The 54,582-nt window shown below is 69.0% G+C and carries 54 protein-coding genes; 32 read left to right on the forward strand and 22 right to left on the reverse strand.

Annotated elements, in window-relative coordinates; genetic code table 11:
- Positions 1 to 110 precede the first annotated feature (110 nt).
- The gene (locus tag ACFFII_RS14105) at positions 111 to 1,601 is read left to right on the forward strand and encodes a BON domain-containing protein (RefSeq protein WP_377699507.1); all 1,491 of its coding nucleotides are present in this window, start codon (positions 111 to 113) and stop codon (positions 1,599 to 1,601) included.
- Positions 1,602 to 1,655: 54 nt separating this feature from the next.
- On the opposite strand, the gene ACFFII_RS14110 is transcribed toward ACFFII_RS14105, so the two are convergent.
- The 5 genes from ACFFII_RS14110 to ACFFII_RS14130 form a co-directional block, all read right to left on the reverse strand.
- A complete protein-coding gene (locus ACFFII_RS14110; RefSeq protein ID WP_377699508.1) occupies positions 1,656 to 2,453 on the reverse strand; it encodes a hormone-sensitive lipase in 798 nt (265 codons plus the stop codon).
- Entirely contained in the window at positions 2,450 to 3,247 is a 798-nt protein-coding gene (locus ACFFII_RS14115) for a crotonase/enoyl-CoA hydratase family protein (RefSeq protein ID WP_377699509.1), read from the reverse strand. The genes ACFFII_RS14110 and ACFFII_RS14115 overlap by 4 nt, the downstream gene beginning before the upstream one ends.
- Before the next feature lie 6 nt (positions 3,248 to 3,253).
- A complete protein-coding gene (locus tag ACFFII_RS14120) occupies positions 3,254 to 4,180 on the reverse strand; it encodes an AEC family transporter (protein WP_377699510.1) in 927 nt (308 codons plus the stop codon).
- A 64-nt stretch (positions 4,181 to 4,244) separates the two neighbouring features.
- Positions 4,245 to 4,472 carry a sulfurtransferase TusA family protein gene (locus ACFFII_RS14125; RefSeq protein ID WP_377699511.1) on the reverse strand — a complete coding sequence of 76 codons (228 nt, stop codon included), beginning with the start codon at positions 4,470 to 4,472 and terminating at the stop codon, positions 4,245 to 4,247.
- The gene (locus ACFFII_RS14130; RefSeq protein ID WP_377699512.1) at positions 4,469 to 4,969 is read right to left on the reverse strand and encodes a DUF2478 domain-containing protein; all 501 of its coding nucleotides are present in this window, start codon (positions 4,967 to 4,969) and stop codon (positions 4,469 to 4,471) included. The genes ACFFII_RS14125 and ACFFII_RS14130 overlap by 4 nt, the downstream gene beginning before the upstream one ends.
- Before the next feature lie 98 nt (positions 4,970 to 5,067).
- On the opposite strand from ACFFII_RS14130, the gene mobA reads away from it, so the two are divergent.
- From mobA to pdeM, 6 genes are all read left to right on the forward strand, one after another.
- A complete protein-coding gene (gene mobA, locus ACFFII_RS14135) occupies positions 5,068 to 5,655 on the forward strand; it encodes a molybdenum cofactor guanylyltransferase MobA (protein ID WP_377699513.1) in 588 nt (195 codons plus the stop codon).
- Positions 5,646 to 6,557, forward strand: coding sequence for a DMT family transporter (locus ACFFII_RS14140; protein ID WP_377699514.1), 912 nt, complete (start codon positions 5,646 to 5,648; stop codon positions 6,555 to 6,557). Before mobA ends, ACFFII_RS14140 begins: the two co-directional genes overlap by 10 nt.
- A gap of 23 nt (positions 6,558 to 6,580) precedes the next feature.
- Positions 6,581 to 7,576, forward strand: a complete 996-nt coding sequence (locus tag ACFFII_RS14145; RefSeq protein ID WP_377699515.1) for a ligase-associated DNA damage response exonuclease — start codon at positions 6,581 to 6,583, stop codon at positions 7,574 to 7,576.
- A 70-nt stretch (positions 7,577 to 7,646) separates the two neighbouring features.
- Complete coding sequence (locus ACFFII_RS14150) at positions 7,647 to 9,266, forward strand: cisplatin damage response ATP-dependent DNA ligase (protein ID WP_377699516.1); 1,620 nt, start codon at positions 7,647 to 7,649, stop codon at positions 9,264 to 9,266.
- A gap of 39 nt (positions 9,267 to 9,305) precedes the next feature.
- Positions 9,306 to 11,795 carry a ligase-associated DNA damage response DEXH box helicase gene (locus tag ACFFII_RS14155; protein WP_377699517.1) on the forward strand — a complete coding sequence of 830 codons (2,490 nt, stop codon included), beginning with the start codon at positions 9,306 to 9,308 and terminating at the stop codon, positions 11,793 to 11,795.
- Positions 11,792 to 12,424: a ligase-associated DNA damage response endonuclease PdeM gene (gene pdeM / locus ACFFII_RS14160; RefSeq protein ID WP_377699518.1), complete on the forward strand. Its 633-nt coding sequence runs from the start codon at positions 11,792 to 11,794 to the stop codon at positions 12,422 to 12,424. Before ACFFII_RS14155 ends, pdeM begins: the two co-directional genes overlap by 4 nt.
- Before the next feature lie 54 nt (positions 12,425 to 12,478).
- Here the strand turns inward: pdeM and ACFFII_RS14165 are convergent, their stop codons facing one another.
- The 7 genes from ACFFII_RS14165 to ACFFII_RS14195 all read right to left on the reverse strand — a co-directional run bounded on the left by ACFFII_RS14165 (position 12,479) and on the right by ACFFII_RS14195 (position 21,150).
- On the reverse strand, positions 12,479 to 13,159 hold the full coding sequence (locus ACFFII_RS14165) for an outer membrane protein (protein WP_377699519.1): 681 nt from the start codon (positions 13,157 to 13,159) through the stop codon (positions 12,479 to 12,481).
- 300 nt (positions 13,160 to 13,459) lie between these two features.
- On the reverse strand, positions 13,460 to 15,898 hold the full coding sequence (gene gyrB, locus ACFFII_RS14170; RefSeq protein WP_377699520.1) for a DNA topoisomerase (ATP-hydrolyzing) subunit B: 2,439 nt from the start codon (positions 15,896 to 15,898) through the stop codon (positions 13,460 to 13,462).
- A gap of 120 nt (positions 15,899 to 16,018) precedes the next feature.
- The gene (locus ACFFII_RS14175; protein WP_377699521.1) at positions 16,019 to 16,984 is read right to left on the reverse strand and encodes an ABC transporter permease; all 966 of its coding nucleotides are present in this window, start codon (positions 16,982 to 16,984) and stop codon (positions 16,019 to 16,021) included.
- A 1-nt stretch (position 16,985) separates the two neighbouring features.
- The gene (locus ACFFII_RS14180) at positions 16,986 to 17,468 is read right to left on the reverse strand and encodes a YbjQ family protein (RefSeq protein WP_377699522.1); all 483 of its coding nucleotides are present in this window, start codon (positions 17,466 to 17,468) and stop codon (positions 16,986 to 16,988) included.
- On the reverse strand, positions 17,468 to 18,547 hold the full coding sequence (locus ACFFII_RS14185; RefSeq protein ID WP_377699523.1) for an ABC transporter permease: 1,080 nt from the start codon (positions 18,545 to 18,547) through the stop codon (positions 17,468 to 17,470). The genes ACFFII_RS14180 and ACFFII_RS14185 overlap by 1 nt, the downstream gene beginning before the upstream one ends.
- Positions 18,547 to 20,154, reverse strand: a complete 1,608-nt coding sequence (locus ACFFII_RS14190) for an ABC transporter ATP-binding protein (protein ID WP_377699524.1) — start codon at positions 20,152 to 20,154, stop codon at positions 18,547 to 18,549. Before ACFFII_RS14190 ends, ACFFII_RS14185 begins: the two co-directional genes overlap by 1 nt.
- 6 nt (positions 20,155 to 20,160) lie before the next feature.
- The gene (locus ACFFII_RS14195) at positions 20,161 to 21,150 is read right to left on the reverse strand and encodes a BMP family lipoprotein (protein ID WP_377699525.1); all 990 of its coding nucleotides are present in this window, start codon (positions 21,148 to 21,150) and stop codon (positions 20,161 to 20,163) included.
- Between the two features lie 370 nt (positions 21,151 to 21,520).
- Here ACFFII_RS14195 and ACFFII_RS14200 point away from each other — a divergent pair, with 370 nt between their 5' ends.
- The 7 genes from ACFFII_RS14200 (at position 21,521) to ACFFII_RS14230 (ending at position 26,141) form a co-directional block, all read left to right on the forward strand.
- Positions 21,521 to 21,859, forward strand: coding sequence for a hypothetical protein (locus tag ACFFII_RS14200; protein WP_245688689.1), 339 nt, complete (start codon positions 21,521 to 21,523; stop codon positions 21,857 to 21,859).
- 17 nt (positions 21,860 to 21,876) lie between these two features.
- Entirely contained in the window at positions 21,877 to 22,149 is a 273-nt protein-coding gene (locus ACFFII_RS14205) for an I78 family peptidase inhibitor (RefSeq protein WP_090753761.1), read from the forward strand.
- A 158-nt stretch (positions 22,150 to 22,307) separates the two neighbouring features.
- On the forward strand, positions 22,308 to 23,252 hold the full coding sequence (locus ACFFII_RS14210; RefSeq protein ID WP_377699526.1) for a Bug family tripartite tricarboxylate transporter substrate binding protein: 945 nt from the start codon (positions 22,308 to 22,310) through the stop codon (positions 23,250 to 23,252).
- Between the two features lies 1 nt (position 23,253).
- Positions 23,254 to 23,790 (forward strand): tripartite tricarboxylate transporter TctB family protein, encoded by a 537-nt coding sequence (locus tag ACFFII_RS14215; RefSeq protein WP_377699527.1) that lies wholly within the window; start codon positions 23,254 to 23,256, stop codon positions 23,788 to 23,790.
- Positions 23,787 to 25,304, forward strand: coding sequence for a tripartite tricarboxylate transporter permease (locus tag ACFFII_RS14220; protein ID WP_377699528.1), 1,518 nt, complete (start codon positions 23,787 to 23,789; stop codon positions 25,302 to 25,304). Before ACFFII_RS14215 ends, ACFFII_RS14220 begins: the two co-directional genes overlap by 4 nt.
- A gap of 70 nt (positions 25,305 to 25,374) precedes the next feature.
- A complete protein-coding gene (locus ACFFII_RS14225; protein WP_377699529.1) occupies positions 25,375 to 25,710 on the forward strand; it encodes a DUF2794 domain-containing protein in 336 nt (111 codons plus the stop codon).
- Positions 25,711 to 25,790: 80 nt separating this feature from the next.
- Positions 25,791 to 26,141 (forward strand): hypothetical protein, encoded by a 351-nt coding sequence (locus ACFFII_RS14230; RefSeq protein ID WP_377699530.1) that lies wholly within the window; start codon positions 25,791 to 25,793, stop codon positions 26,139 to 26,141.
- Here ACFFII_RS14230 and ACFFII_RS14235 read toward each other — a convergent pair.
- A complete protein-coding gene (locus ACFFII_RS14235; protein WP_377699531.1) occupies positions 26,108 to 28,012 on the reverse strand; it encodes an extracellular solute-binding protein in 1,905 nt (634 codons plus the stop codon). The genes ACFFII_RS14230 and ACFFII_RS14235 overlap by 34 nt on opposite strands.
- 293 nt (positions 28,013 to 28,305) lie before the next feature.
- Between ACFFII_RS14235 and ACFFII_RS14240 the strand changes: the two genes are divergently transcribed.
- Entirely contained in the window at positions 28,306 to 29,088 is a 783-nt protein-coding gene (locus ACFFII_RS14240) for a 3-hydroxybutyrate dehydrogenase (RefSeq protein ID WP_377699532.1), read from the forward strand.
- Here the strand turns inward: ACFFII_RS14240 and ACFFII_RS14245 are convergent.
- Positions 29,085 to 29,981 carry a LysR substrate-binding domain-containing protein gene (locus tag ACFFII_RS14245; protein WP_377699533.1) on the reverse strand — a complete coding sequence of 299 codons (897 nt, stop codon included), beginning with the start codon at positions 29,979 to 29,981 and terminating at the stop codon, positions 29,085 to 29,087. The two genes, ACFFII_RS14240 and ACFFII_RS14245, sit on opposite strands and share 4 nt — an antisense overlap.
- Before the next feature lie 102 nt (positions 29,982 to 30,083).
- On the opposite strand from ACFFII_RS14245, the gene ACFFII_RS14250 reads away from it, so the two are divergent.
- On the forward strand, positions 30,084 to 30,395 hold the full coding sequence (locus tag ACFFII_RS14250) for a hypothetical protein (protein WP_377699534.1): 312 nt from the start codon (positions 30,084 to 30,086) through the stop codon (positions 30,393 to 30,395).
- A gap of 5 nt (positions 30,396 to 30,400) precedes the next feature.
- On the opposite strand, the gene ACFFII_RS14255 is transcribed toward ACFFII_RS14250, so the two are convergent.
- From ACFFII_RS14255 to ACFFII_RS14265, 3 genes are read right to left on the reverse strand one after another with little or no spacing between them, the layout of a single operon-like run.
- Complete coding sequence (locus ACFFII_RS14255) at positions 30,401 to 30,985, reverse strand: ABC transporter ATP-binding protein (RefSeq protein WP_377699535.1); 585 nt, start codon at positions 30,983 to 30,985, stop codon at positions 30,401 to 30,403.
- On the reverse strand, positions 30,975 to 31,766 hold the full coding sequence (locus ACFFII_RS14260) for an ABC transporter permease (RefSeq protein ID WP_377699536.1): 792 nt from the start codon (positions 31,764 to 31,766) through the stop codon (positions 30,975 to 30,977). The genes ACFFII_RS14255 and ACFFII_RS14260 overlap by 11 nt, the downstream gene beginning before the upstream one ends.
- Positions 31,759 to 32,733: an ABC transporter substrate-binding protein gene (locus tag ACFFII_RS14265; RefSeq protein WP_377699537.1), complete on the reverse strand. Its 975-nt coding sequence runs from the start codon at positions 32,731 to 32,733 to the stop codon at positions 31,759 to 31,761. The genes ACFFII_RS14260 and ACFFII_RS14265 overlap by 8 nt, the downstream gene beginning before the upstream one ends.
- Positions 32,734 to 32,892: 159 nt before the next feature.
- Here ACFFII_RS14265 and ACFFII_RS14270 point away from each other — a divergent pair, with 159 nt between their 5' ends.
- The 6 genes from ACFFII_RS14270 to ACFFII_RS14295 all read left to right on the forward strand — a co-directional run bounded on the left by ACFFII_RS14270 (position 32,893) and on the right by ACFFII_RS14295 (position 38,021).
- The gene (locus ACFFII_RS14270; RefSeq protein ID WP_377699538.1) at positions 32,893 to 33,627 is read left to right on the forward strand and encodes a response regulator transcription factor; all 735 of its coding nucleotides are present in this window, start codon (positions 32,893 to 32,895) and stop codon (positions 33,625 to 33,627) included.
- A gap of 3 nt (positions 33,628 to 33,630) precedes the next feature.
- Entirely contained in the window at positions 33,631 to 34,758 is a 1,128-nt protein-coding gene (locus ACFFII_RS14275) for an FIST N-terminal domain-containing protein (RefSeq protein ID WP_377699539.1), read from the forward strand.
- Entirely contained in the window at positions 34,758 to 36,083 is a 1,326-nt protein-coding gene (locus tag ACFFII_RS14280; protein WP_377699540.1) for an ATP-binding response regulator, read from the forward strand. The genes ACFFII_RS14275 and ACFFII_RS14280 overlap by 1 nt, the downstream gene beginning before the upstream one ends.
- Positions 36,084 to 36,158: 75 nt before the next feature.
- A complete protein-coding gene (locus tag ACFFII_RS14285; RefSeq protein WP_377699541.1) occupies positions 36,159 to 36,842 on the forward strand; it encodes a hypothetical protein in 684 nt (227 codons plus the stop codon).
- Positions 36,839 to 37,171, forward strand: a complete 333-nt coding sequence (locus ACFFII_RS14290) for a hypothetical protein (RefSeq protein ID WP_377699542.1) — start codon at positions 36,839 to 36,841, stop codon at positions 37,169 to 37,171. Before ACFFII_RS14285 ends, ACFFII_RS14290 begins: the two co-directional genes overlap by 4 nt.
- A 67-nt stretch (positions 37,172 to 37,238) precedes the next feature.
- Positions 37,239 to 38,021: an SDR family oxidoreductase gene (locus ACFFII_RS14295; protein WP_377699543.1), complete on the forward strand. Its 783-nt coding sequence runs from the start codon at positions 37,239 to 37,241 to the stop codon at positions 38,019 to 38,021.
- 110 nt (positions 38,022 to 38,131) lie between these two features.
- Here the strand turns inward: ACFFII_RS14295 and dalA are convergent, their stop codons facing one another.
- Positions 38,132 to 38,644 (reverse strand): divisome-associated lipoprotein DalA, encoded by a 513-nt coding sequence (gene dalA / locus ACFFII_RS14300; protein WP_377699544.1) that lies wholly within the window; start codon positions 38,642 to 38,644, stop codon positions 38,132 to 38,134.
- Positions 38,645 to 38,757: 113 nt separating this feature from the next.
- Complete coding sequence (gene iscR / locus ACFFII_RS14305) at positions 38,758 to 39,234, reverse strand: Fe-S cluster assembly transcriptional regulator IscR (protein WP_377699545.1); 477 nt, start codon at positions 39,232 to 39,234, stop codon at positions 38,758 to 38,760.
- Positions 39,235 to 39,440: 206 nt separating this feature from the next.
- On the opposite strand from iscR, the gene ACFFII_RS14310 reads away from it, so the two are divergent.
- Complete coding sequence (locus ACFFII_RS14310) at positions 39,441 to 40,100, forward strand: alpha/beta hydrolase (protein ID WP_377699546.1); 660 nt, start codon at positions 39,441 to 39,443, stop codon at positions 40,098 to 40,100.
- A 45-nt stretch (positions 40,101 to 40,145) separates the two neighbouring features.
- Here the strand turns inward: ACFFII_RS14310 and ACFFII_RS14315 are convergent, their stop codons facing one another.
- Positions 40,146 to 41,282, reverse strand: a complete 1,137-nt coding sequence (locus tag ACFFII_RS14315) for a Hint domain-containing protein (protein ID WP_377699547.1) — start codon at positions 41,280 to 41,282, stop codon at positions 40,146 to 40,148.
- Between the two features lie 252 nt (positions 41,283 to 41,534).
- On the opposite strand from ACFFII_RS14315, the gene ACFFII_RS14320 reads away from it, so the two are divergent.
- Positions 41,535 to 42,749, forward strand: coding sequence for an NADP-dependent isocitrate dehydrogenase (locus ACFFII_RS14320; protein WP_377699548.1), 1,215 nt, complete (start codon positions 41,535 to 41,537; stop codon positions 42,747 to 42,749).
- A 127-nt stretch (positions 42,750 to 42,876) separates the two neighbouring features.
- On the opposite strand, the gene ACFFII_RS14325 is transcribed toward ACFFII_RS14320, so the two are convergent.
- Positions 42,877 to 43,665 carry an MBL fold metallo-hydrolase gene (locus ACFFII_RS14325; protein WP_377699549.1) on the reverse strand — a complete coding sequence of 263 codons (789 nt, stop codon included), beginning with the start codon at positions 43,663 to 43,665 and terminating at the stop codon, positions 42,877 to 42,879.
- A gap of 131 nt (positions 43,666 to 43,796) precedes the next feature.
- Here ACFFII_RS14325 and purQ point away from each other — a divergent pair, with 131 nt between their 5' ends.
- The 5 genes from purQ to ACFFII_RS14350 all read left to right on the forward strand — a co-directional run bounded on the left by purQ (position 43,797) and on the right by ACFFII_RS14350 (position 51,880).
- The gene (purQ, locus tag ACFFII_RS14330; protein ID WP_377699550.1) at positions 43,797 to 44,465 is read left to right on the forward strand and encodes a phosphoribosylformylglycinamidine synthase subunit PurQ; all 669 of its coding nucleotides are present in this window, start codon (positions 43,797 to 43,799) and stop codon (positions 44,463 to 44,465) included.
- 58 nt (positions 44,466 to 44,523) lie between these two features.
- Positions 44,524 to 46,329, forward strand: a complete 1,806-nt coding sequence (locus tag ACFFII_RS14335; protein ID WP_377699551.1) for a sensor histidine kinase — start codon at positions 44,524 to 44,526, stop codon at positions 46,327 to 46,329.
- A gap of 16 nt (positions 46,330 to 46,345) precedes the next feature.
- Complete coding sequence (locus tag ACFFII_RS14340) at positions 46,346 to 47,674, forward strand: sigma-54-dependent transcriptional regulator (RefSeq protein WP_090753726.1); 1,329 nt, start codon at positions 46,346 to 46,348, stop codon at positions 47,672 to 47,674.
- Positions 47,675 to 48,176: 502 nt separating this feature from the next.
- Complete coding sequence (locus tag ACFFII_RS14345; protein WP_377699552.1) at positions 48,177 to 51,068, forward strand: Rne/Rng family ribonuclease; 2,892 nt, start codon at positions 48,177 to 48,179, stop codon at positions 51,066 to 51,068.
- A 74-nt stretch (positions 51,069 to 51,142) separates the two neighbouring features.
- Entirely contained in the window at positions 51,143 to 51,880 is a 738-nt protein-coding gene (locus ACFFII_RS14350) for a cytochrome c biogenesis CcdA family protein (RefSeq protein WP_377699553.1), read from the forward strand.
- Here ACFFII_RS14350 and ACFFII_RS14355 read toward each other — a convergent pair.
- A complete protein-coding gene (locus ACFFII_RS14355) occupies positions 51,835 to 52,674 on the reverse strand; it encodes an enoyl-CoA hydratase (RefSeq protein WP_377699554.1) in 840 nt (279 codons plus the stop codon). The genes ACFFII_RS14350 and ACFFII_RS14355 overlap by 46 nt on opposite strands.
- A 60-nt stretch (positions 52,675 to 52,734) precedes the next feature.
- On the opposite strand from ACFFII_RS14355, the gene ACFFII_RS14360 reads away from it, so the two are divergent.
- The 3 genes from ACFFII_RS14360 to rpsI all read left to right on the forward strand — a co-directional run bounded on the left by ACFFII_RS14360 (position 52,735) and on the right by rpsI (position 54,282).
- On the forward strand, positions 52,735 to 53,151 hold the full coding sequence (locus ACFFII_RS14360) for a PaaI family thioesterase (RefSeq protein ID WP_377699560.1): 417 nt from the start codon (positions 52,735 to 52,737) through the stop codon (positions 53,149 to 53,151).
- A gap of 142 nt (positions 53,152 to 53,293) precedes the next feature.
- Positions 53,294 to 53,758, forward strand: a complete 465-nt coding sequence (rplM, locus tag ACFFII_RS14365) for a 50S ribosomal protein L13 (protein WP_377699555.1) — start codon at positions 53,294 to 53,296, stop codon at positions 53,756 to 53,758.
- Positions 53,759 to 53,760: 2 nt separating this feature from the next.
- Entirely contained in the window at positions 53,761 to 54,282 is a 522-nt protein-coding gene (rpsI, locus tag ACFFII_RS14370; protein WP_090753718.1) for a 30S ribosomal protein S9, read from the forward strand.
- Positions 54,283 to 54,582 lie beyond the last annotated feature (300 nt).

Raw genomic sequence — 54,582 nt, forward strand, 5'->3', positions numbered from 1 at the left:
CGGGCCGTCCGCCGCTTTTTTCGGTCCTGCCCGTAAACCAAGCAGCCTGCAAAAACATTGTCCCCGTGTCGGCGCTGCCACAGCGGCGCTGCATAAGGAGGATGTTCCCAATGCAAGACGACAATCGCTACGACCAGGGCTATCGGCGCCGCGAGCCGGGCCGCAACGACCGCGACGACGAATTGCGGGCCAGCCGCCGTTATGGCGATCCCGACCATCCGGGCATGATCAGCGACCGCGACTGGGCCGGTCCTTCCGAATACAGCCGTTATGACCAGGGCCGCGGCGGACGCGGCGGCGACTATGGCAGCGGCGGATATCGTGGCGGCGAGGGCAGCGGCGGCGGGTTCCGCGGCGGCGACCGCGACGATTATGGCAGCCGCGGCTTCTCGGGCCGCGACTTCGGTGGCGACCAGGGCCGCGGCGCCTATGGCGGCGGCGGTGGTGGCTACGGCAGCGGCGGCGGGGGCTACGGCAGCGGTGGCGGCTATGGCGGAGGCAGCAGCGGTGGCGGCTATGGCGGCGGCAACTACGGCCAGTCGGGCCGGGGCATGTCCACCAGCTATGATTATGCCGGGCGCAACCTGAGCGGCGGCTCGTCGGGCGGGTCCGGCGCTGGCTATGGCGGCGGCTACGGCGGCGGCGACCAGGGCCGCGGCAGTGGTGGCGAGGACTGGAACCGCGGTGTCCAGCGCGGCGGCGACCAGTGGCGCGGCTCGGACTTCGGCTCGTCCGGTTATTCGGGCGGCTCGGGCGGTTACGGTTCGGCCTATTCGGGTGACTACGGGTCGGGCTACTCGGGCGAGCACGGCTCGGGTTACGGCGGCGGCATGGGCGCACGGCGCGGCGGTGGCATGAGCGGCGGCATGGGGGGCGGAATGGGCTCCGGCATGGGCGCTGGCATGGGTGCGGCGGGCGCGGGCTATGGCCGCGGCGTGGACACCTGGGGCGAGGACGGATCGTTCCGCGGCGGCTACGGCGGCAGCCAGGGCGGCGGCCAGGGGCAGGGGATGTCCCATCGCGGGCGCGGCCCCAAGGGCTACTCCCGTTCTGACGACCGCATCCGCGAGGATGTCTCGGATCGCCTTTCCGATGACCACATGATCGACGCCTCGGACATCGAGGTCGAGGTCAAGGGCGGCGAGGTCACGCTGACCGGCCATGTGGACAGCCGCGAGGACAAGCGCCGCGCCGAGGACGTCGCCGAGCGCGTGATGGGCGTGAGCCATGTCCAGAACAACCTGCGCATCAAGGGCCGCGGCGGTTCGTCCAGCGGCTATGGCGGCAGCATGTCGAGCGGATCGTCGGACCCGTCCTCGGGCAGCGGAGGTTCCGGCGGCGGTCGCTCGGGTTCCGGCAGCAGCGGGTCCGGTTCGGGCTCCGGTAGCTCCGGTTCAGGTGGGTCGGGCTCCGGCAGCTCGGGCTCCGGCGGATCGGGCGGATCGGGGACGGGCACCAGCAGCGGTTCGGCCAGCTCGTCCTCGGGCAGCATGAGCGGGGGCTCGTCCACGACCGGCGCCAGCGGTGCGGGCTCGGCGGGCCCGACCTCCGGCTCGTCCGGCGGCACCTCGGGCGGCTCGGGTTCCTCCGGCCGCAGCTGATCCGGCAGCAAGAATGATACGGGCGGGCGGCCGATGGCCGCCCGTTCTCGCGTCCTAAAGCCCGCCCAGAAGCGCCTCGGTCAGCGGGTGGGCGGGATCGGCCAGCCCCTCGATCACGTCGAGATGGTGGCGCCGCGGTTCGACCGTCAGGTCGGTGCGGTTCGGCCAGCCGGCCCAAGCGTCATGGATCAGGCGCGACTGCTGGACAAAGACCGGCCGCTCGTCGGCCCCGACCCAGATGTGCAGGTCGAGATCGCGGGCGGGCAGGTGGAACAGCGGGCTTTCCCGCCGCACGACCTCGTCCGTCAGCCCGAGGTCCCCGCGCATGGCCGTCTGCTGCAGCGGCCGCAGGTCAAAGAGGCCCGAGATGGGCAGGCAGCGCCGGACCCGCGCCAGCACCGCCGCGGGCAGGGGGCTGTCGTCGCAGATCAGCCGCGCCGCGAGGTGACCCCCGGCGGAATGGCCGGAGAGGGCGATCGGCCCCACGACCCGCTCGGCCGCCGCCGCGACCTGGGCGGCCACGGCATCCCGCATCCCGGACAGCGTGTCCGTGGGCGCCAGCGGATAGTCCGGCAGCAGCACCGCCCATCCCCGCGCCAGCGCGCCACTAGCGAAATGGGAAAACCACGACGGCCCGAACTTCATCCAGTAGCCGCCGTGGATGAAGACCATCAGCCCCTTCGGCGTGCCCTCGGGCATGTGGAACTCGCCGCTCCCCGGTCCCTCGGGGGTCCGCGCCGCGCGGAAGGCGGCAGCGTCGCGCGTCCAGCGGTCGGGGAAGTCCGCCCCGCCGGGGATGTGGACGATGTTGGCGTAAGCGTCGTCCCAGTCGGTGATGCCCTGCACCATCATTGCGGTTTCACCTTCGCGGCCGTGCCCTTGGCGAAGGCTTCCAGCCGCGCCTTGGCGGCCTCCTGCGTGTTCACGACGCCGGCCACGACCGACTCGGCATAGGCCGCGTCCAGCGCGCTCATGTTCTGCATGTGGCTGATGGCCGAGCAGATGGCGAAGTTCGACAAGGGCGGGTTCTGGGCTGCGGCGCGGGCGATCTCGTAGGCCTTGGCCTCGGAATCATCGACCAGGTATTGGGCGAGGCCCACGTCCACCGCCTCCTGCCCGCGATACAGGCGGCCCGACAGCATCATGTCGATCATCCGCGCCTTGCCGATCAGGTCCGCGACCCGGATCGTCGCGCCGCCACCGGTGAACAAGCCGCGCTGCCCTTCGGGCAGGCCGAAATAGGTGGAATGGTCCGCCACCCGGATATGGGCGGCCGAGGCGAGTTCCAGACCCCCGCCCACGACCGCGCCCTTCAGGGCGGCGATGACCGGGACGCCGCCGTATTCCATCTTGTTGAAGGCCTCGTGCCAGCGCAGGCAGACATGCATGAAGTCCGAGGCGCTGCGGTTCGCATGGTAATGTTCCACGAGGTCGAGGCCCGCGCTGAAATGCGTGCCCTCGCCGCGCAGCACGCAGGCACGCACACCCGCGCGGGGCAGGGTGGCGAAGACCTCGATCAGTTCGTCGATGGTGGCCGCGTCCAGCGCATTGCGCTTGGCCGGGCGGTTCAGGGTCACGGTGGCGATGCCGTCCTCGTCCACATCCAGCCGCAGGTTTTCCAAGGACAGGTCCGAGATCGTCCGCATGAAGGTTCAGCCTTTCGTGATGAGGTGGATGACATAGGGCAGCGTCAGGATGCTGACCGCCGTGGACAGCAGGATCGCCGCCGAAACCTGTTCCTCGGCCAGCCGGAAATGGTGGGCGAGGATATACACGTTGCCGGCCACGGGCAGGGCCGCGGCGGCGACCATGATCCCGGCGGCGGTCGGTTCCACCGCCAGCAACCATGCGGCCAGGGCCACCGCTGCCGGGTGCAGGGCCAGCTTGGCGAAGCTGACGGTCGCGGCGGTGCCGGGCAGCCGCGCGGGCTGCAGGGCCAGGGACGCGCCGATCGCGAAAAGCGCACCCGGGGTCGCGGCGCCACCCAGCAGCGTCAGGAACTCGGTTGCGGGAGGGGGCAGGGGCAGGCGCAGGGCGGACCAGCCCAGGCCCGCCACCATCGCGACGATCATGGGGTTGCCGATCAGCCCGCGCAGGACCGGCAGCAGCGTGCCAAGGCCGACGCGGCCATGCCGCCCGGCCGCGACGATCAGGGTGATGAGGGTGGAGAACACCACCAGGTCGATGGTCAGGACCATCAGCACCGGCCCGACCGCCGCCGGGCCCAGCAGCACGACCAGCATCGGCACGCCGAGAAAGCCGGTGTTCCCGATGACGGAGGCATGGGCCAGCATCGCGGCACCGCCGGGGGGGACGCCGCGGCTGCGCGCCAAGGCCGCCGCCAGCAGCCACAGGGCAGAGGTTCCACCCACATAGGCCAGTGCGAAGCGCGGATCGAAAAGCTGGCGGATGTCCAGCGCGGCGGCAAAGCCGAACAGCATCGCGGACAGCGCGAAGTAGAAGACGAACTTCGTCAGCGCCGCCGTCGCCTCGGCAGAAAAAAGCCGTAGCCGCCCGGCCAGCCAGCCGGTCCCGATCAGTGCAAAGAACGGCAGCGTCTTGAGAAAGATCGCCAGCACGGGCGTTCCTCCCTCGACCGCCTTCCGGGCGCGACAGAAGCATCCCCGCGCGCGGGACGCAAGGTCAGCCGCGCCGGACCAGGTAGCGGCGCGCGCCGTCGGGCAGGGGGTCCGAGGACAGCAACTCGTGCCCGCCCTCGGCGCAGAAATGCGGCACGTCGAGGACGGCGGCGGGGTCCGTCGCCACCAGGGCCACGGTCGTGCCGGGGGGCAGCACCGCGAGCGTCTTCCGCAGCTTCAGAACCGGCAGAGGGCAGAGAAGATGCCGCGCGTCGATCTCGGAGTCGGTCATGCGTCAGCGGGCTGGCGGGCGCGGCACCAGGCCTCGGCCTCGGGCCAGATCAGGGGCGTGGCGTAATCGCCCGCGAATTCGATGAAGGCGGGAACCAGCTCGGGCGCGACGGCGATCAGAAGGGGGATCTCCTCGGCCAGGGCCGCGGCGATGAGGTCGCGAAAGCCCCGGCCCGCGGCCTCCTGCTTGCCGAACTTGTTGACCAAGGCGAGGTCGGCGCCCTCCAGCCCCTGAGCTGCCAGCGCCGCCGCCCGTTCCAGTGCGTCCGTATCCAGGCGGCAGCCCTGCGAGCCCGCGCCCAGCGATTGCGAGATGCGGATGGGGGCGGCGTCGGCGCCCAGCACCGTCAGCTCCATGTCGCAGGCGCAGTCCGCGCCGCGGTTCAGGTTCGTCTGCACGGCGCCCGCCAGCCGCAGCCCCCGGGCTGCCAGTCTGCGGGCCAGCCCAGCCATCCGGGTGTTGCCGTCGTCCTCGTCGTGGATCACGTAAGCCAGCATGGGCGCGATTCTAGGGATGCGCCGCCCGCCCCGCAAGCGACAGGGCGTCGCGGCTGACGGCTTGCGGCCCCCGGTGCGGCGGCGCAGAGTGCCGCCCTATGGGTGGAGAGATCGCGGGAATCGTGCTGGCCGGGGGGCAGTCGCGTCGCATGGGCGGCGGCGACAAGGGGCTGCTCGACCTCGGCGGCCGGCCGCTCATCGCGCATGTGATCGAGCGCCTGGGCTGCGTCTGCGCCATCAGCGCGAATGGCGATCCCGCGCGCTTTGCAGGCTTCGGCCTGCCCGTGCTGCCCGACAGCCTGCCCGACTGGCCGGGGCCACTGGCGGGGGTTCTCGCAGGCATGGACTGGGCGGCCGGGCAGGGCATCCCGCGCATCGTGACCGCTGCCGCCGACACGCCTTTCTTCCCGCGCGACCTTGCGGCGCGGCTTGGGGCGGCCGAGGCGCCTGTCGTCATGGCCATCAGCGGCGGCGACCATCCGGCCTTTGCCATGTGGGAGGTCTCGCTGCGCGACGACCTTCGGGCGGCGCTGGTCTCGGGCACGCGGCGGATGCGCGACTGGATGGACGCTCAAGGCGCCGTCCGGGTCGAGATTCCGGGCGACGACCCCTTCTTCAACATCAACACGCCGGCTGACCTGGATGCAGCCCGGCGCAGGCTTGCCGAAGGACCGCAATGGATCTGAAATCCGTCCTCATGGGCCTGAGCTTCGCGGCGATCTGGGCCTCGGCCTTCACCTCGACGCGGATCGCCGTGGTCGAGATGCCGCCACTGCTGGCGCTGGTGATCCGCTTCGGGATCTCGGCCGCCATCGCCATCGGGCTGGCATGGGCGATGGGCCAGTCGATGCGGCTGACGCGGGCCGAATGGCGGACGGTGGTCGTCTTCGGCCTGTGCCAGAACGCGCTCTACCTCGGGCTCAACTGGATCGGGATGCAGTGGGTCGAGGCCTCCGCCGCGTCGATCATCGCCTCGATGATGCCGCTGCTAGTCGCCTTCGCGGGCTGGGCCTTCCTGCGCCAGCCGCTGCGCCCGCAGGCGGTCGCGGGGCTGGTCGTCGGAATTGTCGGCGTCGTCATCATCATGAGCGTGCGGCTGTCGCAGGGCATGAACCTGCTGGGTCTCGCGTTGTGCCTCGCCGCCGTGGTGGCGCTGACCGTCGCCACCCTGGCGGTGCGCGGCGCGGGCGGAGGGCCGAATGTCATGATGATCGTCGGCCTGCAGATGGCCGTGGGCGCCGCGGCCTTGGCGCTGCCCTCGGCGGTGCTGGAATGGGGCCGGCCCTTCGAATGGAGCGGGCGGCTGGTCGGTGCGCTTGCCTATTCGATTCTCGTCCCTGGCATCCTCGCGACCTTTATCTGGTTCCGGCTGGTGACCCGCATCGGCGCGGTCCGGGCGGCGGCCTTCCACTTCCTGTCCCCGCCTCTGGGTGTCGCCATCGCGGCGCTGTGGCTGGGCGAAAGCTTCGGCTGGTCGGACGTGATTGGCTCGGTCGTCGTGGCCATCGGCATCCTGATGGTGCAAATGGCCCGCGTGGCGCCTGCGCCTGCGGCCCGCCCCCTCGCGATCGAGCCGGGGAACGCTTGACGCCCGTCCGAGGTTGAGCGGCGATGCGCGCCGACGACTTCCTTCATCCGACCGACGCCGGGCTTTACTGCCCCCCGGGCGATTTCTTCATCGACCCGGTTCGTCCCGTGCCCCGCGCGCTGATCACCCACGGCCACGGCGACCACGCGCGGTCCGGCCACGGCGCGGTCATGGCCACGCGCGAGACGCTGGAGATCATGGCGATCCGCTATGGCGAGGACTTCACCGCCGCGCGCCAGCCGGCCGACGGGCCGGTTCGCGTGGGGGATGTCGAAGTCAGCTTCCACCCGGCAGGCCATATCCTCGGCTCGGCCCAGATCCGGCTGGCCTGCGCGGGCGGCCCGGTGATCACCGTCTCGGGCGACTACTGCCGCACCCCCAACCCCGTCTGCGCTCCGTGGGAACCCGTGCCCTGCGACATCTTCGTGACCGAGGCGACCTTCGGCCTGCCTGTCTTCAAGCACCCCAACCCGGCGGCAGAGACGCAGAAGCTGCTCGCCAGCATGGCCGAGTTCCCCGGCCGCCCGCATCTCGTCGGCGCCTATGCGCTGGGCAAGGCGCAGAGGGTGATCGCGCTGCTGCGGCAGGCAGGCTACGACGCACCGATCCACCTGCACGGCAGCGCCCAGCGGCTCAGCGAATATCATGTGGCCGAGGGCATCCCGCTGGGCGACCTGCGCCCCGCCACCACGCCGAAACAGATCGAGGGGCAGGTAGTCATCGCGCCTCCTTCGGCTTTTGCAAGCCCTTGGGTCCAGCGCTTCCGCGACCCGGTGATCTGCTTTGCTTCGGGTTGGATGGCCGTCCGCGCCCGTGCCCGCCAGCGCGGGGTGGAACTGCCGCTGGTCATCAGCGACCACGTGGACTGGCCGCAACTGACGCAGACCCTGTCCGAACTGCGCCCTCAGGAAGTCTGGGTCACCCACGGCGCCGAGGAGGCGCTGGTCCGCTGGTGCGAGTTGAACCAGCTTCGCGCCCGTCCCCTGCGGCTGGTCGGCTACGAGGACGAGGAAGAATGAGAGGTTCTTCTTCGTTCAAGTATCCCCCGGGGGCTCGGGGGGCGGGCAGCCCCCCGTCTGGCGGTGCCCCATGAAAGCCTTCGCTGCCCTGCTGGAACGGCTGGCCTTCACGCCTGCCCGCAACGCCAAGCTGCAGATCCTGCAGCACTATCTGGAACGCACGCCCGACCCCGACCGCGGCTATGCCTTTGCCGCGCTGACGGGCGATCTCAAGCTGCGCACGGTCACGCCGGGCCTGCTGCGCGGCTTGGCCGTCGAGCGCTTCGACGAGGTGCTGTTCGCGCTTTCCTACGACTTCGTCGGCGACCTTGCCGAGACCATCGCGCTGATCTGGGACGGCGAGCCGCAGGGCGATCTCTCCATCACCGAGGCAGTGCGCCTGCTGGAAACCACCGGCAAGGCCGGCCTGCCCGCCGCCATTGCGGGCGTGCTGGACCGGCTGGGCCCGTCCGAACGGCTGGCCTTTCTCAAGCTCGCCACCGGCAACCTGCGGATCGGCCTGTCGGCGCGGCTGGCCCGCACGGCGCTGGCGCAGATGGGGGCGCCCACGCTCGACGAGATCGAGGAGGTCTGGCACGGCCTCAAGCCCCCGTACCCCGAGGTCTTCGCCTGGGTCGAGGGCGGCCCGCGCCCCGACCGGGCGGCGCTGGCCCCGTTCCGTCCGGTGATGCTGTCCACCCCCATCGACCTTGACGAACTGCGCGCGCTCGACCCTGCCGACCATGTTGCGGAATGGAAATGGGACGGCATCCGCGTGCAGGCCGTCAGCGACGGGGGCATGCGCCGCCTGTATTCCCGGACCGGAGAGGATATTTCCGGCGCCTTTCCCGACCTCATTGCCGAGATGACATGGGAGGGCACGGTCGATGGCGAGCTTCTGGTCCGCAGCGAAGGGGGCGTCGCCAGTTTCAACGACCTGCAGCAGCGGCTGAACCGCAAGACCGTCAGCCGCGCCATGCTGCAAAGCCATCCTGCGGGCCTGCGCGTCTATGACCTGCTGATCTGGAACGGCGAGGATCTGCGCCCCCGCCCGCTGATGGACCGCCGCACCGTGCTGGAGGCGGCGGATTTCCGGTCCGACCGCATCGACATCTCGCCGCTCCTGTCCTTCGATACATGGGACGACCTCGCCGCCCTGCGGGCTGAGCCGCCCGACCCGGTGATCGAGGGCGTGATGATCAAGCGCCGCGACGCCCCATATGTCGGCGGCCGCCCGCGCGGCCCCTGGTTCAAGTGGAAGCGCGATCCCCGCGTCGTGGACGCGGTGCTGATGTATGCCCAGCGCGGGCATGGCAAACGCTCGGGCTATTACTCGGACTTCACCTTCGGCCTGTGGGCGGGCGACACGCTGGTGCCGGTCGGCAAGGCCTATTTCGGCTTCACCGACGAGGAGCTGCGCGAACTCGACCGCTTCGTGCGCAACAACACGACCGAGCGCTTCGGTCCTGTGCGCGCCGTTGCGCCCAAGCTGGTGGTCGAGGTCGCCTTCGAGGGCGTCAACCGATCCGCCCGCCACCGCTCGGGCGTGGCGCTGCGCTTCCCCCGCATCAGCCGCATCCGCTGGGACAAGCCGGCGGTCGAGGCCGACCGGCTGGACACGCTGGAGGCGATGATCGACGCGCCCAACGTCTTCGACGCCGAAGCCGCGCGGGCGGGCGTGCGGCACGGGCGGACCAAGCGGCGGGAGTGAGGGGTGGTGCGTGGGAACCACGCACCTTACGTGCAGACCATGAACGAAGGTTCCCCCCCGGCCGCCGCCACCCTGCCGCCCGCCTTTGCCGACTGGTTCGCGCAGCAAGGCTGGGTGCCGCATCCGCACCAGCTTGCGCTGCTTGAGGCGCAGGGCGACAGCCTGCTGATCGCGCCCACGGGGGGCGGCAAGACCCTGGCCGGGTTCCTGCCCTCGCTGGTGGAACTGTCCGAGGGGTGGAAGGGCCTGCACACGCTGTATGTCTCTCCGCTGAAGGCGCTGACGGCGGACATCGGCCGCAACCTCGCCCGCCCCGTGGGGGACCTGAACCTGCCGATCCGGGTCGAGGACCGCACCGGCGACACCAAGACCGGCGCCCGCCAGCGCCAACGGACCGACCCGCCGCAGATCCTGCTGACGACGCCCGAAAGCCTCGCCCTGATGCTGTCCTACCCCGAGGCGCCCAAGATCTTCGGCAGCCTGCGCCGCGTGGTGCTGGACGAGTTGCACGCGCTGGCGGAATCCAAGCGCGGCGACCAGCTGATGCTGGGGCTCGCGCGGCTGCGCAGCCTTGCGCCCGGCCTGATCGCCACCGGGTTGTCCGCGACGGTGGAAGACCCCCAGGCGCTGGCGGATTTCATGGGCGGCGCGCGGGTCGTCCATGCCGATCCCGGCCCTGACCCCGACATCGCCATGCTGCCGACCAGCCGGCCCCCGCCTTGGGCGGGGGCTGGCGGGCGCTATGCCGTCCGCGACGTGCTGAAGGCCGTGGCCGAGGCGCGCACCACCATCATCTTCATCAACACCCGCGCCCAGGCCGAGCTGTTCTTCCAGGCGCTCTGGGCCGAGAACGACCAGAACCTGCCCATTGGCCTGCACCACGGCAGCCTTGCGCGCGAGGCCCGCGCGCGGGTCGAGGCCGCGATGGCGGCGGGCGAGCTGCGGGCGGTGGTGGCGACGGGCTCGCTCGACCTCGGGATCGACTGGGGCGACGTGGACCTGGTGATCCAGGTGGGCGCGCCCAAGAACGTCAAGCGGCTGGTCCAGCGGATCGGGCGGGCGAACCACCGCTACAACGCGCCCTCGCGCGCGCGCATGGTCCCGGCCAACCGCTTCGAGGTGATCGAATGCATCGCGGCCCTTGAGGCCGTGCGCGAGCGCGACCTGGACGGCGACGCGCGGGGGCCGGGGCCTTTGGACGTCCTGTGCCAGCACATCCTGCTGACCGCCTGCGCAAGCCCCTTCGACGCCGATGCGCTGTATGCCGAGGTCCGCAGTGCCGGTCCCTACCGCGACCTCTCCCGCGCCGAGTTCGACGACTGCCTGAACTTTGCCGCCACGGGCGGCTATGCCCTGCGCGCCTATGACCGCTGGCAGCGGCTGATGAGCCGGGGGGCCTTGTGGGGCCTGCGCGACCCCCGCGCCGCCCGTGACCTGCGGATGAACGTCGGCACCATCGTCGAGGCCGAGATGACCAAGGTCCGCTGGAAGCGCGGCGGCGGGCTGCTGGGCGAGGTCGAGGAATCCTTCGCCGCGAGCCTCGTCCCCGGCGACACCTTCCTGACCGGCGGCCAGATCGTCCGCTACGAAGCCCTGCGCGAACTGGTGGTCGAGGTCAGCCCCAGCCCGCGCAAGGAACCGAAGATCGCCGTCTTCACCGGCGTGCGGATGCCCATGTCGGCGGAACTGAGCCACCGCGTCCTGTCCCTGATCGGCGATCCGGCGCGGTGGGAGGTGCTGCCCCAGCCCACCCGCGACTGGCTGTCGCTGCAGGCCGAGGTCTCGGCCGTGCCCCGGCCCGGCACGCTGCTGGCGGAAACCTTTCCGCACATGGGCCGCTGGCATCTCGCCGTCTATGGCTTTGCCGGGCACAACGCGATGCAGACGCTGGGCCTGCTGCTGACCCGCGCGATGGAAGAGGCGGGGCTGGGCCCGCTCGGGTTTTCCTCGACCGATTACGCGCTGCTCATCTGGTCGCTGGACCCGGTGACGGACCTTGCGCCCCTGCTGGATCGCGAGAGCCTTCGGGCAGGCTTGGGAGACTGGCTTGCGGGCAACGCGGTGATGAAGCGAACCTTCAAGAACGTGGCCATCATCTCGGGCCTGATCCACCGCAACATGCCGGGCGGGCGGCGGTCGGGCAAGCAGGCGACCTTTTCCACCGACATCCTGTATGACACGCTGCGCCGCCACGATCCCGACCACCTGCTGATGCGGATCACGGCGGCCGAGGCGGGCCGGGGCCTTGTCGATTTCGGCCGGATCGAGGAGATGCTGGACCGCTCGCCCGTCCTTGACCACCGGCAACTCGGCCGCGTATCCCCCCTCGCCGCGCCCTTGATGCTGGAAATGGGCCGCGTCCGGATCGAAGGGCAGGGCCGGATGCGGCTGGCCGAGCAGGAGGCAGAGGCGATGATGGAGGCGGCAGGGTTGCAGCTGACCGACGATCCCTCGGGCTTCGACGCGCCTGCGCCTGTTGCCGCCCGGCCCGAGCCGTCCCCCCGGCGCAAGGCGCGCCCGGCCCGATGACCGGCTTTGCCTTCACATGGCACGGCCTGAGGCTCGAGGCGCGCTGTTCCGGCGCCCTGTGGTGGCCCGAGGAACGTTGGCTGGTCGTGGCCGACCTGCACCTGGGCAAGTCCGAGCGCATGGCCCGGCGCGGCGGTGCCCTGCTGCCGCCTTACGAGGGGCTGGAAACCCTGCGCCGTCTCGAGGCCGAGGCCGAGGCGCTGGACCCGGCGGTGATCGTCAGCCTGGGCGACGGTTTCGACGACGACGCGGCGGCCGAGGCGCTTGAGCCCCAGGTGGCCGAACGTCTGGCATGTCTGGGGGCAGCGCAGGAGATCCGCTGGATTGCAGGCAACCACGACCCGCGCGCGGGCGGAGAAGAGACGCTGCGCATGGGACCTGTCACGCTGCGCCACCAGCCGGAAGGCGAGGGGCCGGACATCAGCGGGCATTTCCATCCGGTCGTGCGGCTGGCGGGCGCGCGCAGGCGGGCGCTGCTGATCGGGCCCTCGCACATGATCCTGCCCGCCTTCGGGGCCTATACCGGCGGACTGGACGCGGGGTCCGAGGCGATCACCCGCTGGGTGCCCCATGGCATCGCCGTGGCCTGCCTGCACAAGGCGCTGCCGGTGCCGCTACGGGCGGCCTGAACGGAAAAGTCCGCCGGATGAACCGGCGGCCCCTGATGTTTCTCGACCTGCCGCTCAGAAGCGGAAGTTCAGGCCCAGCTTGACGTTCGAGAACGAGGGCGTGGCGACCGAGGTCGCGCCGGGCACGATGTCCACGTCCGTCGAACCGAAGTCCGAGTATTCGTATTCACCGGTCAGCGACATCCGCTCGGTCAACTGGCGCTCGACGCCCAGACCGACCACGTAGCCGTCCGCGTCGTAGTCCTCGCTGGTGCCGTTGACGTTGTAGGTGAAGTCACCCTTCTGCCAGCCGGCGATCCCGTAGACCAGCGTGTCGGGACGGACCAGGTAGCCGGTCTTCAGGCGCAGGCCCAGCAGGTTGTTGACTTCCGACTCGAACTCGCCAGCCACGCCGAAATCGAAGTCGTCGCTGATGTCGCCCGCGACATAGGCGACTTCCGGGCCGACCACCCAGCGGTCGCGCTGCCAGCGATAGCCCAGGCGCAGCCCGGCGTTGGCACCCGACAGCTCGGCGCTGCCGATGTCACCGCCCGGGGGGCGAACGCCGATGTCGTCGTCGCCGCCGAAGGCATAGCCCAGCGTGATGCCGGCATAGCCGCCCTGCCAGTCGGAGGGGGCCGGCGCGACGACCGGAGCGGGCTCGGCGTCCAGGACCGGCGCGACGAAGCCGCCGGCATGGGCGGCAGGAACCGAAAGCAGGGCTGCGACCGATGCCGCGATCAGGTTGTTACGCACCTTGAACCTCAAGCAGTAAACGTGACTGCCGCGACAGGAACGCGGCTGTTTCTGGAATGATAACTGGCATGAAGACCGGCCGTTCCCAAGAGGCAGCCTGTCGAATTTCGGATTTCCCGAGGGATTGATGCAGTCCTGCCACCCTTTCAACCAGCAGTAGCAAATGCGTGAAGCAAGTCGCCTGTGCTGAGCTTTGCGCCAAAGGAACAAAAACTTGGCCTCTGTTCCTCAGGCAAAAATCGGGTGTCTTACCCTTCCCGGACGACGCGCAGGCATTTCATCCTGCGCGTTGCAGTTTTATCACGCGTCAAGATTTTCCACGCTCAGCGCATTGGTCTGGATGAAGTCCCGGCGGGGTTCGACCACGTCGCCCATCAGCTTGGTGAAGATGTCATCGGCCTCGGCCACGTCCTCGACCCGGACCTGCAGCATGGTGCGGGCAGTGGGGTCCAGGGTGGTTTCCCAAAGCTGTTCCGGGTTCATCTCACCCAAGCCCTTGTAGCGCTGCAGGCTCAGGCCCTTCTCGCCTTCCGCGAAGATCGCGTCCAGCAGTGACAGGGGCCCGTGGATCGGCTGCAGGCGGTCCCTGCGCACCAGCGTGACGCCGCCGGCATAAACCTCGCGCAGCGCGTCCGTCATGGCGCCCAGCCGCCGGCTTTCGCCCGAGCGCAGCATCGGCCCGTCCAGCAGGCGCGATTCCTCGACCCCCCGCAGCAGGCGCGTCAGGCGGATGCCGCCGTCCTGCGTGGGGCGGGCGGTCCAGCCGCGTTCATATTCCTCGGCGATCCTGTCCAATCGCGCGGCCACTGCCGCCCCGACCGCCGCCGCGTCGGCGTCGATGGCCCCGGGCGCCATTGCCCCGGCGATCGCCGCCTGCTCGGTGATGTGGGGCGGGTAATGCGTCGGATAGCTGCGGATGACGCGTCGTGCGGTCCGGGCCTCGTCCACGACGCGGGCGAGGTCTGCGCCCGTGATCTCCTCGCCGGAACCCAGCCGCAGCGCGGTGCCCTCGATCCCCTGCTGGATCAGATAATCCTCCAGCGCAGCCTGGTCCTTCAGGTAGACCTCGGACCGGCCCCGCGCGACTTTGTAAAGCGGCGGCTGCGCGATGTAGAGGTGCCCGGCCTCGATCAGCTCGGGCATCTGCCGGAAGAAGAAGGTCAGCAGCAGCGTGCGGATATGCGCGCCGTCCACGTCGGCGTCGGTCATGATGACAATCTTGTGGTAGCGCAGCTTGGACAGGTTGAACTCGTCCCGCCCGATGCCGGTGCCCAGCGCCGTGATCAGCGTGCCGATCATGTCGGAACTCAGCATCCGGTCGAAGCGGGCGCGTTCCACGTTCAGGATCTTGCCGCGCAGGGGCAGTACCGCCTGGTTCTGGCGCGAGCGGCCCTGCTTGGCGGACCCGCCGGCCGAGTCACCCTCGACGATGAACAGTTCCGCCAGCGACGGGTCCTTCTCCTGGCAGTCAGCCAGCTTGCCGGGCAGCGAGGCCACGTCCATCGCGGTCTTGCGGCGAGTCAGTTCGCGGGCCTTCCGCGCGGCCTCACGCGCCAAGGCCGCCTCGACGATCTTGCCGACGATCTGCCGGGCCTCGCCCGGATGCTCCTCGAACCATTCGGCGAGCTTCTCGTTCACCATGTTCTCGACCGCGGGCCGGACTTCCGACGAGACCAGCTTGTCCTTGGTCTGGCTGGAGAACTTGGGATCCGGCACCTTGACCGACAGCACGCAGGTCAGCCCCTCGCGCGCGTCGTCGCCGGTGAAATCTACCTTTTCCTTCTTCGCGATGCCGCTGTCTTGCGCGTATTTGCCGATGACCCGCGTCAGCGCGCCCCGGAAGCCCGCCAGGTGCGTGCCGCCGTCCCGTTGGGGGATGTTGTTGGTAAAGGGCAGCACGGTTTCATGGTAGCTGTCGTTCCACCACATCGCGATCTCGACGCCGATGCCGCCGCGCTCGCCGGTGATGAAGATCGGCTCGGGCATGACCGGGGTCTTGGAGCGGTCGAGATATTTCACGAACTCGCGGACGCCGCCCTCGTAGAACAGCTCGGTCCGCAGGGGCTCGGCCGGGCGCTCATCCTCCAGCAGGATGCGGACGCCCGAGTTCAGGAAGGCCAGTTCCCGCAGCCGGTTTTCCAGCGTCTTGAACTGGTAGTCGAGGTTCGAGAAGGTCCCGCCATGGGCGTTTTCCTTGGACGAGGCAAGGAAGCGGACCTCGGTCCCCTTCTCGCCCGGCGCGGCATCGCCCACGACGCGCAGGTGCTCGACCGTGTCGCCGTTCTCGAAGCGGGCGTAATGTTCCTTGCCATTGCGCCAGATGCGCAGTTCCAGCCAGTCCGACAGGGCGTTGACGACCGAAACGCCGACGCCGTGCAGACCGCCCGAGACCTTGTAGCTGTTGCTGTCGAACTTCCCGCCCGCGTGAAGCTGGGTCATGATGACCTCGGCCGCGCTGACGCCCTCGGTCGGGTGCATGTCCACGGGGATGCCGCGCCCGTTGTCGCGGACCGACACGCTGCTGTCGGCGTGGATCTTCACGCGGACATAGTCGGCATGACCGGCAAGCGCCTCGTCGATGCCGTTGTCCACGACTTCATAAACCATGTGATGGAGGCCCGAGCCGTCATCGGTGTCGCCGATATACATGCCCGGCCGCTTGCGGACGGCTTCCAGACCCTTCAGAACCTTGATGGAATCGGCGCCGTATTCGACCGGCTGCGCGGTGGCTGCGCTCATTGCTGACATTATCCTGCGATTGTTGCCCATGATATAGGGCTCGCGCGCGCGAATGTCACGGGAAACACACAAGATTTTGCGGGTTTTCCGGGTCCTTGGCAGGGTCTTGCCAGTGCGTCGTCAGCGTTCCTTGACGTAGGGCTCACCCCCCGCGCGGGGCGGTGTGGCACGCCCGATGAAGCCCGCGAGGATGATGACGGTCAGCAGATAGGGCAGGGCGCTCATCACCATCGAGGGGATGGTGACCGGCCCGAGGTCGAGTTCGGGATAGCGGTTCGCGACCGCCTCCATGAGCCCGAAAAGGAAGGTCGCCCCCAGCGCCCGCCAGGGCCGCCAGTTGGCGAAGATCAGCGCTGCCAGCGCGATATAGCCCCGGCCCGCCGTCATCTCCTTGACGAAGCCCGCGGACAGGCCGGTGGCGAGATAGGCCCCTGCCAGCCCCGTCAGCACGCCGCAGATCGCCACCGCCGCCCAGCGCAGGCGTGGAACGGACACGCCCGCCGTGTCGACCGAGGCCGGGTTTTCCCCCACCGCCCGCAGCCGCAACCCGAAGCGGGTGCGGTAGAGCAGCCACCAGGTTCCCGGCACGACCAGCGCCGCCACATAGACCAGCGCCGTGTGGCCCGACACGACCTCGGCGTAGAAGGGGCCGAGGACGGGGATGGCGCGCGCCGCCTCGGCCCCAGGCAGGGTGATGCTGCCGAAACGCGCCGCGCCTTCCAGCAAGGGCGTGCGGCCGCCCAGCGCGAACCAGCTCTGCCCCAGCAGCACCGTCAGGCCGGAGGCAAGGAAGTTGATCGCCACCCCCGAGATCAGCTGGTTGCCCCGGAAGGTGATCGCCGCCAGCCCGTGGATAAGCGACATCCCCACGGCCGCAAGGACCCCGGCCATCAGCCCCAGCCAGACGCTGCCTGTCACCGCCGCCGTGGCCGCCGCCGAGAAGGCCGCCATCAGCATCTTGCCTTCCAGCCCGATGTCGAAGACGCCCGCGCGTTCCGAATAAAGGCCCGCAAGGCAGGCCAGCAGCAGCGGCGTCATCAGCCGCACCGCGCTGTCGAGAATCTGCAGGATCGTTCCGTAATCCATGTTATATCCGCACAGCGGTGCCTGTTGCCGTAACCAGCAACATGTTGCCCCCACCGGGACTGATCTGCTCATAACCTATTGTTACGGCGACAGCACAATTCCCCCCCAGGCGTGCGACCTCGGTTTTCAAGTCGTTGATTGCTGACTGCCGTGCCTCTGACAGCGCCCGCTGCATGGCTTCGCTTCGTCCGCCGAAGATATCCCGGACTCCGGCAAAGGCGTCTCGAAAGACACTGACGCCTAAGCAACACTCCGTAGCAACAATTCCAAGACGTTCTCTGACCTCTCCAGGCGCCGTATGTTCAGTCGTCAAGAGAACATTTGCGGCCCGAGTGCTGATTTCTGCAGCAGTCTGCTCCGCTTCGATGCGTGTCTTTTCAAGCTCAACCTCGGTTCTGGGCAAGCATGTGAAGCAGATACCCGCCTTGTTGAGGTCCAAAGCATATACATTTTCTCCACACTCGCGGCACTTTTTCTTAAACATCAGCTTCTTCCCAGCAGCCGGCCCAGCGGCATCCTGACCATGTTGTCGAGCGCGCCGGTGAACAGGATCACAAGCGCCTGGATCACCACGATCAGCTCGCGCGGGATCGCCGTCCAGAGTGCGAGTTCCGCGCCCCCTTGGTAGAGGAACCCGAACAGCAGCGCCGCCAGCACGATCCCGACCGGGTGGTTGCGGCCCATCAGCGCGACCGCGATGCCGATGAAGCCCGCGCCCTCGGCACTGTTCAGAAGCAGCCGCCCGGCCTCGCCCATGACGTTGTTGATGGCCATCATCCCGGCCAGGCCGCCCGATATCATCATGGCGACCACGATGATCCGCGTGGGCCGGATGCCCGCGTAACGCGCGGCGCGCTCGGACCGGCCGAAGGCGCGGATCTCGTAGCCGAGCGGCGTGCGCCAGATCAGCAGCCAGACCAGCAGGCAGGCGGCCAGCGCGATCAGGAAGCTGATGTTGGCGGGCGTGTTCCTGCCCCACTCGATCCCCACTGCCGCCGCCATGTCGGTCAGGTGGGGCAGTTGCGTGGTCTCGGGGAAGGGGGCCGAGGCCGGGTCCATGCTGCCAGGTGGGCGCAGGACGTTGACCAGCAGCCAGTTCAGCAGCGCGGCGGCGAGGAAGTTGAACATGATCGTGGTGATGACGATGTGGCTGCCCCGTTTCGCCTGCAGGATCGCGGGGATGAAGGCCCACATCGCCCCGAAAAGCGCCGCCCCGATCATCGCGGCGGGCAGCGCGATCCCCCAATGCGGCCAAGGCAGCGACAGCGCCACCAGCGCGACGCCAAGGCCCCCGAGGCTCGCCTGTCCCTCGGCCCCGATGTTGAACAGCCCCGCATGCGCGGCCACCGCCACCGCAAGCCCGGTGAAGATGAAGTTCGTCGCGTAGTAAAGCGTGTAGCCCCAGCCGTAGGACGACCCGAGCGCCCCGGTGACCATCACCTTCAACGCCTCGACCGGGTTCTGGCCGATGGACAGGATCACCAGCGCCGAAATGGCGAAGGCAAGCGCCAGCGAGATCAGCGGCACCAGCACGAGGTCGGCCCAGCGGGGCAGGCGGGTCATCAGATCAATCCCTTGCTGGGTTCGGAGTGGGACGCCTCAGGCTGGCCCTGCTCGGGCGGGATGCCCGAGGGCGAGGCCCCCGCCATCAGCAGCCCGAGTTCGGCCGCCGAGGTTTCCTGGGGCAGCCTTTCGCCCATGATGCGGCCGTCGAACATGACGGCAATGCGGTCGGACAGCGCCATGATCTCGTCCAGTTCGACCGAGACCAGCAGGATCGCGGCGCCCGCGTCGCGCAGCTCGATCAACTGGCGGTGGATGAACTCGATGGCGCCGATGTCCACGCCGCGGGTGGGCTGGCCCACCAGCAGCAGGATCGGCCGGCTCTCGATTTCCCGCGCGACGACGATCTTCTGCTGGTTGCCGCCGGAAAAGTTCTTGGCCGCAAGCTCGGGATCGCGGGGGCGGACGTCGAAACGCTCCATCTGGGCGGCGGCCCTGCTGCGGATGGCCTCGTTGTCCATCAGCGCGCGCCCCGTGTCGCGGTGGCGGCCGAGGACCGTGTTTTCCCAGGCCGAGAACTCCATCACAAGCCCCTCGGCCTGCCGGTCCTCGGGGATGTTGCCGATGCCCGCGTGACGCCGCGCCCGGGCGTCGGTGCCGGTCAGGGGCAGGGCGCCGCCCGCCAGCCGGGCGGTCCCGGTGACCTGCGCGCCCGTCTCGGGATAGCCGCCGAGGATGTCCAGAAGCTGCGTCTGGCCGTTGCCGCTGACGCCGGCGATGCCCAGGATCTCGCCCGCGCGCACCGTCAGGTCGATGCCGCGCAACCGTTCCACGCCCGCACGGTCCACCATCCGCAACCCGCTGAGTTCAAGGACCGGTGCGCCCGGCGCGGCCTGCGCCTTGTCCACCCGCAGCAGCACTTTGCGCCCGACCATCAGCTCGGCCAGCTGCTCGGGCGAGGTCCGCGCCGTGGGCACGGTCGCCACCATCTCGCCGCGCCGCATGACGCTGGTGTTGTCGGTGATCTCCATGATCTCGCGCAGCTTGTGGGTGATCAGGATCACCGTCTTGCCGCGGTCCCGCAGGCCCTTGAGGATGCGGAACAGGTGATCCGCCTCGGCCGGGGTCAGCACGCCCGTGGGCTCGTCGAGGATCAGGATGTCGGCCTGCCGGTACAGCGCCTTGAGAATTTCGACGCGCTGCTGGTGGCCGACCGACAGGGTTTCCACCACCGCGTCCGGGTCCACCTCCAGCTGGTAGTCCGCCGCGAGCCGCCGCAGTTCCTTGCGCGCCCGCGATACCGAGGGCGCCAGCAGCGCGCCGTCCTCGGCCCCGAGGATGACGTTCTCGACCACCGTGAAGTTCGGCACCAGCTTGAAATGCTGGAACACCATGCCGATGCCCGCCCGGATCGCGGACTGGCTGTCGGTGATCCCGGCGTCGCGCCCGCCGACCAATATCTGCCCCGCGTCCGGCCGGTAGAAGCCGTAAAGGATCGACATCAGCGTGGACTTGCCCGCGCCGTTTTCCCCCACGATGCCGTGGATCGTGCCCGCGGGCACGATCAGGGAAATGTCGCGGTTGGCCTGCACCGGCCCGAAGGCCTTGGAAATCCCGCGCAGCTCGATCGCGGGCGGCGCGGTACCTTGCGTGCCGGACAGGGCCATCTGCCGTCAGTCCGCCGGGCAGCTGTTGTCGGACATGTAGTCGTGGGGCACGATCTCGCCCGCGATGATCCTGGCCTTCGCCTGTTCGACAGCGGCGGTCATCTCGGGGGTGATCAGGGGGGCGTTGTTATCGTCCATCGCCAGACCCACGCCGTCGGCCTTGAGGTCCATCAGCTTGATGCCCGGCTCGACCGCCTCGCCGGCCTTGAATGCCTCGTAGACCGAGTTGTCCACGCGCTTGACCATCGAGGTCAGGACCTTGCCCGGATGCAGGTGGTTCTGGTTCGAGTCGACGCCAATCGACAGGATGCCCTCGTCCGCCGCCGCCTGAAGGACGCCGATGCCGGTGCCGCCCGCCGCGGCATAGATCACGTCCGCCCCTTGCGCCTTCTGTGCGCGGGCCAGTTCGCCCCCCTTCACCGGGTCGTTCCAGGCCGCGGGCGTCGTGCCGGTGAAGTTGGTGATGACCTTGCCGTCGGGCCGCACGGACTTGAAGCCTTCGGCATAGCCGCAGCGGAACTTGTGGATCAGCGGAATGTCCATGCCGCCGATGAAGCCCACGGTGCCGGTCTTGGAGGCCATGCCCGCCAGCACGCCCGCGAGATACGACCCCTCTGGCTCGGCATAGACGTTGGACTGGACGTTCGGCTGATCGACCACCGTGTCGATGATGACGAAGCGGGTCTCGGGATAGTCGGGGGCAACCTTGTTCAGCACCTCGCCAAAGGCGAAGCCCGTGGTCACGATGGGGTTCAGCCCGGATTCGGCCAGCCGCCGCAGGGCCTGCTCGCGCTGGGCCTCGGACTGCATCTCGAGTTCCTTGTAGGTGCCGCCCGTCTCGGCCTTCCAGCGCTCGGCGCCGTTATAGGCGGCCTCGTTGAAGGACTTGTCGAACTTGCCGCCCAGGTCGAAGACCAGCGCGGGCTCGGCCAGGGCTGCGGCGGTGGACAGCGCCAGCGCGGCGAGGCTCGCGGCAAGGCGGAAGGTCAGGGTCATGGCGGCTCTCCCGTTGGGTCTGGGCGGATTACAGGAAAACCCCCGCGCGGCGTCAATCGGAAACGCCGCGACGGGCGCAGCGTTCATTGGGCAGAACGCGGCAACGGCGCCGACTGCCATCCTTGACGACAGACCTCGTGGGGCACCGTGAGCACTCCGGCTGCGGCCCCGTTCCCGGACGCAGGCACGGGACTGCGTCCGGCAGGCCGGCGCGGATTTCCCCGGCCGACCACTGATGCGCGGCGGTGACAGGGGCGATGCCGCCGCCGTGCCGCCGCTTTCCGGGCCCCTAGCTCAACCCTATAGTGTCCCGGCCCGAGGCGCCGACGAACGGCTGCCCGACCAACAGGACCCAGGAACGGCTCACCCGATGAAAAGACTGACTGCCCTTGCCCTTTCCGCGCTGCTGGCCGGCTGCGTGGTGGCTCCTCCGCCGCCCACCGTCGTGGTGGACCCGGTCCCGGTCGTCGTGCCGCCCCCGCCCGTCACCGGAGTCGCGGGCCTGCAATCGCGCGAACCCGATGGCTGCAAGGCGACGACCTACCGCTCGTCGATCGGCCAGCCCGGATCGGTGATCCCGACCCTGGGCATCACCCGGCAGTACCGCGTCGTCGAGTACCGGGGCATCGAGCCGCAGGAATACGACCCGCTGCGGATCGTCTTCCGGCTGGACGCCGCGGGCAACATCCAGGCCGTCGATTGCGGCTGATCGGAAAGGACATCACCATGCGCGCCCTTGCGCTTCTTCCCCTTCTGGCGCTTGCCGCCTGCGTCGAGCCCGCGCCCCCGGCCGAACCCGAGCCCGCCCCCGACCTGTGCAACGCCACGGCGATGCAGGGGCTGGTGGGCCAGCCCGCATCCGTGCTGCGCGACATGATGCTGCGCGCGGGCACGCGGGTCATCAATCCCGGCGACGCGGTCACGATGGACTTTCGCGCCGACCGCATGAACATCGAGATCGGGACCGGCGGGCGGATCGAGAAGGTCGCCTGCTACTGACCTGATGGTCCCCGAAACGGAAAGGGGCGGGCCTGCGGGTCCGCCCCTTTCTTCGTGGCGCTCGTCGCGGCCACTTCCGTGGAAGGCCCCCCTGCGCTATTCCATGCAGGGAATGCGACCCGCCGCGGCAGACGGCCGGCGCGGCAACGGAGGAACTCATGCGACATTTCACCCTCGGCGCGCTTTTCGCGGCTGTCCTGGCGGTGCCTGCAATGGCGGCCGACTATACCATCATCGCGCCCGCGAACCCGGGCGGCGGCTGGGACCAGACCGCGCGCACCATGCAGGACGTGCTGCAGAAGGAAGGCATCTCGAATTCCGTCCAGGTGCAGAACGTCCCCGGCGCGGGCGGCACCATCGGGCTTGCGCAGTTCGCCGAGCAGCACAAGGGCGACCCCAACGCCCTGATCATCGGCGGCTATGTCATGGTCGGCGCCGTGCTGACCAACAACTCGCCCGTCAGCCTGGCCGACGTGACCCCCATCGCGCGCCTGACCGGCGAGTATGAGGCGATCGTGGTGCCCGCCGCCTCGCCCCACCAGACGATGGCCGACTTGGTCGCGGCGCTGAAGGCCGACCCGGGGGCGGTCAGCTGGGCCGGCGGTTCGGCGGGCGGCACCGACCACATCGCCGTGGGCCTGATCGCCCAGGCGGCGGGCGTGGACCCGACGAAGATCAACTACATCGCCTATTCCGGCGGCGGCGAGGCGCTGGCCGCGATCCTGGGCAACCAGGTGACGGCGGGCGTGTCCTCGCTGGGCGAGTTCCAGAGCCAGATCGAGGCGGGCACCATGCGCCTGCTGGCCGTCAGCGCGCCCGAGCGGATCGAGGGTGTGGACGCGCCCACGCTGAAGGAAGCGGGTCTCGACGTCGAGCTGCAGAACTGGCGCATGGTCGCCGCGGCCCCCGGCATCACGGACGAGCAGAAGGCCGCCATCACCGCCGACATCGAGAAGATGGCGAAATCGGCCGGCTGGCAGGAGCAGCTGGCCACCAAGGGCTGGTCGGACACCTGGCTGGCCGGGGCGGAGTTCGAGGCGCAACTGGCCGCCGACACCGCCGCGACCGAGCAGGTGCTGAAGTCCATCGGTCTGGTGAAGTAAGATGACCGACCGCCCGCCGCCCCACACCGATCCGGCCCCCGATCCTGCCGAGCGCCCGCCCGAGCCGCATGTCGTCCATCCGTCGCTATTCGCGGTGGCGGCGGGGCTTGCGGTCATCGGCGCGGTCATGCTGTGGGACGCGGGCCGGCTGAGCGGGGCGGCGGGCTATTCCAACGTCGGTCCGGCGATGTTTCCCCGCATCATCGGGGGCGTGCTGATCGGGCTGGCCGTCTGGACCGCGGTCTCGACAGTGCGCCGCGACTTTCCCGACCCGCACCCTTCGGCCCACGGGCCGATCCTGTGGGTGCTGGCCGGGCTGACCGCGCAGCTTCTGCTGCTGAAGGTCGCGGGCTTTTCCATCGCCACGGGCCTTCTGTTCGCGCTGACTGCGCGCGGCTTCGGCAAGCGCAACCTTGCCGTCACGATTCCGGTGGGAATCGCCATGGCCTTCGTCATCTGGGCCGTTTTCTCGCAGGTGCTGATGCTGAACCTTCCGGCTGGCCCCCTTGAACGGCTGTTCTTCGGAGCCGCGCCATGAGCTCGTTCGACTTTCTCCTGCAGGGGCTCGCGGCCGCCGCGCAGCCGATGCTGCTGCTTTACGCCTTCATCGGCGTGCTGCTGGGTACGATGGTGGGCGTCCTGCCGGGCATCGGGCCCGCGCTGACGGTCGCGCTGCTGCTGCCCGTCACCTACGGTCTGGACCCGGCGGGCTCGCTGATCATGTTCGCGGGGATCTATTACGGCGGGATGTATGGCGGCTCGACCACGTCGATCCTGCTGAACACGCCGGGCGAAAGCGCCTCGATCATCACGGCGCTGGAAGGCAACAAGATGGCCCGGAACGGGCGCGGGGGCCCGGCGCTGGCCACCGCCGCCATCGGGTCGTTCATCGCGGGGCTGGTCGCCACCCTGCTGCTGGCCTTCCTGGCCCCCTACATCGTCCGCATGGCGCTGGTCTTCGGCCCGCGCGAATATTTCGCGCTGATGGTGCTGGCCTTTGTCACCGTGTCCTCGGCCTTCGGCGATTCGACGCTGCGCGGCCTGACTTCGCTGTTCCTGGGTCTTGCCCTGGGCTGCATCGGCATCGACCAGCTGACGGGTCAGGCGCGTCTGTCCTTCGGCTTCCCGGACCTTCTGGACGGGGTGGACGTGACCACGCTGGCGGTCGGCATGTTCGCCGTGGGCGAGGCGCTGTTCGTCGCGGGCCAGCACGCGCTTGACCGCGACCAGGTGCTGCCCGTGAAGGGCTCGATCTGGATGAGCCGCCGCGACTGGGCGCGCTCGTGGAAGCCTTGGCTGCGCGGCACCGCCATCGGCTTTCCCATCGGCGCCATGCCCGCAGGCGGGGCCGAGATCGGAACCTTCCTGTCCTATTCCGCCGAGAAGCGGCTGACGAAGCACCCCGAGGAATTCGGCAATGGTGCGATCGAGGGCGTGGCCGGCCCCGAGGCCGCCAACAACGCCTCGGCCGCCGGAACGCTGGTGCCGCTGCTGACACTGGGCCTGCCCACCACGGCCACGGCCGCCATCATGCTGGCGGGATTCCAGCAGTTCGGCCTGCAGCCGGGGCCCTTGCTGTTCGCCACCAACCCAACCCTGGTCTGGAGCCTGATCGCCTCGCTGCTGATCGCCAACCTGATGCTGGTCGTGCTGAACCTGCCGCTGATCGGGCTGTGGGTGAAGCTGCTGACCATCCCTAAGCCCTGGCTATACGCGGGCATCCTGATGTTCGCGACGCTCGGCACCATCGGCACCAATCCGTCCAGCTTCGAACTGGGAATGCTGATGGGCTTCGGCCTGATCGGCTACCTGATGCGGATGTTCCACTATCCCGTGGCGCCCATCGTCGTGGGCCTGATCCTGGGACCGATGGCCGAACAGCAGCTGCGCCGGGCCCTGTCCATCAGCCAGGGCGACTGGAGCGTGCTGGTCCAGTCCCCCGTCGCCGCCGTCCTGCTGACGCTGGCCGCCCTGGGGCTGATCGTGCCGCTGGTCCTGCGCGCCGTGGGCAAGGGCCAGATCCTGCAGGCGGTGGCAGCGGACGAGGACTGAGGCAACCCCTTGCCGCCAAAAACGCGATTTGCCCGTTGAACGGACGGGGGCGGGGTGCCACCTTGAAGGCATGACGGTCCAGCCCCTGATCCCGCCCAGCCCCGCGCCCGAGGTCGTGTCCTTCGACCGGCAGGAACTGGGGGTGATCCTGTCCCTTTACGGCCGCATGGTCGCGGCCGGCGAGTGGCGCGACTACGGCATGTCCTTTCTGCGCGACATGGCGGTCTTTTCCGTCTTTCGCCGCGCGGCGGAAAACCCGCTGTACCGCATCGAGAAGCGGCCGAAGCTGCGGAATGCCCAAGGCATGTATGCCGTGGTCGGCATGGACGGGCAGATCCTGCGGCGCGGCCATGACCTGCCCACCATCCTGCGCGTCCTGGAACGCAAGCTGATCCGTCCCGTCTGACCTCGCCGGGGAACCACCCGCCGTTCCCGCGGTTTGGGGCAGACAAGGCGGCTTGCCCCCGAACGGATGGAGATTGCGCGATGAAATGGACCCATGTGCAGGCGAACTGGCCCGCCTTCTACGAGGCCATCATTGAGAAATGGGAGGACGCCGACGAATCGACTCTGGACGAGATCGACGGCGACCAGCGCGCCTTTGTCCGCTACATCGCCGAGATCACCGAACAGGACGTCGAGGAAGCCCGCGACGAGATCAAGCAGTGGCTTGCCGGCGAGATCCCCTCGGACATCGTGATGGACCCGCTGCACGACAACCACTCGATCCGCCTGTCGGGCAAATACGTGGCCGAGGGCGAGGATGAATATGCCGACGACGCCCGCTTCGGGGATGACGACGATTACCCGGACGACGGCGACGACGAGGGCCGCTGAGCCGAGCCCTGCTCCTCCGCCCGCTCGGACCACCACAGGTCGGGCAGGAAGCCGGGCCAGTCGCCATAGGCCGTCGGCCGCGCCGGATAGCGCAGCCAGGCCGCATGGGCGATCCGGCTGACCGGCGAATAGCTGACCGGGATCACATAGCGCCCGGTCGTCAGCAGCCGGTCCAGCGCGCGTATGGCAGCGACGTGCCCGGCCTCGGTTTCAGCATTCACCGCCTTGGCGATCATGGCGTCCACCGCGTCGGATCGGACTCCCATCCAGTTGCGCGAGCCCTGCTGGTCGGCGCTGGCCGATCCCCAGTAAAGCGCCTGCTCGTTGCCCGGCGACAGGGACAGCCCGCGTTCGTACCAGGTCATGTCGAAGGCGAAGCGGTTGGTGCGTTCGACATATTGCGCGCTGTCCAGCACCGTCACGCGCGGCTGGATGCCCAAGGGCCGCAGCGCCTCGACATAGATGTCCACGATCTGCTGGACCTCGGACCCCGCCCGCATCGCGCTGCCTGACTGGTTCAGGACGATCTCGGGCGCGAAGGGGATGCCGTCCGCGTTCTTCAGCACGCCCTCCCGCACGGTCCAGCCCGCCTCGGCCAGCAGGCGTACCGCCTCGCGCAGCGACGCGCGGTCGAGCATCCGGTCCGAGCCCTCGGGCAGGGCATAGCCCTCGAAGGTGCCGGGCGGAACCTGGGCTGCGAAGGGCGCCAGCAGCGCGGCCTCGGCCGGATCGGGCGGGCCGGGGCGCATGGCCAGCTCCGAGTTGGCGAAATAGCTGGAGATCCGGGGATCGATGCCGCCGGTCAGGGTCTGGTTGATGAAGCGGTGATTGAAGGCCAGGATCATCGCCTGCCGCACGCGCCAGTCCGAAAACAGGGGCGAGCGGGTGTTCATCGCCAGTCCCATGATGCCGGACGGCCGGCGGTGCGGGATCTCGGACTTGACGACCCGGCCGCTGGTGAGGGCGGGGAAGTTGTATTCCGTGGCCCACTTGACCGCGCTGAGTTCGCGCCAGACATCGACCGCGCCCGCCTTGAAGGCCTGGAACATGGCGTTGCTGTCGGCGAAGTAGTCGTAGCGGATCTCGTCGAAGTTATACATCCCGCGCGTCAGGGGCAGGTCGCGGCCCCAGTAGTCGGGGTTGCGGCGGAAGCTGATGGACCGGCCCGGATCGACGCGGTCCACGACGTAAGCACCCGAGCCGACCGGCACCTCCAGCGACGAGGCGGCGAAGTCCTTGCCTTCCCATTGCGCCTTCTTCAGCACCGGTCGCAGGCCCATCAGCAGCGGCAGCTCGCGGTCGGGCTCCGAGAACTCGATCCGCAGCGAGCGTTCTCCGGTCTGCGTGATGCCCGACACCTTGCCCCAGGCGCCCGCATAGCGGGGATGACCCTCGGTCCCCAGCGTCTGGAAGGACCAGATCACGTCCTCGACCGTCACCGGCGAGCCGTCGGAAAACCGCGCCTCGGGCCGCAGCGTGAAGGCCACCCAGTTGCGCTGCTGATTCGTTTCCACGGTCTCGCACAAAAGACAATACAACGTGAAGGGCTCGTCCAGCGAACGCAGCATCAGCGGCTCGGCCACATGGACGCCTACGGACCACGCGGGATTGCCTTTCAGCACCCAGGGCTTGAGGGAATCGAAACTGCCCGGCTCGGCAAAGCGAATCGTCCCGCCCTTGGGTGCCCGGGGGTTGGCATAGGGCAGGGGAACAGCTTCCTCAGCAAGAACGGGTTTTCCAAACATTGCAAGGGCATGGGACGCCTCGGCGCGGCTTGGCAGCGGCATGGCTGCAACACATGCCAGTCCCAGAACGGCGGCCTTCAGCAGGCGGATGACTGCGAAATCATCAGGAAATCGAAGGTTTCGCATGGGTGCCTGTCCTGCTTTGCGCGGCTTGGGTGCCGGTTCTGCGGCCGAGATTAACCTTCTGGTCAGTTCGAGGCAAACTCGGCCCTTGGCGTGGCAGGGCGTTGGGCGTATATCGAAATCACTGCTCGATAGGTTTCTTGCCTGTATGAAACCTGCCTCATGACTTGGCGCCCGCTTCGTGCGGGCGTCTTTTTTTGTCCCTGAGGGACCCGAGGCACCTGCGGGAAGGGACTGGCGGACACGGTTTGCCCGGCGCTAAGCTCGGCAGCGAACTGGCAGGGGGACAGCAGGACATGGCGGACAGAGTGCTGGCGGGCAAGGCGGCGGTCGTCACCGGATCGAACAGCGGCATCGGCCTGGGCGTGGCCGAGGCGCTGGCCGCGGCGGGGGCCGACGTGGTCATCAACAGCTTCACCGACGCGCCCGAGGATCACGCGCTGGCCGAGCGGCTGTCGCGGGACCACGGCGTCACCGTCCGCTACATCCAAGGGGACATGAGCAAGGCCGAGGACTGCCGCGCACTGGTCGAGAAGGCCGGCCGCTGCGACATCCTGGTGAACAACGCGGGCATCCAGCACGTCGCCCCGATCCCCGAGTTCCCGGCCGAGAAATGGGACGCGATCATCGCGATCAACCTGTCCAGCGCCTTCCACACCACGGCCGTGGCGCTGCCGATGATGCGCAAGGCGGGATGGGGCCGGGTGGTCAACATCGCCTCGGCCCATGGCCTGACGGCCTCGCCCTACAAGTCGGCCTATGTGGCGGCCAAGCACGGCGTCGTCGGGCTGACCAAGGTCACGGCGCTGGAAACCGCGACCGAGTCCATCACCTGCAACGCCATCTGCCCGGGCTATGTCCTGACCCCCATCGTGGAAAAGCAGATTCCCGACCAGATGAAGACCCATGGCATGGGCCGCGAGGAGGTTATCGCCAAGGTGATGCTGGCCCGCCAGCCCTCGGGCGAATTCGCCACGGTCGAGCAGATCGGCGGCACCACGGTCTTCCTGTGTTCGGATGCGGCGGCCCAGATCACCGGCACGACCATCTCGGTCGACGGGGGCTGGACGGCGCTTTAAGCGCGCGGCCCCTCGTCCGCCACCACTTCGGCCAGCAGGAAACGGCGGAAGGCCTGGATGGCGGGCCGGTGCCGGCGCGCGGGCGGATAGACGAGCCAGTAGGCCTTGCCGTCCGACGCGGTGATCGGGAAGGGCTGGACCAGCGCGCCTGTCGCCAATTCAAAGCGGAAGAAGCGCGGCGTCAGCAGCGCAACGCCCTCGCCCGCCATGGCGGCGCGGGCCTCGTGGATCTGCGTGCCCAGCGTCAGCGCGGGCCGGGCCGGGTCGTCGCAGGACAGCACGCCCCCTGCCGCCGCCAGCCAGATCTGCCAGCCCGGCTGGTCCCGGTCGATCCAGGGCAGCGGCACGATCTGCGCGGGGTCCGTCAGGGGGCCGCGCCGCCGGATCAGCTCGGGCGACAGCATGGGCGTGAAGTTCACGGGAAACAGTTGGTGCGCCGTCAGCCCCGGCCAGTTGCCGTTGCCCATGCGGATCGCGACATCGAGGTCCTCGCGCGCGAAATCGACCAGGTGGTCCGAGGTTTCCAGCCGCACCGCGAGGCCGGGGTTCTCGGCCTGAAACCGCCCCAGCCGCTGTGACAGCCAGTTGCCTGCCAGCGTCGCCAAGGTCGAGATCGCCAGCCGCTCGCGTTCGCGCGCGGGCGCGAAGGCCGCGCGCAGCAGGTCGAAGGCCTCGTGAGTCGGCCCCGTCACGCGGGCGCCGAAGCTGGTCAGTTCGATGCCGCCGGGCTTTCGCAGGAACAGGGGACTGCCCAGCCGGTCGTCGAGCAGACGGATATGATGGCTGACGCCGGCCTGGGTCATGCCCAGCTCGCGGGCGGCGGCGGTGAAGGACATGTGCCGCGCGACCGAGTCGAAGACCCTCAGGGCTGCCAAGGGGGGAAGGTGATCCATCAGCCGCGCTTATGCCCCCATGACGAACCATGATTGGCAATGCGCCCCCGAGGCTAGCATCTTGCGGGAAGGCAGGAAAGCAAAGCCTCGGGAATCTGCGACATGGCGATCATGATGGAACACGGCGTGGCGCCGGCCACGCGGGGATGGCGACTGCGCAAATTGTGGGTCCGGCAGTGGCAGGCCCGGCGGGACCGCGCCACCGACGGATGGCAGGTGCGCCGCCGCTGGGTAGCCTGGCGCCGGGAGCGGCTGGACCGCCAGGAACTGGCGCGGGCGTCCACCCTGCCGGAATACCTGCGCAAGGACATGGGGCTTCCGCTGGGTATGCCCGTCCCCGAAGTCACCAACGGCGGCCGGACCTTCTTCGTCCGCGGCTGCCCGGACAGTACGCTGAGCGGCTGGCACTGGTAGCCCCCTCAGCCCAGCGTCGCCGGGCTGCCCGTCAGCATCAGCGGCCGCGCGCCCAGCCGCGCGGCCTCGGCCGGGTCATGAGTGACAAGGATCAGCCCCGCCCGGCTGTCGTCCAGAAGATGGGCGGTCAGGTCCAGCATCCGGCCCGCCGTGGCGGCGTCCAGCGAGGCGAAGGGCTCGTCCATCAGCAGGATCTGCGGCCGCGCGGCAAAGGCACGGGCGAGCCCCAGCCGCCGCTGCTGGCCCAGCGACAGCTGGCGCGGATAGGCGTCCTCGCGCCCCGCCAAGCCCACCTCGGCCATCAGCCGCCGAGCGGTCTCGCGGTCCGCGCCCGTGGGCAGGGTCACGTTCAGCAGCGCCGTCCGCCAGGGCAGCAGCGTGGGTTCCTGGAAGACCATCGCCAGTCGCTCGGGCACCTGCAGCACCCCTTCGAAGTCCTGGTCCAGACCCGCGACGATCCGGGCCAGCGTGGTCTTGCCGATGCCCGAGGGGCCGAGCAGGGCGACCCGCTCGCCCGCCGCCACCTCCAGCACCAGCGCGCCCAGCACGGGGCGGGTCCCGAAGGACTTGGACCGCAGGTCAAGGCGCATCCTGTCTCCAGCGGTTGGCGCGGGCCTGCCAGGGACGCAGCAGCCCGAGGTCGATCAGCATCATGATCGCCACGAAGGCCAGAGCCCAGGCCAGCACGCGGGCCACGTCGAAGCTTGAAAACAGCAGGTGGATCTTGAAACCCACGCCGTCGGATCGGCCCAGGAACTCGACCACCAGCACGATCTTCCAGATCAGCGCGATGCCGGACCGCGCGGCGGCGGCGATGGCCGGGGCCAGTTGCGGCAGGATCACGTGGCGCAGCCGCGCGAGGGGTCCCATGCGGAAGACACGCGCCATGTCGTCCAGCGCGGGCGAAAGCGCGCGCGCCGCCTCGCGCAGGATCACGGCGACGGTCGGGATCTTGTTCAGCGCCACGGCTAGGATCGCGGCGGTTTCGTTCAGCCCGATCCAGATATAGCAAAGGACGATCACCACCAGCGCCGGGATGTTCAGCAGGATCACCAGCAGGGGATTCAGCCAGCGGTCCGCAGCCGCCGCGCGGCCCATCCACAGCCCCAGCGCGCCCCCGACCAGCATGGCGGCGACAAAGGCGATGGCGACGCGCATCAGCGTCATGCCCGCGTGAAACCACAACTCGCCCGTGGCCGCGATCTCGGCCAGCCGCTGCAGGACCAGCAGGGGCGAGGGCAGGCGCCGCGGGTCGTCGCTGACGGCCGCGACCGCCGCCCACAGCACGATCAGCGCGGCGATCGAGACGATGCCGGGAAATGGCCCGCCCCGCGCCGGGCGGGGCCCCTGGTTTGCCGGGGCCTTACTCACCGGTCCAGAACAGCCCCGCCGGCAGTTCCGTCAGCCCGCCGGTCAACTCGTCCCCGCCGAGTTCCGCCATGACCGAGAACATCCGCTGCGCCGCCGCCGGGTCCACGTCCTGCGTCCGGGGGATGCCCGCGCGCCAGCCCTCGCGCAGCGCGGCGAACTCGGCATCGTCAGCGGCGTTCATGATCGGGCGCAGCTTGTCCCATTGGGCGTCGTCGGTGGCGAGGATCTGCTTGGCCTCCCACGAGGCGGCGGCGAGACCCTTCGCCAGCGCAGGATTCTGGGCGATCCAGCCTTCGCGCAGGACATAGCCCAGCAACGGGGTCTCGGGATCGAGCCCGAGGTCACGGGCGGCGCTGCCCACGTCGATGATCTCGCGCGCGCCCGCGGCCTCCATCTTGGCTTGGAAGTGCCAGAAATTGATCGCGGCATCGACCTCGCCCGTGTCGAGCGCGTTCATGATGATGGGCGGCGCCCCGAAGACCTGCTCGGTCGTGGTGGCGATGTCCTCGCCCCCGTCCCGGCGCGACCAGGCGCGCAGGATCAGCCAGCTCTTGTCCACCGGGCCGCCGGCGATGCCGATCTTCTTGCCACTCAGGTCGGCCAGAGACTGCACAGGGCTGTCGCCGCGCACCATCATGCCCCCGACCGAGGTCGAATAGGGCAGGAACACGAAGTCCGCTCCGGCGGCCCGCTGCTGGGCGACCCACAGCAGGTCCGAAACGATCGTGTCCACCTCGCCCCCCTGCATGGCGACCTGCGTGGCGGGGTTCCCGGCCAGGGGCAGCATCTTCAGCGTGAAGCCATGGGCGGCGTCGAGGCCCCGTTCGCGGATCGTTTCCAGTTCCCATGTGACGGTGCCGTTTTCCAGCGTGCCGACCGTGATCTCGGGCAGGGTCTGGGCCGTGGCGGGCGCGGCCAGCGCCAGCGCAAGGGCGGCGGTGACGGCGATGCGGTGAAGAAACGACATGGGCGGGACTCGCTGATCGGGGACGGCGGAACGGCCGCAGGCTGGCACGGGCCTGCCCGCCGATCAATCGCCGGATGGACGGTCTTGCGCCCGAGACATACGACCTTAGACTAAGGTCGGGTCTGTCGGCAGCGACTGGCCCCGTGGGGGAGGAAGACCATGACCATGACCAGCCAGAATGCCGCGCCCGAACCGGGCTCCGGCAGCGGACCCGTGTCCGCACAGCCCCGCCTGTCCGCCGACCGCGTCAAGGATATCCTGATCGTCGATGACCACCCGCTGATGTGCGACGCGCTGGCGCTGACGCTGAAGATCAGCTTTGGCCGCAAGACCGTCCGCACCGCCCGCAGCCTGGCCGCCGCCGTGGAACAGATCCGCACCCATGGCGCGCCCGACGCGGTGATCCTGGACCTGAACCTGCCCGACGCACGGGGGGCCGAAGGCATCGTCACCCTGCGCCGGCAGCTGCCGGACGTGCCGATCACCATGATCTCGGCCGATCTGGAAAACGCCATGATCTCGGCCGCGATGGCGGCGGGCGCGCAGGGCTATATCGCCAAATCGCTGGGCCGCGAGGCGCTGGTCGACAGCCTGCGCCGCATGTGGGAAGGCGAACGCGTCACCCCCGAAGGCTACGAGCCCGAGGCGAATGGCTCCGACGATGACGCGCGGGCCGAACTCGCCCGCCGCTTCGCCACCCTGACGCCCCAGCAGATGAAGATCCTGCGGCTGATCTGCCAGGGCAAGGCCAACAAGGAAATCAGCTACGAGCTGTCGATCGCCGAGGCGACGGTCAAGACGCACATCACCGCGATCATGTCCAAGATCAACGCCCGCCGCCGCACCCAGGCCGTGCTGCTGGCCAACAGCGCGCGGCTGTTCGAGCCGGGCTGAGCGATGGAGGGGGCCGGGCTTTCTCCGGTAACGCTGGGCGTCGAGGCGGCGGACCCGCAGGCGGCGGCCACGCTTGCGCGCGGGCTTGAGGGCTGCGACCCGGCGCTGGTGCTGCTGTTCGGCTCGCCCCGGACGGCGCTGGACCCGCTGGCGCGGCAACTGGCCGACGCCCTGCCCGAGGCCTGCATCGCCGGCTGCTCCTCTGCCGGAGAGATCGGGCCGCAGGGCTATCAGCGCGGCACCGTGGTCGCCATCGGCTTCCCCCGCCAGGCCTTCCGCGCTCGGGCCGTGGCCCTGCGCGACCAGCAGGCGATCCCCGTCTCGGCCTGGCTGTCCGAACTGCGCCAGTTGCGCGACGCCTTTCCCCCGAACCCCGGCTGGTCGCGCTTCGGCGTGCTGCTGGCCGACGGCACCGCCTGCCACGAGGACGTGGTGGTCGCGGCCATCGACGCGGCCCTGCCGGGCCTTCCCGTCGTGGGCGGCTCGGCCGGCGACGGGCTGGCCTTCGAGGAAAGCTGCCAGATCCTCGGTGGCGCCGTGGTGCCGGGGGCTGCGGTCTTCGTGCTGGTGGAAACGGCGCTGGAAGTGGCCGAGGTCAGCTTTGCCCATTTCACCCCCACCGCCCGCCGCGCCGTCGTCACCCGCGCCGACCCCGGCCGCCGCGAGATCCAGGAACTGAACGCCGAGCCTGCCGCGCAGGAATACGCCCGCCTCGCCGGGCTTGACCCCGACCGGCTGGAGCGTGCCGATTTCGCCCGCCATCCCCTGCTGCTCAAGACCGGGCGGCGCCACCATGTTCGCGCGATCCGCGGCCTGGGCGAGGATGGCGGCCTGCGGCTTCTGTCGGCCATCGAACCGGGCACCGTGCTGACGCTGGGGCAGGCGGGCGACGTGACCGAAGGCTTCGCCGCCGCGCTGGACGCCCTGCCGCGCCCGCCCCTGATGGTGCTGGGCTTCGACTGCATCCTGCGCCGCTTGGCCGTCGAGCAGGCGGGCATGACCGACGTGATGACCGACCTCTTCGGCCGCTACCGCGTCTGCGGCTTCAACACCTATGGCGAGCAGATCAGCGGCATGCACGTCAACCAGACCTTCGTGGGCCTGGCGCTGATGGAGCCGGCGGGTCCGTGATGCTTCCCGACACCGAAGATGCCGACCGCCGCGCGGCCAAGCTCGAGCGCATCGCCCAGGTGCTGATCGACCGCGTGGACCGGCTCGAGGAAACGCGGGGGTCCGCCTGGTCCATGTTCCAGGCCGCCGTCGCGCTGGAACAGGAGGCCTTGGCCCGCACCCGCGACCTGGAACGGGCGCTGGCCGATCTGTCGGAAAAGAACCGCGACCTCGCCGTGGCCCGCGCGGCGGCGGAAGAAGCGAACCGCTCGAAGACCCGCTTCCTGCGTGCGGCCAGCCACGACCTGCTGCAGCCGCTGGCCGCCGCCCGGCTGTTCCTGTCGGCGCTGACCGACACGGACCTCGACCCCCTGCAGCGCGAACTGACGGGGCGGCTCGCGGGCGCCTTCGAATCCGTCGAGGAACTGATGCACGCGGTGCTCGACATCAGCCGGCTCGACAGCCAGCGGATCGAGTTCCACCGCAAGCCCGTCGAACTGGACGCGCTGTTCCGCCGCCTGGCGGTCGAATATGCGCCGATGGCCGAGGCGAGCGGGCTGCGGCTCAGCTTCGTTCCCACGGCGGCGGTGGTGGACAGCGACCCCACCTTCCTGCGCCGCATCGCGCAGAACCTCGTGTCGAACGCGATCAAGTATACCGAGACGGGCGGCGTGGTCGTCGGCGTGCGCCGCCGCGCGGGCCTTGTCTGGCTCGAGGTGCGCGACAGTGGCGTTGGAATCTCCGAGGCCGACCGCGCCCGCATCTTCGACGAGTTCCAGCGCGCCGTGCGCGAGGGCGGGCCGCAGGGCATGGGCCTCGGCCTGTCCATCGTCCGCCGCGCCTGCGTCAAGCTGGGCCACCCGGTCGAGGTCGACAGCCAGCCCGGCCGGGGCACCGTCTTCCGCGTGGGCCTGCCGCCGGTCCAGCCGGGTACCGCCCTGGACGACCCGGCCGGCGACGCGCCGCGGGGCCTGCGCGCGCGGGTGGCGCTGATCGTGGAAAACGACGCGGCCATGCGGCGGGGCTACGAGCTGATGCTCGCCGGCCGCTTCGGCATGATCGCCCGCGCCACCGGCGGTACCGCCGAGGCGCTGGCCGCGACGGGGCAGGACGATCCCCCCGACGTGATCCTGGCCGACTACAACCTGGACAACGGCGACACCGGGATCGCCGCCATCCAGGCGCTGCGCGCGGCGGCGGGCCAACCCATCCCGGCCGTGATGGTGACCGCCCAGCGCGACCCCCGCATCGCCCGCGACTGCGCCGCCATCGGCGCGGCGCTGGTGGAAAAGCCGGTCTCGCCCGAGGAACTGGGCGCGGTGCTGTCCCGCGCCCTGTCGCGCTGACGCAGCCGTGAGCGTGCGGGGGGCTTGGCAAGCGAACCGCGCCGCGACATCGTGTCGCCCGAGGGAGGACTGACGATGCGACAGCGGAAAGGCCTGCGCGGCCGTCTGGCCGCGGCGATGCTGGTGGGCTGCCTGGCCGGGACGCCCGCGATGCTGGCGGCGAACGAGGCGAGCGATCTCATCTTTGCGGACCGGGGACCCTGGAACCTGGCGGACCGGACGCTGACCTGGTCGCTGGTTCACAAGGGCCCGGCCTCGCCGGCCTTCGTGGCGGTCGAGAACGGGCAGATCACGATGACCGAGGTGACGGACCCCTCGGACGGCAAGCCCGTGCTGCAACTGGAACAGAAGGCCACGGGGCGCAACCTCAAGATCGGACGCTTCCCCGTTTCGGGCGGCGACCCCAGCGTGGTGTTCTTCCTGGAAAGCACCACCCGTGACATGGCGACCCTGACGGGCGGCAATCCCGACTATATCCGCAACCGGATCAAGGACGCGGTGTTCCGGGGCGGCGTGGTCGCGCGCGACGGCGGCGTCACCACCGTGGTCGCCCGACCCTTCGAGGCGGACCCGAACCGCGCCCGCATGGGAGGCTTCGAGACGCTGCAGCTGCGCTTCGTCCTGGGCGAGGACCCCAAGGCCCCGATCCGCGAGATGGTCGCCGAAACCGCCGGTCCAGTGGCGGCTGCCCTCCCGCGCGAGATGGCGGGGCAGGTCATCGCGCCCGCGCCCTATCGCCACGCCATGGTGCTGCAGTGAAACGCGCGCTGGTCCTGCTCGGGCTGCTGGGGGCGCCCGCGGCCGCGCAGCAGGTCAACGACTATCCGACCGAGGCGCGGGTGGAATACGCGGTCGCCTGCATGGCCACGAACGGCGAAACGGCGGATGGCCTGCAGCGCTGTTCCTGTGCCATCGACGCCATCGCGGCCGTGCTGCCTTACGAGGATTACGTCAGCGCCGAGACGGTGCTGCGGATGCGGCAGACGACCGGCGACCGCTCGGGCATGTTCAAGGGGGGCGGATTGATGGAGGCGATGGTGGCCGACCTGCGCCGCGCCGAGGCCGAAGCCGAGATCCTCTGCTTCTGACCGGCCGCCCTTGACCTCGGCCGCCCGGAAGGGTTCGGTCTGCCCGGACACTCAACCGAGGGCGAACATGGATCTGGGCATCAGGGGCAAGAAGGGGCTGGTCTGCGCGGCCTCCAAGGGACTGGGGCGCGGCTGCGCCGAGGCGCTGGCCGCCGAGGGCGTGGACCTCGTCATCAACGCGCGCGGAGCCGAGGCGCTTGAACGCACCGCACGCGAGCTTTCCGACCGCTACGGCGTCACCGTCACGCCGGTCGCGGCCGACATCACCACCGAGGAAGGCCGCGCGAAGGTGCTCGATGCGCTGGGCGGGCAGGCCGACATTCTCGTGACGAACGCCGGAGGCCCGCCGCCCGGCCTCTGGACAGACTGGAGCCGCGAGGACTTCATCCGCGCCATCGACGGCAACATGCTGTCGGCCATCGCGCTGATGCAGGCGCTGGTGCCCGGCATGATGGACCGTGGCTGGGGCCGGGTCATCAACATCACCTCGGCCGCCGTCCGCGCACCCATCCCGCAGCTCGGCCTGTCGAACACCGCGCGCAACGGCCTGACCGGCTTTGTCGCCAGCATGTCGCGGCAGGTCGCCGAAAAGGGCGTCTGCGTGAACAACCTGCTGCCCGGCATCCATGACACCGACCGCGCCACCTCGCTGGACCAAGGCGTGTCGAAGGCCCAGGGCATCAGCCCTGACGAGGCGCGCGCCCGGCGCGAAGCCACCATTCCGACCCGCAACTATGGCCGGGCCGACGACTTCGGCGCCGCCTGCGCCTTCCTCTGCTCGCAGCAGGCGCGCTTCATCGTGGGCCAGAATCTGGTCCTGGACGGCGGCGCGCTGAACGTCACCGTGTGACGCGGGAACAGCAGGGTCACGCCTCGTGGCGCGGCCCTGTTGTTTCTTCTTCGACTGAATATCCCGGGATCGTCGTATACGACGATGGGGCAGAGCCCCGCCACGGCGGATCAGCCGCCGACCAGCACCGTCCACCAGACCTTGTTGGTCGGCTCCTGGAACCAGCCCATGCCCAGTTCGCGCGCGGCCGGGTCCATCAGGATGTCGCGGGTGTCGCGGGTCTGCATCCAGGCGCCCAGCGTGCTGATCTCGTTCTCATAGGTTTCCGAGATGTCCTCGCCCAGGAGCCGCCCGGCATAGCCCTGGCGGCGCACCCGCTCCAGCGGCGAGGAGCCGTCCGAACCGAAGTGCCAGGCCCTGTTCTGCGCCGACATGTCGCGGGAATGGGCCATGGCGGCGGCGGCCAGCTGCGGGCTCAGCGTCAGCGCCTGCAACCCCTGCTGGGTGCGCAGCAGGTTGATCTGGGTCAGCACGCGGGTCGGGATCTCGGCCTCATCGCGCGGGGTGATCCGGTAGGCCACGGGAATCGGCTGCCCGTCGGGCCCGACCTGGGGAACTGGGCGGACGGCGCAGGCCGACAGGGTCATCAGGGCCAGGACGGCGGCAAGGGTCAGCTTGGTCATGATCGGGTCCGTTCAAGGGTTTGTGCCCGATTACCGGACGGGATTCGGGCCTTCAAACCCAAGAATGCGTGTGGCGCCACGATGCCCGTGCGGGCGTTGCATCCGTGCCCGGTTCAGGCCTGGGCGGGCTCGCTTTCGTCGTCCTCGACCGACAGGATGGCAGGCACGGCGGGGCAGGGCAGAAGCCCGTTCATCGCCACGTCCCCCAGCGTCGTGTTGTGCAGGAAGACATAGACATGGGCCGACAACCCTTCCCACAGCCGGTTGGTCAGCGACTGCGCGCGCGTCCCGCTCTGCCCGCCCGAGGCGCCGGCGCCCACGTGCAGCGCGCTGACCGTCTCGTCGACGGCGCCCAGGATGTCGGCCACCCGGATGGCCTCGGGCGCCCGCGCCAGCTTGTAGCCGCCGCCCGGGCCGCGCACGCTTTCGACCAGCCCCGCGCGGCGCAGCCGCACGAACAGCTGTTCCAGGTAGGGCAGCGAGATGTTCTGCCGTTTCGAGATTGCCGCCAGCGTCGTCAGCCGACCGGGGCTGGTCGCCAGATCGACCAGCGCGACCATCGCATAGCGGCCCTTGGTGGAAAGCTTCATCTGCGCGCCCCCTGTCCTGACGGGCGGTCCAGACGGGCGGGACAGATTGACGCCGTCTTGCGCCCTGCGCTAAGCCCGCCCTGCCGTTTCTTGCGGAAACCGGCTGCGCGTCCCAGATGTCCGTCTAAGGTCTGCCATCCGCTGCGTCAAGGAACCCGCCCGGCGTCGCCGCGCGGGCCGCGCAGGGTCAGCCGAACAGGAGTGTCATGCCCGAGCTTATCTTCCCCGGACCCGAAGGCCGCCTGGAAGGGCGCTATCACCCGCAACCCAAGCCCGATGCCCCCATCGCCATCGTGCTGCATCCGCATCCGCAATATGGCGGAACGATGAACAACCGGGTAGTCTACAACCTGCATTATGCCTTCCACCGGATGGGCTTCACGGTGATGCGCTTCAACTTCCGGGGCGTCGGCCGCAGCCAGGGCGAGTTCGACCAGGGCATCGGAGAGCTGTCGGACGCCGCCTCGGCGCTGGACTACCTGCAGGCGATGAACCCCAATTCAAAGCACTGCTGGGTCGCGGGCTTCAGCTTCGGCGCCTGGATCGGGATGCAGCTTCTGATGCGCCGGCCCGAGATCACGGGCTTTGTCAGCGTGTCGCCGCCCGCGAACATGTATGACTTCAGCTTCCTCGCGCCCTGCCCCTCCTCGGGCCTCATCATCAACGGCACCGCCGACCGCGTGGCGCCCCCCAAGGACACCAACGCGCTGGTCGCCAAGCTGCGCGAGCAGAAGGGCATCACCATCACGCATGAGGAAATCGAAGGCGCGGACCACTTCTTCCGCGACGACGAGGCCCACATGAAGCCGATGATCGACACCGTGCAGGCTTACGTGCGCAAGCGGCTGACCGAGACGACGCGCTGAAAACGGGCGCGCCCCCGGGCGGGGGCGGGCCGCCGCCGGTCGGGATCAGCTCGCCAGCGCGACCCCGTTCTTGCCGTGGCGCTCGGCCAGCTTGCGGGCCAGGCGGCCGGGCACGAGCTGGCGGGCAGGGGGGAAGCCGTCCTCACCCTCGCACAATTCGGGGAAAAGCGCGTGGATCTCGGCCGCCGCGGCCTCGCCCAGCGCGGCCAGCGCCACCGGGCCGGGGTAAAGCGATTCCGTCTCGGCCCCGTTCGAGACCAGCACCTCGTGATGGTCGAACATCAGGTGCAGATAGGTGACGTCGCGCGCCGCCTCGTCGATCTCGATGCCGGGCAGGGACAGAAGCTGCTTGGCGGCGACCAGCACCTCGGCCGCGCCGAACATGCGCACCGCGATGGCCGAGCGCACCAGGATGCGATGCTGGGGCGAGACGATCAGGTCCCGTGCGGGCTGCCCCGCGCCCAGCGCGCCCGCCTTGATGCGGATCGGGCGCAGGTTCGGCTGCGCCGCAAGCTCGGCCGGGCGCAGCACCCGGCGGCCGATCCAGCGGAGGGGCTGCAAGCCGTTGTCGCGTGTCCAGACGAGATCGCCCAAGGCCAGGTCCTCGACCGGGCGCTCGCCTTGGGCGGTGCGGATCAGGGTGCCCGCGGTGAAGCAGGGCACGATCGGAAGATCGAAGATATCGGGGGTGAAGGAAATGCGCGACGACGGATAGATGGTCGCCGGAAACGGCTTTGCCTTCAGGATGGTGACGCCGCGCAGCCCGTCGATGTTCTTCCAGTCCCTGAGCGTATCGACCGAAGGGCGGAAGAACATGTCGCCATTGGCCATCTGGATCAGCACACCCGATTCATCGGTCGTGCATCCATCGGGAAGGGTCAGCCTGTAATCGACCTCGAAGAAGCCGGTGATCTGCGTCGAAATCTTTTTGCCCGATTGCGGCGACACATAGGTCATCGCCGAGGGCTGGTCCTTGTTGTAGCTGGACGAAAAGCCCCATTCAGGCTTCCACCATTCCCCGACCTTGTATTCCTTGCCGCTGAGCGCGACCGGCTTGATTTCGGCCGGGCCGAAGGCATCGTAGCCCACAAGGGCATTGGCCTCGTTCTGCGTCGCCGGTGAATTGGCGGTGGAATTGAATTGCGGCTGATTGCCGAACCAAAGCAAATTGACCGTGGCCACTGGAAACATCCTGACGTGTAAACTGGTAACAGTTCTCGTCTTTAGCTTGTCCTATGGCCTTCGATGAAGCTGTACTTCCGGACAGTTTTAGTCAAAAACGCCGCTAATCGGGTGTAATCCGAATTTGACGTGGCGGCATCTAGCGGCATCCCTTTGCACCCGGATGCTGCGGCATACCATCGCATACCGTCTTCACATCCGGGCGGATCGGCGCTATGGGCCCGCAACGCCAACGCCCAAGGGGAGCCTCCCATGACCAAGATCAAGGTAGACAATCCCGTCGTCGAACTGGACGGCGACGAGATGACCCGGATCATCTGGGACTTCATCAAGAAGAAGCTGATCCTGCCCTATCTGGACATCGACCTGAAATACTACGACCTCGGCATCGAGGAGCGTGACCGCACCGAGGACCAGGTCACCATCGACGCGGCCAACGCGATCAAGCAGCATGGCGTCGGCGTCAAATGCGCGACCATCACCCCCGACGAGGCGCGGGTCGAGGAATTCGGCCTCAAGAAGATGTGGAAGTCGCCCAATGGCACCATCCGCAACATCCTGGGCGGCGTGATCTTCCGCGAGCCGATCATCGCCCGCAACGTCCCCCGCCTGGTTCCCCACTGGACCCAGCCCGTGATCGTCGGCCGCCACGCCTTCGGCGACCAGTACAAGGCCACCGACTTCCGCTTCCCCGGCAAGGGCACGCTGTCGATCAAGTTCGTCGGCGAGGACGGCGAGACGATCGAGCACGAGGTGTTCCGCTCGCCCGGCGCCGGCGTGGCGATGGGGATGTACAACCTGGACGACTCGATCCGCGACTTTGCCCGTGCCAGCCTGAACTATGGCCTGCAGCGCGGCTATCCGGTCTACCTGTCCACCAAGAACACGATCCTCAAGGCCTATGACGGCCGCTTCAAGGACATCTTCCAGGAGGTGTTCGACGCCGAGTTCGCCGACGGGTTCAAGGCCAAGGGCATCACCTACGAGCACCGGCTGATCGACGACATGGTGGCCTCGGCGCTGAAGTGGTCGGGCGGCTATGTCTGGGCCTGCAAGAACTACGACGGCGACGTGGAATCCGACATCGTGGCGCAGGGCTTCGGCTCGCTCGGGCTGATGACCTCGGTGCTGATGACGCCCGACGGCAAGACCGTCGAGGCCGAGGCCGCGCATGGCACCGTGACCCGCCACTACCGCGAGCATCAGAAGGGCAAGGAAACCTCGACCAACTCCATCGCCTCGATCTACGCCTGGACAGGCGGGCTGAAGCACCGCGCCAAGCTGGACGGCAACGAGCAGCTGCAGCGCTTTGCCGAGACGCTGGAGCGCGTGACCGTGCAGGCGGTCGAGGACGGCTTCATGACCAAGGACCTCGCCCTGCTGGTCGGCCCCGACCAGAAGTGGCTGTCGACCATGGGCTACCTGGAAAAGGTGGACGACTACCTGAACAAGGCGCTGGCGGGCTGACCGCTGCCCCTTTGCGGGAAACGGAAACGGCCGGGCGATTGCCCGGCCGTTCTCATGTCGTGCCCAGAGAAAGATCGCGCCCGCGCCGCAAGTCGCCGGGCGCGATCCTCCTGCCGGTCAGCTCGACTCAGCTCGACGGCCCGCGCGGATCGTCGCTGTCGGGATACCAGTCCACGATGGCGACCTGCGTGGCGGCGCCGGTCGCGCGCAGCTTTTCCGCGAACTCGGCCGGGTCGTTGCCACGGTGGTGATAGGGGATGACCATCTTCGGCGCCATCTCGGCCACGCCTTCGACCGCCTGGTCCACCTCCATCGTGTAGGGCAGGTTCATCGGCACGAAGGCGACGGCGATGTCCTTCTGGGCGCGGAACTCGGGCGTGGCCTCGGTGTCGCCCGCGATGTAGATGCGGCCGTGGTCGGCCGAGGTCAGCACATAGCCGTTGTCGCGCCCCTTCGGGTGATACTGCAACCGGTCGGGCGTGGTGTTGTAGGCAGGCACGGCCTCAATGGGCATCCCCGCGACCTCGCCCGTGTCGCCGTTCTTCATCACAGTCGCCCGCGCCCGAAGCGCCTCGGGCAGCTTCTCGGCGACCGCCGGGTTCACGATCAGCGCAACGCCCTCGGTCACGACGGCGGCCAGCGTCTCGGCGTCGAAGTGGTCGCCGTGTTCATGCGTGACCAGCACGGCGGCGGGCGTCCCGGCCGAGGCATAGCGCTCGGCCCCGCCCACCGGGTCCACCAGGATCTTCTGGCCGCCCAGCGTCAGCATCAGGCTCGCATGGCCGAAGGGGGTCAGGAACTCGGGCGCGGCCGCGGTTCCAGGGGCCGCCGCCTGCGCCCGCAGCATGGCGGGCAGGCTGGCCGCGGCCCCCGCGGCCAGGGCGGCGGCAAGGGTCTGGCGTCGGTTGAGGCGCATCGCATGTCTCCGAAGATTGAGGGGCGACGATCAATTCCCGCGCGCCACCCCCGGTTCCCCACCCCGCGGGTCTTTCCCCCGGGGCCCCCGCAAGCTATCTCCACGCCATCCCCAGTCTCGGAGCGCCGCCGATGAAAGCCGCCGTCATCACCTTCCCCGGGTCCAACTGCGACCGCGACCTCCTTGTCGCGCTGAAGGCCGCAGGCGCCGATGTCGCCCGCGTCTGGCACAAGGACGAGGCGCTGCCGCAGGGGACCGACCTTGTCGCGGTGCCGGGCGGCTTCTCCTTCGGCGACTACCTGCGCTGCGGGGCCATCGCCGCCCGCTCGCCCGTCGCGGGCGCGATCCGCGACCATGCCCAGCGGGGCGGCTATGTGCTGGGCATCTGCAACGGCTTCCAGGTGCTGACGGAACTGGGCCTGCTGCCCGGCGCGCTCATGCGCAACGCGGGCCTGACCTTCATCTGCAAGGACGCCGCCCTGCGCGTCGAATCGCGCGACAACGCCTTCCTGTCGGCCTTCTCGGACGGCGAGGAGATCACCTTCCCCGTCGCCCATCATGACGGCAACTACCAGATCGACGCCGAGGGCCTGGCCCGCCTGAAGGCCGAGAGTCGCATCGCGCTGACCTATCGCGGCGGCATGAACGGCTCGATGTCGGACATCGCGGGCGTGCTGTCGGAAAACCGCCGGGTGCTTGGGATGATGCCGCATCCTGAACGCGCGGCGGAAGCGGCGCATGGCGGCTCGGACGGGGCGCGGCTGTTCCACGGACTGATCGACTCGACCGTCGCGGCGTAAAGCAGCCGGCCGACGCAAGAGCTTGAGCGGAAGCCCGCCAACCCATAGATTGGCCGGCATGGCAGATCGCGGCCAAGAGATCGTGGACGACCCGACCCATCCCGCCGCGCTGCGCGCCCGGGTGGCCGCCCGTGCCCGGCTGGTCAACCGCCTTGCCGTTGCCCTGCTGCTGGCCGCGGCCGTTGGCGCCATCTGGTGGACCAATGTCTGGCTGACCGAGCGCTTCTCGGAAAACACCCGCGTGCGGGCCGAACTGCGCTCGGCCCTTTATACCGGCAACCTGCTGTCCGAACTGCAGCGCACGGCGGTCGTGCCGCTGCTTCTCGCGCGCGACCCCGCGCTGATCGGCGCGCTCAGCACCAAGGACTACGCCACCGTCTCGGCCCGGCTGATCGCCGCGCAGAAGGACATCGGCGCGGCCTCGATCCGGCTTCTGGACAATTCGGGCCGCACGGTCGGGGCCACGGACCGCAAGCTTCTGGGCGCGAATTACGTGCTCTCGCCCTTCTATGTCGAGGCGCTGCGGACGAACGACACGGTTTTCACCGTCTCGCCGGGCGACACGGGCGGATTCGACTTCACCTATTCCCGCGCCGTGGTCAGCGACGGGCGCGCGCTGGGGGTGATCGTCGTCGGCGCCGACCTGCTGCGGCTGGAACGGTCGTGGTCGGGCATCTCGGACGCGGTGGCGGTCACCGACAGCTCGGGCCAGATCATCCTTTCGACCGAGCCGCGCTGGCGCGGCCACACGCTGGCCGACGCGCTGGCGGTCCGTTCCGCCCCCTCGGCCATCGAGCGCGCCTTCCAGGTCACCGCCGACTGGTCCAGCCGCCCCGCCGATGCCTATGTGGGCGGCCGCGCGGTCATGCAGACGGAAACGCGCATCCCCTTCCGGGGCTGGCGGATGACCCTGTTCACCACCTTCGATTCGGTGCGCGACCGGGTGAACGCCTTCCTTGCGCTGGAAATCATGGGCTTTGCCCTGCTGATGGCCTTGAGCTTCTATGTCCTGTCGCGCCGCGCCAGCGTCCAGTCCGCCCGCTATCGCCGGGAATCGGCCGACCTGCGGGCGCTGAACGCCCGGCTCACGCGCGAGATCGCGGAACGCGAGCGGATGCAGCGCGAACTGCGCGTGGCCGAGCAAACCGTCCAGCAGGCCTCGAAGCTGGCCGCGCTGGGCGAGATGTCGGCGGGCGTCAGCCACGAGCTGAACCAGCCGCTTGCTGCGATGAAGACCTATCTCGCGGGCGCGCGCCTGCTGCTGGAACGCGGGCGGGGGGACGAGGCGCTGACCTCGTTCCAGCGCATCGACGACCTTCTGGACCGCATGGGCACCATCACCCGCCAGCTCAAGTCCTATGCCCGCAAGGGCGGCGAGGCCTTCGAGCCGGTGGACCTGCGCGTCGCGCTGTCCGGGGCGCTGACGATGATGGAGCCGCAGTTGCGCAACCGCCGCGTCCGCCTGCAGCGCAGCCTGCCGCGCGAGCCGGTGATGGTCTTCTGCGACCGCATCCGGCTGGAACAGGTCATCATCAACCTGCTGCGCAACGCCATGGACGCCACGCGCGAGATCCGCGACCCCTCGATCGAGCTGGTGGTGGACAAGCTTTCGCACGCGCGGCTGTCGGTGCGCGACAACGGCCCCGGCGTGGCCGACTTGGAAAAGCTGTTCGAGCCCTTCTGGACCACGAAAAGCCCCGGCGAGGGCACCGGCCTCGGGCTTGCGATCTCGTCGGGCATCGTGGCCGATTTCGGCGGCCGCCTGACCGCCCACAACCGCGACAGCGGCGGCGCGGTGTTCGACCTCGAGCTGCCGCTGTATGAACCCGCCCGGCGCGGCGCCACGCCGCTCGCCGCGGAATGACGAAAGGACTTCGCAGATGACGCAGACGATGACCGTGGCGATCGTCGATGACGAACCCGACATGCGCGAATCGATCAGCCAGTGGCTGACGCTATCGGGCTTCCGCACCGAAAGCTTCGCCAGTGCCGAAGAGGCGCTGAAGGCCATCGGCCCCGACTGGCCCGGCGTGGTGATCTCGGACATCCGGATGCCCGGCATGGACGGGATGGCCTTCCTCAAGCGGCTGATGGGCCAGGATTCGGGCCTGCCCGTCATCATGATCACCGGCCATGGCGACGTGCCCATGGCGGTCGAGGCGATGCGTCTGGGCGCCATGGACTTCATGGAAAAGCCCTTCAACCCCGACCGGATGACGGAACTGGCCAAGAAGGCCACGCAGGCCCGGCGGATCACGCTGGACAACCGCGCCCTGCGCCGGGATCTCAGCGAAGGACAGCAGGTCATGTCCAAGCTGGTGGGCTCCAGCCCCGCGATGGAACGGCTGCGCGAGGATATCCTCGATCTCGGCCAGGCCGACGGCCATGTGCTGATCGACGGCGAGACGGGGACCGGCAAGACGCTGGTAGCCCACGCCCTGCACGCCGTCGGGCCGCGCGCGTCCCGCAAGTTCGTTCCCATCAGTTGCGCGGCGTATAACGAGGAGGCGCTGGCCACGCGGCTCTTCGGCCCGGTCGAGGACGGGCTTCCGGCTGTCGAGGAGGCGCGCGGCGGCACGCTCTGCCTCGAGGACATCGAGGCGCTGTCCGAGCCTCTCCAGGCGCGGCTTCTGGCCTTCATCGCGGGGCAGGGCGCGCCCGCCGAGACGCGGATCATCGCCATCTCCAACGCCCGCGGCGAGGGCCGCCGGGCCGAGGACAGCCTGCGGCCCGACCTCTTCTATCGCCTGTCGGCCTTGAAGATCACCCTGCCGCCCCTGCGCCAGCGGGGCGAGGATATCCTCGCGCTCTTCACCCGCATGACCGAACAGTTCGCCGACGAATACGGCTGCGAGCCGCCCCAGATCACCGCGCAGGAGGCCGCCCAGCTTCTGCAGGCGCCCTGGCCCGGCAACATCCGCCAGCTCATCAACGTGGCCGAGCGCGCGGTCCTGCAGAACCGGCGCGGCTCGGGGTCGATCACCTCGCTCCTGATGGGAGACGGCGAAGAGGCGCAGACCGATGCGACGACCACGGAAGGCAAGCCGCTCAAGGAATATGTCGAAAGCTTCGAGAAGATGCTGATCGACAACACCATGCGCCGCCACAAGGGCTCGATCAGCGCCGTCATGGACGAATTGTGCCTGCCGCGCCGGACACTGAACGAGAAGATGGCCAAATATGGCCTCAGCCGCAGCGACTATCTCTAGGCAGACGGGTTGTGCATCCGCTGTGCATGGACTGTGCATCGGCGGTGCTGCAACCAAGGGCTGAAAAGGCCGCCAACGCTTTCGCATTGTCATTCCTCGGCTTCACACCCTATGTTGGACCCATGCGCGGGCTTGCGGCCGTCTGATCGGCCGCGCTTGCCCGGCACCCGGTTTCGCAACGCGGTGGTCTTGTCGGTTTTTTCCGGCAGTCCCCTGCGTGGGAAAAAGCCGGCGGACCGGCTCGTCCCTGGGGACGCGCGGCCCGCCGAAACATTCGCCGCCCTCGGCCGTGTGATGCGGTTCAAGGGCACAGGAAAAAGAGACGCGATGGATCGCGCGATGGATGACGACGCACGGAGCCGGCGGGGCATGAGCCCCGCGGGCCATGTGGTCGCCGGCCCCGCAGTCCCGTCCGGCGCCCTCCGCGCGTCCTCATCAAGCCGCACCTCCATGTCCGATCCGCCTTTGCGCAGACGGACCGGGCTGCGCGAAAGAACGATTCATGGCAAAGAAAATGCTGATCGATGCCACGCATCCCGAGGAAACTCGGGTCGTCGTGGCGGACGGAACCAGGGTCGAAGACTTTGATTTCGAGACACTGAACAAGCGGCAACTCGCCGGCAACATCTACCTGGCCAAGGTCACGCGGGTCGAACCCTCGCTGCAGGCGGCCTTCGTGGATTACGGCGGGAATCGCCACGGCTTCCTGGCCTTCGCGGAAATCCACCCGGATTACTACCAGATCCCCGCCGCCGACCGCCGCGCGCTGATCGAGGAGGACCGCGCCGCTGCCGAGGAGGCAGAGGCCGAGGAGGGCGCGCAGGAGCGTCGTCCCCGCAACAGCCGGAACCGCAGCCGCAGCCGCGACGAGCGTGCCGAGCGTGCGACCGGCAGCGATGCCGTGACCCGCTCCGAGCATGTGCCGGGGATGGAGGTCATCGACGCGGGCGCCGAGGACCAGGCCGAGGAGGCCGCCGTGGAATCGGGCTTCGCCGCCGCGGGCGGCGATGTCGTGGACGCCTCGGTCGAGGGGCAGGGCGGCAATGCCGACGCGCCCGAGCCCGCGCCCCAGGACGGGCCTGCGCGCGCCGAGGCGGAGGCTGACGACGAGGCCTCATCCGAGGAGCCCTCGGACGACGACAAGGCCGAGGGCCGGGCTACCGACCACGACGACGAGATCGAATCCGTCGCCGAGGAGGACGTCGCCGAGGAGATCCGCCCCGCCCGCAAGCCCCGCGCGCGTCGCTACAAGATCCAGGAAGTGATCAAGGTCCGGCAGATCATGCTGGTCCAGGTCGTCAAGGAGGAACGCGGCAACAAGGGCGCGGCGCTGACGACCTATCTGAGCCTTGCGGGCCGCTATTGCGTGCTGATGCCCAACACCGCGCGCGGCGGCGGGATCTCCCGCAAGATCACCAATGTCGCCGACCGCAAGAAGCTGAAGGAGATCGCCGCGCAGCTCGAGGTGCCGCAGGGCGCCGGGCTGATCATCCGCACCGCCGGAAGCCAGCGGACGCAGACCGAGATCAAGCGCGACTACGAATACCTCATGCGCCTGTGGGAGCAGATCCGCGAGCTGACCTTCAAGTCGATCGCGCCCGCGCCGATCTACGAGGAAGGCGACCTCATCAAGCGGTCCATCCGCGACCTTTACAGCAAGGACATCGACGAGGTGCTGGTCGAGGGCGAGCGCGGCTATCGCACCGCCCGCGACTTCATGGCGATGATCATGCCGACGCAGGTCCGGGCCGTGAAGCACTACACCGACCCGACGCCGCTTTATGCGCGCTATCAGGTCGAAAGCTATCTCGGCGGGATGTTCAGCCCGGTCGTGCAACTGAAATCGGGCGGCTACATCGTCATCGGCATCACCGAGGCGCTGGTCGCCATCGACGTGAACTCGGGGCGGGCCACGAAGGAAGGCTCGATCGAGGAGACGGCCTTCAAGACCAACTGCGAGGCCGCCGACGAGATCGCGCGCCAGCTGCGCCTGCGCGACTTGGCGGGCCTGATCGTCATCGACTTCATCGACATGGACGAGCGCAAGAACAACGCCGCCGTCGAGAAGCGCTTCAAGGAGGCGCTGAAGAACGACCGCGCCCGCATCCAGGTCGGCCGCATCTCGGGCTTCGGCCTGCTGGAGATGAGCCGCCAGCGGCTGCGGCCGGGGATGCTGGAATCGACCACCCAGCCCTGCCCGCATTGCCACGGCACCGGGCTGATCCGGTCCGACGATTCCATGGCGCTGACGATCCTGCGCGCGATCGAGGAAGAGGGCACGCGCAAGCGGTCCCGCGAGGTGCTGGTGCGTGCGCCGGTCGCCGTCGCCAACTACCTGATGAACCAGAAGCGCGAGCATATCGCCACCATCGAGACGCGCTATGGCCTGTCGGTGCGGGTCGAGGCCGATCCGTCGCTGATCTCGCCCGACTACACGATGGAGAAGTTCAAGACCGCGACCCGCGTGGTGCCCGAGCCGGCCTCGGCCGCGCTGTCGGTCGATGCGCGCCTGATGGCCGAGATCGACGAGCACGAGGACCTTGCCGAGGAGGAGGTCGAGGCGGAGGCCCAAGCCGAAGCTGCGGACGTCACGGCGTCTGGAGCTTCTGCCGAGGAGGAAAGCGAAAGCGGCTCGCGCCGCCGCCGCCGCCGCCGCCGCCGGGGCGGGCGCAATGGTGACGAGGCGCACGGGGGCGAGCAGACGGTTTCGGACGACGCCGAGTCCGAGGCGCAGCCCCTGCAGGCCGAGGCCGAGGGCGAGGCTGCCGAGGAGGACAAGCCCGCCGGTCGTGCCCGCCGCTCGCGGTCGCGGTCGCGCCGCCGCGGTGAGGATCGGGATGCCACCCGCACCGAGGCCGGGGATGCGCCGCAGGGCCTCATCGACGAAAGCCGCGACGTTCCGGCGGGCGAGGGCGAGCCGGTGGAAACCGGCGGCATCCCCGCGAATGCGGATGGGCTGAGCGACGACACCGAGGCTACTCGGGACAACGCTCCCGAGGCTGCGGACATGGCCGAAGCGGCGGCGGACACTGCCCAGCCGCAGGATGCCGGCCAGGACGCAGTGCCTGCTGAGGTCGCCGAGGTTCCGGCCCAGCCGGAGGTGACCTCGGGCCTGACCGAAGTTGCACCGTCGCACGAGGCGGCAGCGGGTGACGATGGGAACGTGGCAGAGGCCGAGGCAATCTCCGAGGCTCCGGCCTTGGAGGAAGGCACGGCGGTTGTTGCGGATGAGGCTGCAGGAGATGACGCGGTGACCGGCGAGGTATCGCCTGCGTTCTCCGAAATCGCCCCTGTCGTGGATGCCGAGCCGCAGGCCGATGTTTCGGTCCTCGAAGCGCCCGAGCCTGCCGCCGAGCCGCGGCCCCGGCGCCGGGGCTGGTGGTCCAGGGGCTGACCTGACGCAGCCGTGACGTTCTGACGCGAGGCCGGGGCTTTCCCGGCCTCGTTCTTTTCGCCAAGGTGCCGCCCATGTTTGGGATCGAACTTGCCGATGCGGCCATCCTGCCGGCCGCGCTTGTCGCGGTGGTCGCGGGAATCCTGTCCTTCCTGTCGCCTTGCGTGCTGCCGATCGTGCCGCCCTACCTGGCCTACATGACAGGGGTGAAGGTTTCGGCCCTGAAGGAGCGCCAGCGCAGCGCGGTGCTGCCGGCGCTGTTCTTCGTGCTGGGGCTGTCCACCGTCTTCCTGCTGATGGGCTATGCGGCCTCGGCCTTCGGCCGGGCCTTCCTGCAGTATCAGCCCATGCTGGTGACGATCTCGGGCATCTTCGTGATCCTGCTGGGGCTGCATTTCCTGCATGTCTTCCGCATCCCGATGCTCGACCGCGAGGCGCGGATCGAGGCAGGGGACAAGGGCGGCACGGCGATGGGAGCCTATCTGCTGGGCCTTGCCTTCGCCTTCGGCTGGACGCCCTGCATCGGGCCGCAGCTTTCCATGATCCTGACGCTGGCCGCGACCGACCCGACGCGCGGCACGACGCTGCTGGGGGTCTATGCGCTGGGCTTGGGCATCCCCTTCCTGCTGTCGGCGATCTTCATCGAGCGGTCCATCGGGCTGATGAACCGCCTGAAGCGGCACATGGGAGTGATCGAGCGGATCTCGGGCGTCCTGCTGATCGCCGTCGGTGTGCTGCTGCTGACCGGCTGGCTGGGGGTCATCAGCTATTGGCTGCTGGAGACCTTCCCGGCGCTGGCCGCAATCGGCTGAACCGCCCAGGACGGCGCACGCTTTTCAAGAAAGGCGTTCAGCCCCTCGTCGGTCTCGGGCAGCATCAGGTTTTCGCACATGACGGCGCCGGTCTGCCGGTAAGCGTCGGCAAGGCCAAGGCCAAGCTGTTCGCGGAAAGCCCGCTTGCCCAGCCGCACTGCCACCGGCAGCTTGGTCGCGACCAGTTGCGCCAGCGCCATGGTCTCCTCGGCCAGCCGCGCGGGTGGAACGACGCGGTTCACCAGTCCCAACTCGCGGGCACGCTGAGCGTCGTTGAACTCGCCCGTGACCAGCATCTCGAAGGCGGCGCGGGGATGGATTGCCCGGGTCAGCGCCACCATGGGCGTCGCGCAGAAAAGCCCGATGTTGATGCCGTTGACGCCGAAGCGCACGTTCTCGGCGGCCACCGCCATGTCGCAACTGGCGACCAGCTGGCAGCCTGCTGCGGTGGCGATTCCCTGCACCTCGGCGATGACCGGCTGGGGCAGGGCGCCGATGGCCTGCATGACGCGGGCACAGTCCCCGAACAGAGTCTGATAGGCCGCCTCGCCACCATCCGCATCCCCACGCGCCGCCTGCATCTGCTTCAGGTCGTGGCCCGCCGAGAAGGCCTTGCCTTCGGCCGCAAGGATCACGGCGCGCACGGCATTGTCGGCGGCGATCCGGTCCAGTTCCCCGGCCAGCGCGGCCAGCATCTCGTTCGACAGTGCGTTGTAGTTCGCCCCGCTGGTCATCACCAGGCGCGCGACCGCGCCGTGGTCCTCTCGCCGGATCAGTTCGCCGGTGTTCGCCATTGTCTCTCCCCTCCTGCTCGCGCCAAAGTCTAGGCGGCGAAAGAGATGGGGAAAAGCATGATGCAGCCGCAGGAGATCGAGGCCTTCCTGGACCGCGAGTTCCCGCAGGTCAGCGGATACAGCGTGACGCGGGTGGACGGGCAAGGCGTGGAGATGCGGCTGGCCGTCGAGGACCGGCACCTGCGGCCCGGAGGCACGGTCTCGGGGCCGACGATGTTCGAACTGGCGGACCTTGCAATGTATGCAGCCGTGCTGTCGCGGATCGGGCCGGTGGCGCTGGCGGTGACAACGGGGGCCAACATCGACTTCATGCGCAAGCCTGCGGCAGGGCGCGATCTGCTGGCGGAATGCCGGCTGCTGAAGCTGGGAAACGTCCTGGCCGTTGGCGACGTGCTGATCCGCAGCGAGGGGGCCGAGGTGCCGGTCGCACGGGCGTCTCTGACCTATTCGATTCCGCCGAAATCGCGCAGGAACTAGGCCGTAGTCACTGGTATCATATTACCAATGTCGTAAGTGCATGAGATGAAATAATTTTTCGGCGCGCTCGCGCGTTGACCGGAGGGGGTGCTTTGGTGCATAGACCCCTATCCGAATTCACACCCCCCGAAAGGGACGACCGATGAAGACCTATACCGCGAAACCGGCGGAGATCGAGAAGAAGTGGATCCTGATCGACGCCGAGGGCGTCGTTCTGGGCCGCCTCGCCACGATCGTCGCCAGCCGCCTGCGCGGCAAGCACAAGCCGACCTACACGCCGCACATGGACATGGGCGACAACGTGATCGTCATCAACGCCGACAAGGTGCAGATGACCGGCGACAAGCGCGACGACAAGAAATACTACTGGCACACCGGCCATCCGGGCGGGATCAAGCACCGCACCGCCCGCCAGGTGCTGGAAGGCGCCCATCCCGAGCGCGTCGTCATCAAGGCCGTCGAGCGCATGATCAGCCGCAACAAGCTGGGCAAGCAGCAGATGACCAACCTGCGCGTCTATGCCGGCGACCAGCACCCGCACGAGGCCCAGCAGCCCGAAGTGCTGGACGTCAAAGCGATGAACCCCAAGAACACCCGGAGCGCCTGAACATGGCCGAAGACATCAAATCGCTGGACCAGCTGAGGGACGCGGTGACGGCCAGCGCCGGCGCCGTCCAGGGCTCGACCTCGGAAGAAGCGCGCAGCCTGCAGGCCGCCGTCGCGCGTGAACCCCAGCGCGATGCGCAGGGCCGCGCCTATGCGACCGGCAAGCGCAAGGACGCGGTTGCCCGCGTCTGGGTCAAGCCCGGCTCGGGCAAGGTCACCGTCAACGGCAAGGACATGGCGGACTACTTCGCCCGTCCCGTGCTGCAGATGATCCTGCGCCAGCCTTTCGACATTGCAGGCGTCGCCAACCAGTACGACGTTTATGCGACCGTTGCCGGAGGCGGCCTTTCGGGCCAGGCCGGTGCGGTGAAGCACGGCATCTCGAAGGCGCTGCAGCTGCACGAGCCGAGCCTGCGCGCCGCCCTCAAGGCCGCGGGCTTCCTGACCCGCGACCCGCGCGTGGTCGAGCGGAAGAAATACGGCAAGGCGAAGGCCCGTCGTTCGTTCCAGTTCTCGAAGCGCTGATCGCTTCGATTCGGGCAAGGTTGGAAGGGCGCGGCATCTGCCGCGCCTTTTTTCTTTTCTGCTTCGGCGGCGTGCCAGACTCGGACCGGTCCTGTCGGGTGCTGCATGGCAACCGATTCCGTCATCCGGGCGTTGCAGAAGGGTGGGAGATTCGGGCCAGCGCCGGGGTGCGGCCGTGATGATGGTTGCCTTCCTTCCGCGCTTTGTGCGGGGAGAAAGAAGGCATTTCAACGGGCTGCAACGAAGTTGCGGCTTGGATGATTTTTTCGTCTTGCCCTCTCTGTTTGTGTCCCCTAGATA

This window comes from Paracoccus niistensis (assembly GCF_042432925.1).
Lineage (GTDB): Bacteria > Pseudomonadota > Alphaproteobacteria > Rhodobacterales > Rhodobacteraceae > Paracoccus > Paracoccus niistensis.

Coding starts and splice junctions, on each gene's coding strand:
- ACFFII_RS14105 (WP_377699507.1), top strand. CDS start 111: ATGCAAGACGACAATCGCTACGACCAGGGCTATCGGCGCCGCGAGCCG.
- ACFFII_RS14110 (WP_377699508.1), bottom strand. CDS start 2,453: ATGATGGTGCAGGGCATCACCGACTGGGACGACGCTTACGCCAACATC.
- ACFFII_RS14115 (WP_377699509.1), bottom strand. CDS start 3,247: ATGCGGACGATCTCGGACCTGTCCTTGGAAAACCTGCGGCTGGATGTG.
- ACFFII_RS14125 (WP_377699511.1), bottom strand. CDS start 4,472: ATGACCGACTCCGAGATCGACGCGCGGCATCTTCTCTGCCCTCTGCCG.
- ACFFII_RS14130 (WP_377699512.1), bottom strand. CDS start 4,969: ATGCTGGCTTACGTGATCCACGACGAGGACGACGGCAACACCCGGATG.
- mobA (WP_377699513.1), top strand. CDS start 5,068: ATGGGTGGAGAGATCGCGGGAATCGTGCTGGCCGGGGGGCAGTCGCGT.
- ACFFII_RS14140 (WP_377699514.1), top strand. CDS start 5,646: ATGGATCTGAAATCCGTCCTCATGGGCCTGAGCTTCGCGGCGATCTGG.
- ACFFII_RS14145 (WP_377699515.1), top strand. CDS start 6,581: ATGCGCGCCGACGACTTCCTTCATCCGACCGACGCCGGGCTTTACTGC.
- ACFFII_RS14150 (WP_377699516.1), top strand. CDS start 7,647: ATGAAAGCCTTCGCTGCCCTGCTGGAACGGCTGGCCTTCACGCCTGCC.
- ACFFII_RS14155 (WP_377699517.1), top strand. CDS start 9,306: ATGAACGAAGGTTCCCCCCCGGCCGCCGCCACCCTGCCGCCCGCCTTT.
- pdeM (WP_377699518.1), top strand. CDS start 11,792: ATGACCGGCTTTGCCTTCACATGGCACGGCCTGAGGCTCGAGGCGCGC.
- gyrB (WP_377699520.1), bottom strand. CDS start 15,898: ATGAGCGCAGCCACCGCGCAGCCGGTCGAATACGGCGCCGATTCCATC.
- ACFFII_RS14175 (WP_377699521.1), bottom strand. CDS start 16,984: ATGGATTACGGAACGATCCTGCAGATTCTCGACAGCGCGGTGCGGCTG.
- ACFFII_RS14180 (WP_377699522.1), bottom strand. CDS start 17,468: ATGTTTAAGAAAAAGTGCCGCGAGTGTGGAGAAAATGTATATGCTTTG.
- ACFFII_RS14185 (WP_377699523.1), bottom strand. CDS start 18,547: ATGACCCGCCTGCCCCGCTGGGCCGACCTCGTGCTGGTGCCGCTGATC.
- ACFFII_RS14190 (WP_377699524.1), bottom strand. CDS start 20,154: ATGGCCCTGTCCGGCACGCAAGGTACCGCGCCGCCCGCGATCGAGCTG.
- ACFFII_RS14195 (WP_377699525.1), bottom strand. CDS start 21,150: ATGACCCTGACCTTCCGCCTTGCCGCGAGCCTCGCCGCGCTGGCGCTG.
- ACFFII_RS14200 (WP_245688689.1), top strand. CDS start 21,521: ATGAAAAGACTGACTGCCCTTGCCCTTTCCGCGCTGCTGGCCGGCTGC.
- ACFFII_RS14205 (WP_090753761.1), top strand. CDS start 21,877: ATGCGCGCCCTTGCGCTTCTTCCCCTTCTGGCGCTTGCCGCCTGCGTC.
- ACFFII_RS14210 (WP_377699526.1), top strand. CDS start 22,308: ATGCGACATTTCACCCTCGGCGCGCTTTTCGCGGCTGTCCTGGCGGTG.
- ACFFII_RS14215 (WP_377699527.1), top strand. CDS start 23,254: ATGACCGACCGCCCGCCGCCCCACACCGATCCGGCCCCCGATCCTGCC.
- ACFFII_RS14220 (WP_377699528.1), top strand. CDS start 23,787: ATGAGCTCGTTCGACTTTCTCCTGCAGGGGCTCGCGGCCGCCGCGCAG.
- ACFFII_RS14225 (WP_377699529.1), top strand. CDS start 25,375: ATGACGGTCCAGCCCCTGATCCCGCCCAGCCCCGCGCCCGAGGTCGTG.
- ACFFII_RS14230 (WP_377699530.1), top strand. CDS start 25,791: ATGAAATGGACCCATGTGCAGGCGAACTGGCCCGCCTTCTACGAGGCC.
- ACFFII_RS14235 (WP_377699531.1), bottom strand. CDS start 28,012: ATGCGAAACCTTCGATTTCCTGATGATTTCGCAGTCATCCGCCTGCTG.
- ACFFII_RS14240 (WP_377699532.1), top strand. CDS start 28,306: ATGGCGGACAGAGTGCTGGCGGGCAAGGCGGCGGTCGTCACCGGATCG.
- ACFFII_RS14245 (WP_377699533.1), bottom strand. CDS start 29,981: ATGGATCACCTTCCCCCCTTGGCAGCCCTGAGGGTCTTCGACTCGGTC.
- ACFFII_RS14250 (WP_377699534.1), top strand. CDS start 30,084: ATGGCGATCATGATGGAACACGGCGTGGCGCCGGCCACGCGGGGATGG.
- ACFFII_RS14255 (WP_377699535.1), bottom strand. CDS start 30,985: ATGCGCCTTGACCTGCGGTCCAAGTCCTTCGGGACCCGCCCCGTGCTG.
- ACFFII_RS14265 (WP_377699537.1), bottom strand. CDS start 32,733: ATGTCGTTTCTTCACCGCATCGCCGTCACCGCCGCCCTTGCGCTGGCG.
- ACFFII_RS14270 (WP_377699538.1), top strand. CDS start 32,893: ATGACCATGACCAGCCAGAATGCCGCGCCCGAACCGGGCTCCGGCAGC.
- ACFFII_RS14275 (WP_377699539.1), top strand. CDS start 33,631: ATGGAGGGGGCCGGGCTTTCTCCGGTAACGCTGGGCGTCGAGGCGGCG.
- ACFFII_RS14280 (WP_377699540.1), top strand. CDS start 34,758: ATGCTTCCCGACACCGAAGATGCCGACCGCCGCGCGGCCAAGCTCGAG.
- ACFFII_RS14285 (WP_377699541.1), top strand. CDS start 36,159: ATGCGACAGCGGAAAGGCCTGCGCGGCCGTCTGGCCGCGGCGATGCTG.
- ACFFII_RS14295 (WP_377699543.1), top strand. CDS start 37,239: ATGGATCTGGGCATCAGGGGCAAGAAGGGGCTGGTCTGCGCGGCCTCC.
- dalA (WP_377699544.1), bottom strand. CDS start 38,644: ATGACCAAGCTGACCCTTGCCGCCGTCCTGGCCCTGATGACCCTGTCG.
- iscR (WP_377699545.1), bottom strand. CDS start 39,234: ATGAAGCTTTCCACCAAGGGCCGCTATGCGATGGTCGCGCTGGTCGAT.
- ACFFII_RS14310 (WP_377699546.1), top strand. CDS start 39,441: ATGCCCGAGCTTATCTTCCCCGGACCCGAAGGCCGCCTGGAAGGGCGC.
- ACFFII_RS14320 (WP_377699548.1), top strand. CDS start 41,535: ATGACCAAGATCAAGGTAGACAATCCCGTCGTCGAACTGGACGGCGAC.
- ACFFII_RS14325 (WP_377699549.1), bottom strand. CDS start 43,665: ATGCGCCTCAACCGACGCCAGACCCTTGCCGCCGCCCTGGCCGCGGGG.
- purQ (WP_377699550.1), top strand. CDS start 43,797: ATGAAAGCCGCCGTCATCACCTTCCCCGGGTCCAACTGCGACCGCGAC.
- ACFFII_RS14335 (WP_377699551.1), top strand. CDS start 44,524: ATGGCAGATCGCGGCCAAGAGATCGTGGACGACCCGACCCATCCCGCC.
- ACFFII_RS14340 (WP_090753726.1), top strand. CDS start 46,346: ATGACGCAGACGATGACCGTGGCGATCGTCGATGACGAACCCGACATG.
- ACFFII_RS14345 (WP_377699552.1), top strand. CDS start 48,177: ATGGCAAAGAAAATGCTGATCGATGCCACGCATCCCGAGGAAACTCGG.
- ACFFII_RS14350 (WP_377699553.1), top strand. CDS start 51,143: ATGTTTGGGATCGAACTTGCCGATGCGGCCATCCTGCCGGCCGCGCTT.
- ACFFII_RS14355 (WP_377699554.1), bottom strand. CDS start 52,674: ATGGCGAACACCGGCGAACTGATCCGGCGAGAGGACCACGGCGCGGTC.
- ACFFII_RS14360 (WP_377699560.1), top strand. CDS start 52,735: ATGCAGCCGCAGGAGATCGAGGCCTTCCTGGACCGCGAGTTCCCGCAG.
- rplM (WP_377699555.1), top strand. CDS start 53,294: ATGAAGACCTATACCGCGAAACCGGCGGAGATCGAGAAGAAGTGGATC.
- rpsI (WP_090753718.1), top strand. CDS start 53,761: ATGGCCGAAGACATCAAATCGCTGGACCAGCTGAGGGACGCGGTGACG.